Annotated in this window: 58 protein-coding genes and 1 riboswitch (1 of these 59 cut by a window edge); of the genes, 33 read left to right on the top strand and 25 right to left on the bottom strand. The window is 72.1% G+C overall.

Going from position 1 to position 54,484, the window contains the following annotated elements; translation table 11 throughout:
* The 10 genes from AB0M39_RS19995 to AB0M39_RS19950 form a co-directional block, all read left to right on the top strand.
* Positions 1 to 1,181: the 3' portion of a hypothetical protein gene (locus tag AB0M39_RS19995; protein ID WP_365366092.1), read on the top strand. 220 nt of this gene lie to the left of the window's left edge; only the last 1,181 of its 1,401 coding nucleotides appear in the window; the start codon falls outside the window, past its left edge; it ends in the stop codon at positions 1,179 to 1,181.
* On the top strand, positions 1,178 to 1,726 hold the full coding sequence (locus AB0M39_RS19990) for a hydrogenase maturation protease (protein WP_365366090.1): 549 nt from the start codon (positions 1,178 to 1,180) through the stop codon (positions 1,724 to 1,726). The genes AB0M39_RS19995 and AB0M39_RS19990 overlap by 4 nt, the downstream gene beginning before the upstream one ends.
* Positions 1,727 to 2,058: 332 nt before the next feature.
* Complete coding sequence (hypA, locus tag AB0M39_RS19985) at positions 2,059 to 2,454, top strand: hydrogenase maturation nickel metallochaperone HypA (RefSeq protein ID WP_365366088.1); 396 nt, start codon at positions 2,059 to 2,061, stop codon at positions 2,452 to 2,454.
* 2 nt (positions 2,455 to 2,456) lie between these two features.
* Positions 2,457 to 3,362: a hydrogenase nickel incorporation protein HypB gene (hypB, locus tag AB0M39_RS19980; protein ID WP_365366086.1), complete on the top strand. Its 906-nt coding sequence runs from the start codon at positions 2,457 to 2,459 to the stop codon at positions 3,360 to 3,362.
* A complete protein-coding gene (gene hypF, locus AB0M39_RS19975) occupies positions 3,359 to 5,761 on the top strand; it encodes a carbamoyltransferase HypF (RefSeq protein ID WP_365366084.1) in 2,403 nt (800 codons plus the stop codon). Before hypB ends, hypF begins: the two co-directional genes overlap by 4 nt.
* 53 nt (positions 5,762 to 5,814) lie before the next feature.
* Complete coding sequence (locus AB0M39_RS19970; protein ID WP_365366082.1) at positions 5,815 to 6,177, top strand: HypC/HybG/HupF family hydrogenase formation chaperone; 363 nt, start codon at positions 5,815 to 5,817, stop codon at positions 6,175 to 6,177.
* Complete coding sequence (hypD, locus tag AB0M39_RS19965; protein WP_365366080.1) at positions 6,174 to 7,298, top strand: hydrogenase formation protein HypD; 1,125 nt, start codon at positions 6,174 to 6,176, stop codon at positions 7,296 to 7,298. The genes AB0M39_RS19970 and hypD overlap by 4 nt, the downstream gene beginning before the upstream one ends.
* A gap of 55 nt (positions 7,299 to 7,353) precedes the next feature.
* Positions 7,354 to 8,400: a hydrogenase expression/formation protein HypE gene (hypE, locus tag AB0M39_RS19960; RefSeq protein ID WP_365366116.1), complete on the top strand. Its 1,047-nt coding sequence runs from the start codon at positions 7,354 to 7,356 to the stop codon at positions 8,398 to 8,400.
* 267 nt (positions 8,401 to 8,667) lie between these two features.
* Positions 8,668 to 8,919 carry a DUF6400 family protein gene (locus AB0M39_RS19955; RefSeq protein WP_365366078.1) on the top strand — a complete coding sequence of 84 codons (252 nt, stop codon included), beginning with the start codon at positions 8,668 to 8,670 and terminating at the stop codon, positions 8,917 to 8,919.
* Positions 8,906 to 9,139 (top strand): hypothetical protein, encoded by a 234-nt coding sequence (locus tag AB0M39_RS19950; RefSeq protein WP_365366076.1) that lies wholly within the window; start codon positions 8,906 to 8,908, stop codon positions 9,137 to 9,139. The genes AB0M39_RS19955 and AB0M39_RS19950 overlap by 14 nt, the downstream gene beginning before the upstream one ends.
* Before the next feature lie 152 nt (positions 9,140 to 9,291).
* On the opposite strand, the gene AB0M39_RS19945 is transcribed toward AB0M39_RS19950, so the two are convergent.
* Together AB0M39_RS19945 and AB0M39_RS19940 are read right to left on the bottom strand one after the other, a co-directional pair.
* On the bottom strand, positions 9,292 to 10,314 hold the full coding sequence (locus AB0M39_RS19945; protein WP_365366074.1) for a hypothetical protein: 1,023 nt from the start codon (positions 10,312 to 10,314) through the stop codon (positions 9,292 to 9,294).
* A gap of 199 nt (positions 10,315 to 10,513) precedes the next feature.
* On the bottom strand, positions 10,514 to 10,921 hold the full coding sequence (locus tag AB0M39_RS19940; protein ID WP_365366072.1) for a helix-turn-helix domain-containing protein: 408 nt from the start codon (positions 10,919 to 10,921) through the stop codon (positions 10,514 to 10,516).
* On the opposite strand from AB0M39_RS19940, the gene AB0M39_RS19935 reads away from it, so the two are divergent.
* Positions 10,824 to 11,687 carry an NAD(P)-binding domain-containing protein gene (locus tag AB0M39_RS19935; protein ID WP_365366070.1) on the top strand — a complete coding sequence of 288 codons (864 nt, stop codon included), beginning with the start codon at positions 10,824 to 10,826 and terminating at the stop codon, positions 11,685 to 11,687. The genes AB0M39_RS19940 and AB0M39_RS19935 overlap by 98 nt on opposite strands.
* Positions 11,688 to 12,019: 332 nt before the next feature.
* On the opposite strand, the gene AB0M39_RS19930 is transcribed toward AB0M39_RS19935, so the two are convergent.
* Together AB0M39_RS19930 and AB0M39_RS19925 are read right to left on the bottom strand one after the other, a co-directional pair.
* Complete coding sequence (locus tag AB0M39_RS19930; protein WP_365366068.1) at positions 12,020 to 12,832, bottom strand: SDR family oxidoreductase; 813 nt, start codon at positions 12,830 to 12,832, stop codon at positions 12,020 to 12,022.
* A 314-nt stretch (positions 12,833 to 13,146) separates the two neighbouring features.
* Positions 13,147 to 14,061, bottom strand: coding sequence for a glutamate ABC transporter substrate-binding protein (locus AB0M39_RS19925; protein ID WP_365366066.1), 915 nt, complete (start codon positions 14,059 to 14,061; stop codon positions 13,147 to 13,149).
* A gap of 588 nt (positions 14,062 to 14,649) precedes the next feature.
* On the opposite strand from AB0M39_RS19925, the gene AB0M39_RS19920 reads away from it, so the two are divergent.
* Together AB0M39_RS19920 and AB0M39_RS19915 are read left to right on the top strand one after the other, a co-directional pair.
* Positions 14,650 to 15,024 (top strand): YciI family protein, encoded by a 375-nt coding sequence (locus tag AB0M39_RS19920; RefSeq protein ID WP_365366064.1) that lies wholly within the window; start codon positions 14,650 to 14,652, stop codon positions 15,022 to 15,024.
* Positions 15,025 to 15,172: 148 nt separating this feature from the next.
* On the top strand, positions 15,173 to 15,385 hold the full coding sequence (locus AB0M39_RS19915) for a DUF4287 domain-containing protein (RefSeq protein ID WP_365366062.1): 213 nt from the start codon (positions 15,173 to 15,175) through the stop codon (positions 15,383 to 15,385).
* 12 nt (positions 15,386 to 15,397) lie between these two features.
* Here the strand turns inward: AB0M39_RS19915 and AB0M39_RS19910 are convergent, their stop codons facing one another.
* On the bottom strand, positions 15,398 to 15,964 hold the full coding sequence (locus AB0M39_RS19910) for a hypothetical protein (RefSeq protein WP_365366060.1): 567 nt from the start codon (positions 15,962 to 15,964) through the stop codon (positions 15,398 to 15,400).
* Positions 15,965 to 16,047: 83 nt separating this feature from the next.
* On the opposite strand from AB0M39_RS19910, the gene AB0M39_RS19905 reads away from it, so the two are divergent.
* The 7 genes from AB0M39_RS19905 (at position 16,048) to AB0M39_RS19875 (ending at position 21,665) form a co-directional block, all read left to right on the top strand.
* Entirely contained in the window at positions 16,048 to 16,389 is a 342-nt protein-coding gene (locus tag AB0M39_RS19905) for a helix-turn-helix transcriptional regulator (protein WP_365366058.1), read from the top strand.
* Positions 16,386 to 17,087, top strand: a complete 702-nt coding sequence (locus AB0M39_RS19900) for a permease prefix domain 1-containing protein (protein WP_365366056.1) — start codon at positions 16,386 to 16,388, stop codon at positions 17,085 to 17,087. Before AB0M39_RS19905 ends, AB0M39_RS19900 begins: the two co-directional genes overlap by 4 nt.
* Before the next feature lie 192 nt (positions 17,088 to 17,279).
* A complete protein-coding gene (locus AB0M39_RS19895; protein WP_365366054.1) occupies positions 17,280 to 17,756 on the top strand; it encodes a hypothetical protein in 477 nt (158 codons plus the stop codon).
* A gap of 76 nt (positions 17,757 to 17,832) precedes the next feature.
* On the top strand, positions 17,833 to 18,453 hold the full coding sequence (locus tag AB0M39_RS19890; RefSeq protein ID WP_365366052.1) for a TIR domain-containing protein: 621 nt from the start codon (positions 17,833 to 17,835) through the stop codon (positions 18,451 to 18,453).
* A gap of 933 nt (positions 18,454 to 19,386) precedes the next feature.
* Positions 19,387 to 20,007, top strand: a complete 621-nt coding sequence (locus AB0M39_RS19885) for a hypothetical protein (RefSeq protein WP_365366050.1) — start codon at positions 19,387 to 19,389, stop codon at positions 20,005 to 20,007.
* 160 nt (positions 20,008 to 20,167) lie between these two features.
* Positions 20,168 to 20,854 (top strand): class F sortase, encoded by a 687-nt coding sequence (locus AB0M39_RS19880; protein WP_365366048.1) that lies wholly within the window; start codon positions 20,168 to 20,170, stop codon positions 20,852 to 20,854.
* Positions 20,855 to 20,915: 61 nt separating this feature from the next.
* A complete protein-coding gene (locus tag AB0M39_RS19875) occupies positions 20,916 to 21,665 on the top strand; it encodes a methyltransferase domain-containing protein (RefSeq protein ID WP_365366046.1) in 750 nt (249 codons plus the stop codon).
* Here the strand turns inward: AB0M39_RS19875 and AB0M39_RS19870 are convergent.
* From AB0M39_RS19870 to AB0M39_RS19860, 3 genes are all read right to left on the bottom strand, one after another.
* Positions 21,662 to 21,919: a hypothetical protein gene (locus tag AB0M39_RS19870; RefSeq protein WP_365366044.1), complete on the bottom strand. Its 258-nt coding sequence runs from the start codon at positions 21,917 to 21,919 to the stop codon at positions 21,662 to 21,664. The two genes, AB0M39_RS19875 and AB0M39_RS19870, sit on opposite strands and share 4 nt — an antisense overlap.
* Positions 21,920 to 22,012: 93 nt before the next feature.
* Positions 22,013 to 22,645, bottom strand: a complete 633-nt coding sequence (locus AB0M39_RS19865) for a hypothetical protein (protein WP_365366042.1) — start codon at positions 22,643 to 22,645, stop codon at positions 22,013 to 22,015.
* 151 nt (positions 22,646 to 22,796) lie between these two features.
* Positions 22,797 to 25,127, bottom strand: a complete 2,331-nt coding sequence (locus AB0M39_RS19860) for a chitinase C-terminal domain-containing protein (protein ID WP_365366040.1) — start codon at positions 25,125 to 25,127, stop codon at positions 22,797 to 22,799.
* A 614-nt stretch (positions 25,128 to 25,741) separates the two neighbouring features.
* Positions 25,742 to 25,936: riboswitch (cyclic di-AMP (ydaO/yuaA leader) on the top strand.
* Positions 25,937 to 25,940: 4 nt separating this feature from the next.
* Between AB0M39_RS19860 and AB0M39_RS19855 the strand changes: the two genes are divergently transcribed.
* Together AB0M39_RS19855 and AB0M39_RS19850 are read left to right on the top strand one after the other, a co-directional pair.
* Complete coding sequence (locus AB0M39_RS19855; protein WP_365366038.1) at positions 25,941 to 26,747, top strand: LysM peptidoglycan-binding domain-containing protein; 807 nt, start codon at positions 25,941 to 25,943, stop codon at positions 26,745 to 26,747.
* Between the two features lie 648 nt (positions 26,748 to 27,395).
* The gene (locus AB0M39_RS19850) at positions 27,396 to 27,776 is read left to right on the top strand and encodes a hypothetical protein (RefSeq protein WP_365366036.1); all 381 of its coding nucleotides are present in this window, start codon (positions 27,396 to 27,398) and stop codon (positions 27,774 to 27,776) included.
* Between the two features lie 110 nt (positions 27,777 to 27,886).
* On the opposite strand, the gene AB0M39_RS19845 is transcribed toward AB0M39_RS19850, so the two are convergent.
* From AB0M39_RS19845 to AB0M39_RS19820, 6 genes are all read right to left on the bottom strand, one after another.
* Positions 27,887 to 28,642: a class I SAM-dependent methyltransferase gene (locus AB0M39_RS19845; protein ID WP_365366034.1), complete on the bottom strand. Its 756-nt coding sequence runs from the start codon at positions 28,640 to 28,642 to the stop codon at positions 27,887 to 27,889.
* 49 nt (positions 28,643 to 28,691) lie between these two features.
* Positions 28,692 to 29,882, bottom strand: coding sequence for an aminotransferase class V-fold PLP-dependent enzyme (locus AB0M39_RS19840; protein WP_365366032.1), 1,191 nt, complete (start codon positions 29,880 to 29,882; stop codon positions 28,692 to 28,694).
* 1 nt (position 29,883) lies between these two features.
* Complete coding sequence (locus AB0M39_RS19835) at positions 29,884 to 31,203, bottom strand: pyridoxal-phosphate dependent enzyme (RefSeq protein WP_365366030.1); 1,320 nt, start codon at positions 31,201 to 31,203, stop codon at positions 29,884 to 29,886.
* Positions 31,200 to 32,678, bottom strand: coding sequence for a Y4yA family PLP-dependent enzyme (locus AB0M39_RS19830; protein WP_365366028.1), 1,479 nt, complete (start codon positions 32,676 to 32,678; stop codon positions 31,200 to 31,202). Before AB0M39_RS19830 ends, AB0M39_RS19835 begins: the two co-directional genes overlap by 4 nt.
* 167 nt (positions 32,679 to 32,845) lie before the next feature.
* Entirely contained in the window at positions 32,846 to 33,397 is a 552-nt protein-coding gene (locus tag AB0M39_RS19825) for a GNAT family N-acetyltransferase (RefSeq protein WP_365366026.1), read from the bottom strand.
* 114 nt (positions 33,398 to 33,511) lie between these two features.
* On the bottom strand, positions 33,512 to 34,186 hold the full coding sequence (locus tag AB0M39_RS19820) for a hypothetical protein (RefSeq protein ID WP_365366024.1): 675 nt from the start codon (positions 34,184 to 34,186) through the stop codon (positions 33,512 to 33,514).
* 356 nt (positions 34,187 to 34,542) lie between these two features.
* On the opposite strand from AB0M39_RS19820, the gene AB0M39_RS19815 reads away from it, so the two are divergent.
* The 4 genes from AB0M39_RS19815 to ugpC are packed head-to-tail and all read left to right on the top strand — an operon-like array spanning position 34,543 to position 38,852.
* Positions 34,543 to 35,853, top strand: coding sequence for an ABC transporter substrate-binding protein (locus AB0M39_RS19815; RefSeq protein ID WP_365366020.1), 1,311 nt, complete (start codon positions 34,543 to 34,545; stop codon positions 35,851 to 35,853).
* Positions 35,850 to 36,794, top strand: coding sequence for a sugar ABC transporter permease (locus AB0M39_RS19810; protein WP_365366018.1), 945 nt, complete (start codon positions 35,850 to 35,852; stop codon positions 36,792 to 36,794). The genes AB0M39_RS19815 and AB0M39_RS19810 overlap by 4 nt, the downstream gene beginning before the upstream one ends.
* Complete coding sequence (locus AB0M39_RS19805; RefSeq protein WP_365366015.1) at positions 36,794 to 37,627, top strand: carbohydrate ABC transporter permease; 834 nt, start codon at positions 36,794 to 36,796, stop codon at positions 37,625 to 37,627. The genes AB0M39_RS19810 and AB0M39_RS19805 overlap by 1 nt, the downstream gene beginning before the upstream one ends.
* 34 nt (positions 37,628 to 37,661) lie before the next feature.
* A complete protein-coding gene (ugpC, locus tag AB0M39_RS19800) occupies positions 37,662 to 38,852 on the top strand; it encodes a sn-glycerol-3-phosphate ABC transporter ATP-binding protein UgpC (RefSeq protein ID WP_365366013.1) in 1,191 nt (396 codons plus the stop codon).
* Positions 38,853 to 39,270: 418 nt separating this feature from the next.
* On the opposite strand, the gene AB0M39_RS19795 is transcribed toward ugpC, so the two are convergent.
* The 3 genes from AB0M39_RS19795 to AB0M39_RS19785 all read right to left on the bottom strand — a co-directional run bounded on the left by AB0M39_RS19795 (position 39,271) and on the right by AB0M39_RS19785 (position 42,520).
* Positions 39,271 to 40,500, bottom strand: a complete 1,230-nt coding sequence (locus AB0M39_RS19795; RefSeq protein ID WP_365366011.1) for a DUF2993 domain-containing protein — start codon at positions 40,498 to 40,500, stop codon at positions 39,271 to 39,273.
* A gap of 110 nt (positions 40,501 to 40,610) precedes the next feature.
* On the bottom strand, positions 40,611 to 41,501 hold the full coding sequence (locus AB0M39_RS19790) for a hypothetical protein (protein ID WP_365366009.1): 891 nt from the start codon (positions 41,499 to 41,501) through the stop codon (positions 40,611 to 40,613).
* 206 nt (positions 41,502 to 41,707) lie between these two features.
* Positions 41,708 to 42,520, bottom strand: a complete 813-nt coding sequence (locus AB0M39_RS19785) for an MBL fold metallo-hydrolase (RefSeq protein WP_365366007.1) — start codon at positions 42,518 to 42,520, stop codon at positions 41,708 to 41,710.
* Positions 42,521 to 42,711: 191 nt separating this feature from the next.
* Between AB0M39_RS19785 and AB0M39_RS19780 the strand changes: the two genes are divergently transcribed.
* Both AB0M39_RS19780 and AB0M39_RS19775 read left to right on the top strand, forming a co-directional pair.
* Positions 42,712 to 43,311: a MarR family transcriptional regulator gene (locus tag AB0M39_RS19780; RefSeq protein WP_365366005.1), complete on the top strand. Its 600-nt coding sequence runs from the start codon at positions 42,712 to 42,714 to the stop codon at positions 43,309 to 43,311.
* A 127-nt stretch (positions 43,312 to 43,438) separates the two neighbouring features.
* The gene (locus tag AB0M39_RS19775) at positions 43,439 to 43,696 is read left to right on the top strand and encodes a hypothetical protein (protein WP_365366003.1); all 258 of its coding nucleotides are present in this window, start codon (positions 43,439 to 43,441) and stop codon (positions 43,694 to 43,696) included.
* Positions 43,697 to 43,746: 50 nt separating this feature from the next.
* Here the strand turns inward: AB0M39_RS19775 and AB0M39_RS19770 are convergent, their stop codons facing one another.
* The 8 genes from AB0M39_RS19770 to AB0M39_RS19735 all read right to left on the bottom strand — a co-directional run bounded on the left by AB0M39_RS19770 (position 43,747) and on the right by AB0M39_RS19735 (position 50,663).
* A complete protein-coding gene (locus tag AB0M39_RS19770; RefSeq protein WP_365366001.1) occupies positions 43,747 to 44,133 on the bottom strand; it encodes a VOC family protein in 387 nt (128 codons plus the stop codon).
* Positions 44,134 to 44,247: 114 nt separating this feature from the next.
* Positions 44,248 to 44,640, bottom strand: coding sequence for a hypothetical protein (locus AB0M39_RS19765; RefSeq protein ID WP_365366000.1), 393 nt, complete (start codon positions 44,638 to 44,640; stop codon positions 44,248 to 44,250).
* A gap of 73 nt (positions 44,641 to 44,713) precedes the next feature.
* Positions 44,714 to 45,763, bottom strand: coding sequence for a pyridoxal-phosphate dependent enzyme (locus AB0M39_RS19760; RefSeq protein ID WP_365365998.1), 1,050 nt, complete (start codon positions 45,761 to 45,763; stop codon positions 44,714 to 44,716).
* Entirely contained in the window at positions 45,684 to 46,736 is a 1,053-nt protein-coding gene (locus tag AB0M39_RS19755; protein ID WP_365365996.1) for a GHMP kinase, read from the bottom strand. Before AB0M39_RS19755 ends, AB0M39_RS19760 begins: the two co-directional genes overlap by 80 nt.
* Positions 46,733 to 47,548, bottom strand: a complete 816-nt coding sequence (locus AB0M39_RS19750) for a DUF364 domain-containing protein (RefSeq protein ID WP_365366114.1) — start codon at positions 47,546 to 47,548, stop codon at positions 46,733 to 46,735. The genes AB0M39_RS19755 and AB0M39_RS19750 overlap by 4 nt, the downstream gene beginning before the upstream one ends.
* 199 nt (positions 47,549 to 47,747) lie before the next feature.
* Positions 47,748 to 48,587: an ABC transporter ATP-binding protein gene (locus tag AB0M39_RS19745; RefSeq protein ID WP_365365994.1), complete on the bottom strand. Its 840-nt coding sequence runs from the start codon at positions 48,585 to 48,587 to the stop codon at positions 47,748 to 47,750.
* Positions 48,584 to 49,654, bottom strand: coding sequence for an iron chelate uptake ABC transporter family permease subunit (locus AB0M39_RS19740; protein ID WP_365365992.1), 1,071 nt, complete (start codon positions 49,652 to 49,654; stop codon positions 48,584 to 48,586). The genes AB0M39_RS19745 and AB0M39_RS19740 overlap by 4 nt, the downstream gene beginning before the upstream one ends.
* Positions 49,644 to 50,663 (bottom strand): ABC transporter substrate-binding protein, encoded by a 1,020-nt coding sequence (locus tag AB0M39_RS19735; protein ID WP_365365990.1) that lies wholly within the window; start codon positions 50,661 to 50,663, stop codon positions 49,644 to 49,646. Before AB0M39_RS19735 ends, AB0M39_RS19740 begins: the two co-directional genes overlap by 11 nt.
* 145 nt (positions 50,664 to 50,808) lie before the next feature.
* Between AB0M39_RS19735 and AB0M39_RS19730 the strand changes: the two genes are divergently transcribed.
* The 5 genes from AB0M39_RS19730 to AB0M39_RS19710 form a co-directional block, all read left to right on the top strand.
* Positions 50,809 to 52,116, top strand: coding sequence for an MFS transporter (locus AB0M39_RS19730; RefSeq protein WP_365365988.1), 1,308 nt, complete (start codon positions 50,809 to 50,811; stop codon positions 52,114 to 52,116).
* Between the two features lie 191 nt (positions 52,117 to 52,307).
* Positions 52,308 to 52,883 carry a 3'-5' exonuclease gene (locus tag AB0M39_RS19725; protein WP_365365986.1) on the top strand — a complete coding sequence of 192 codons (576 nt, stop codon included), beginning with the start codon at positions 52,308 to 52,310 and terminating at the stop codon, positions 52,881 to 52,883.
* A gap of 73 nt (positions 52,884 to 52,956) precedes the next feature.
* Complete coding sequence (locus AB0M39_RS19720; protein WP_365365984.1) at positions 52,957 to 53,457, top strand: FBP domain-containing protein; 501 nt, start codon at positions 52,957 to 52,959, stop codon at positions 53,455 to 53,457.
* A 127-nt stretch (positions 53,458 to 53,584) separates the two neighbouring features.
* Positions 53,585 to 54,133, top strand: coding sequence for a CchlQ (locus tag AB0M39_RS19715; RefSeq protein WP_365365982.1), 549 nt, complete (start codon positions 53,585 to 53,587; stop codon positions 54,131 to 54,133).
* 168 nt (positions 54,134 to 54,301) lie between these two features.
* A partial coding sequence (locus AB0M39_RS19710; RefSeq protein ID WP_365365979.1) for a hypothetical protein occupies positions 54,302 to 54,484 on the top strand: 183 nt, incomplete at its 3' end.

Raw genomic sequence — 54,484 nt, 5'->3', positions numbered from 1 at the left:
AGCAGGGGGCGACCCTGTCGGCCGAGGCGCGCTTCCTGCGCGCCCAGCGGCGCATCGTCCAACAGGTGCGCCCCGACGGCGGCTTCGAGACCGTGAGCGAGCTCCACCTCCCCGACCGGGTCCTGGTCCCCTGGGACGAGGGCGTCGAGGAGCGCGTCGAAGTGGCCGTCCCCGTGGCCGAGCTGGCGGGGGGCGAGGCGGTCTTCCCCTTCACCCGGCCGGCGGCCGAGGAGAGCGAGCCGGTGCTCGACGCCGACGGCCAGATGGTGGGGCGGCTCGTCCGCCGCCGCGCCGAGATCAGCGGCACTGTGCGGATCTCCGCCGCCGAACTCGACGGCCCCTACCGGGCGATGCGGCTCACCGCCGTCGTGGAGAACACCAGCGACTGGCAGCCGCAGTCGGCCGCCGACCGCGACGCGGCCCTGCCGTACTGCCTGGTCGCCAGCCATCTGCTGATGTGCCTCGACGCCGGAGCGTTCCTGTCGATGACGGACCCGCCCCAGTGGGCGCGCGGCGCCGTCGCGTCCTGCCGGAACCTGCACACCTGGCCCGTCCTCGCGGGCGAGCCCGGGCGCGCGGACCTGGTCCTGTCGTCCCCGATCATCCTCGAGGACCACCCGGCCATCGCGCCGGAGAGCCCCGGCGTGCTGTACGACGCCCTGGAGATCGACGAGATCCTCGCGCTGCGCACCGCCGCCCTCACCGACGAGGAGAAGCGCGAGGCGCGCGGCACCGACGATCGGGCCGCGGCCGTCATCGACCTGGCCGACTCCATGCCCCCCGAGGTGCTGGAGCGCCTCCACGGCGCGGTGCGCGGCCTGCGCGAGGTCACCGGGACCGCGGCGCCCGACGAGCACGGCGTCGTACTCCCGAAGACCCCGTGGTGGGACCCGGGCGCCGACAGCAGCGTCGACCCGGCCCGCGACCACGTCCTGGTCGACGGCCGCCCGGTGAGCGCCGGCAGCCGGGTGCTGCTGCGGCCCGGCCGGCGGCGCACCGACGCCCAGGACCTGTTCCTGCACGGGCGCAGCGCACAGGTCGAGGCGGTGCTGCACGACGTGGACGGGGGAGTGCACCTCGCCGTCACCGTCGACGGCGACCCCGGCGCCGACATCCGGCGCGAGCAGGGCCGGTTCCTGTACTTCCAGCCCGACGAGGTCGCTCATCTGGAGGACGCGTGAACACTCCCGCGCGGGGCGCTCCCCGCACTCTGGTCGCCGGAGTCGGCAACATCTTCCTCGGCGACGACGGCTTCGGCGTCGAGACGGTCCGCGCGCTGACCGCCCAGCCGCTGCCCGAGCACGTCGAGGCAGTCGACATCGGCGTGCGGGGCGTCCACCTCGCCTACCAACTGCTCGACGGCTACGACACCCTCGTCCTGGTCGACGCCACCGCACGCGGCGGCGCGCCCGGAACGCTGTATGTGATCGAGCCGGACGGCCTCGAAGGACCCGAGAGCGGGCACCCCCCTCTCGACGGCCACCGGATGACCCCCGACTCGGTCCTCGCCTTGCTGCACACCCTGTGCGCCGGCACCGGCGGGACCCCGCCGCGGCGCACGGTCGTGGTGGGATGCGAACCCGCCGACGTCGAGGAGGGAATCGGCCTCAGCCCGCAGGTGTCGGCCGCGGTGCCCCAGGCCGTGCGGCTGATCGCGGACCTGCTGCGGGACGCCGACAGTCCATCGCCCGCGCCGCAGGCCGCGGCGGGCTCCGCCGGCACGTGAGGAGAAGACCATGAAGAAGTCCATCATCGGCGGCGCGGCCGCCGCCACCGCGCTCGCGGCGATCCTCGCCCAGATCCTGCCCGACCTCAAGCGCTATCTGCGCATCCGCAAGATGTGAGGCGACGGGCGGGCGCCTCGGCCGTCGGCCGAGGCTGCACCGAACGGCGTACCCGCGCCTGGGCGTCGGCGAGCCAGAACCAGATCGCCGCCGCCCAGCCGTGTAATGGAGCCGACCCGGACCGACCGCGCCGTCAGCCCTCGGAGCGGGCCGCGCGCGTCGTCCACCGGCCCATGGCCTGGACGGCGCCGACCCTGTGCCAGGACGGAGACCGATGCACGAGATGTCCATCGCACTGGCCGTCGTCGGCCAGGTGGAGGACGCGGCCCGGCGAGCCGGCGGCGTCACCTCGGTCACGTCCGTACGGCTCCAGGTGGGCGAGCTGGCCGGAGTCGTCCCCGACGCGCTGTCCTTCTGCTTCGAACTGGCCTGCGCCGGAACGGTCCTCGAGGGCGCCGAGCTGGTCGCCGAGACCGTGCCCGGCCGCGCGCGCTGCGCCCGCTGTTCGGACGAGTGGGCGGTCGGCATGCCGCCGCAGCTGTCCTGCCCGGTGTGCGGCCAGGCCGCCGACGAGCTGCTCTCGGGCCGTGAGCTGCAGATCCTCAGCGTGCGGTGGGAGGACGCCGCGGATCGCGAACGCACCCATGAACCCGTCTTCGAGGAGCGCTGACCATGTGCCGAGAGGTCGACCTGCAACAGGCGGTACTCGCCAAGAACGACACGACCGCGCACACCCTGCGCGCCGAGCTCGCGGCCCGCGGCACCTCGGTCGTCAACCTCCTGTCCAGCCCGGGCAGCGGGAAGACCGCCCTGCTGGAGGCCGAGCTGCTGGCGGCGCGCCGGCGCGGCGTCCCCGTCGCGGCGCTGACCGCCGACCTCGCCACCGAGAACGACGCGGTACGCCTTGCCCGTTCCGGCGTTCCGGTCAAGCAGGTCTGCACCGACGGGCTGTGCCATCTGGAGGCCCAGATGCTCGGCCGGCACCTGGAGGGATGGCTGCCCGCCGGCACCCGGCTGCTGTTCGTGGAGAACGTCGGCAACCTCGTCTGCCCCGCGTCGTACGACCTCGGCGAGAGTCTGAGGGTCGTGCTCGCGTCGGTGACCGAGGGCGAGGACAAGCCCCTCAAGTACCCGACCGCCTTCGGGCTGGCCAACCTGGTGGTGGTGACCAAGGTCGACATCGCCGACGCCGTGGACTTCGACGAGGCCGCGTTCCGTGCGCACGTCGAGCAGGTCAACCCGGGGGTGGAGGTGCTGCTGACCTCCGCGCGGCGCGGCGAGGCGGTGGGCGCGCTGCTCGACCGGGCGCTCGCGGCGGCGGACGGGGCGCCGGTGCACGCGCCGGTCATGGCCCGCCACGAGGTGCACCGCGCACCGGGACACGAGCACGAGCCGCACGGCCACCGCCACGGGGAGGCCGCGCACAGCCACGAGCACGGGCCCGGCTCTCACGAGCACGCGGACGGATCGCACGGCCACGAGCACACCCACGCCCACCCGCACACCCACGCCCACCCGCACGCCCAGGACCACACCCCCTCCGCCGCCCCGGGCGCGCTGGCGCAGTCCGGCTCGTGAGCGGACCACAGCCGGCCGCCGCCGCCGAGGCGGCGCAGCGCAGACGGGTCGTCGTCCGCGGGGTGGTGCAAGGCGTGGGGTTCCGGCCGTTCGTGTACACCCTCGCCACCGGACTGGAGCTGTCCGGGCATGTCACCAACACCGGCGAGGGCGTCGTCGCCGAAGTCGAGGGCGCCCCCTTCGCCGTCGCCCAGTTCTGCGACCGGATCTGCGAACAGGCCCCGCCGCTGGCCCAGGTGGAGTCGGTCGACCACCAGGAGGTGCCGCTCGCGGGCGGCGCCGGATTCCGTATCGTCCCCTCCCGCTCCGACGGCCCCGCGCGCACCCTCGTCTCGCCGGACACGGCCGTCTGCGAGGACTGCCTGCGGGAGCTGGCCGACCCGGCCGACCGGCGCCACCGCCACCCGTTCATCACCTGCACCCACTGCGGCCCGCGCTTCACCATCGTCACCGGCCTGCCCTACGACCGGGCGCACACCACCATGGCCGGCTTCCCGATGTGCCCCGACTGCGCCCGCGAGTACGCCGACCCCGCCGACCGCCGCTTTCACGCACAGCCGGTCGCCTGCCCCGCCTGCGGCCCCCGCCTGGAACTCCTCGTCGCCGCGCCCGAGCCCGGTGCGCCGCCGCGCCGCGTGCCCGTCGACGACCCGGTCGCCGAGGCGCGCAGGCTGCTCGCGGACGGCGCGATCGTCGCCGTGAAAGGGCTCGGCGGCTACCACCTCGCCTGCGACGCGTCCAACGCCCGGGCCGTGGCGCTGCTGCGCCGCCGCAAGGACCGGGACGACAAGCCGTTCGCCGTGATGGCCCGCAGCGTCGCCGACGTCGAGCACCTCGTGCACCTCGGCCCGGAGGAGCGACGCCTGCTCACCGGCGCCGTACGGCCCATCGTCCTGCTGCGCCGCCGCCGCGGGCCGCGGCCGCCCGGGGCCGTCCGCCCGGCGGACGAGGTCGCACCCCGCAGCCCCGACCTGGGCGTCATGCTCCCCTACACGCCCGTGCACCACCTGCTGCTCGGCCTGCCCGCGGACGCCGGGGGACCGCCTCTGCTCGTGATGACGAGCGGGAACGCGGGCGGCGAGCCGATCGTCACCGACGACGCCGAGGCCCTTGAGGCCCTGGCCCCGCTCGCCGACGCCTGGCTGCGCCACGACCGCGCGATCCATGTGCCCTGCGACGACTCCGTGGTGCGCGTGTGCGACGGGGAGCTCCTCATGGTGCGCCGCGCCCGCGGCTACGCACCGCTGCCCCTCGAACTGCCCGTCCCCGTACGCCCGGCCCTCGCCGTCGGCGGCGACCTGAAGAACGCGTTCTGTCTGGGCGAGGGGCGCAAGGCGTGGCTGTCCGCGCACATCGGGGACATGGGCGACCTCGCCACCCAGCGCGCCGTCGAGCGCGCCGAGCGGCAGCTGGAGTCCATCACCGCGGTCCGCCCCGAGCTGCTGGCGGCCGACCGGCACCCCGGCTACCGCTCGGCACAGTGGGCGACGCGCCACGCGTCCGGCCGGCCCGTCGTCCGCGTACAGCACCACCATGCGCATATCGCCGCCGCGATGGCCGAGCACGGCCTGGACGGCAGCCGGCCCGTGATCGGCGTCGCCTTCGACGGCACCGGCTACGGCGACGACGGGGCCGTGTGGGGCGGCGAGTTCCTGGTCGCGGACTACGACGGGTTCACCCGGTTCTCCCATCTGGCGTACGTTCCGCTGCCGGGCGGCGACGCCTCGGTGCACCGGCCCTACCGCATGGCGCTGGCCCACCTCCGGGCGGCCGGCCTCGCCTGGGCGCCGGACCTGCCGTGCGTGACCGCCTGCCCGACCGAGGAACGCCGGGTGCTGGAGCGCCAGTTGGAGCGGAACCTCAACTGCGTCCCCACCTCCAGCATGGGCCGCCTGTTCGACGCCGTCTCCTCGCTCGCGGGCGTGTGCCACCGCGCCGGCTACGAAGCCCAGGCGGCCATCGAGCTGGAGGCCGCGGCCCTGGGCGCGCCCGCGGTCGCCGACGCCGACGGCGCCGAGTACGCCTTCGCGCTGCGCCCGGCGGCGGACAGCGGGGACGCGGTGCGCGCCGACCCGGCGCCCGTGCTGGCCGCGGTCGTCGACGACGTGCGCGCGGGCGTCGCGCCCGAGCTGGTCGCCGCGCGCTTCCATCTGGCGGTCGCCTCTCTGGTCCGCCGCACCTGCGCCCTGGCGCGCGAGCGCCACGGTCTGGAGACCGTCGCCCTGACCGGCGGGGTGTTCGCCAACGCCCTGCTCTCCTCGGCGTGCGCCGCGGCCCTGGGCCAGGACGGCTTCACCGTCCTGCGCCACCGCCGTGTGCCTCCCAACGACGGGGGACTCGCGCTCGGCCAGCTCATGGCGGCGGCCCGCGCGAGCGGCCGGCGCACAGCCGCCAACTGACGAGCCGCGCCGGCAGGACCGGACAGCGGACCACCCACAGCGAGGAGAAGCCCATGTGCCTGGCGGTGCCCGGCAGAGTGATGGACATCGAGGAACGGGACGGCACCCGCATGGCCACCGTCGACTTCGGCGGCGTGGTCAAGGAGGTGTGCCTGGAGTATCTGCCCGACCTCCAGGTCGGCGAGTACGCCATCGTCCACGTGGGGTTCGCCCTGCAACGCCTGGACGAGGAGTCGGCCCGGCACACGCTCGAGCTGTTCGCCCAGCTCGGGATGCTCCAGGAGGAGTTCGGCGACCCGTGGGAGCTGGCGGCGGAGGCCGCGGGAGCGGCGGCGCCGGTCGAAGGACAGGCGGCGCCGGTCGGCGGACAGGCGGCGCCGGTCGGCGGCGAAGCGACGCAGGAGGCACAGAGGTGAAGTACATCGAGGAGTTCCAGGACCCCGAACTGGCTCGTCGGCTGCTCGACGAGATCCACTCCACGGTGACCAGGCCGTGGGCGCTGATGGAGGTGTGCGGCGGCCAGACGCACACCATCATCCGGCACGGCATCGACCAACTCCTTCCGGAACAGGTGGAGTTGATCCACGGACCGGGCTGCCCGGTGTGCGTGACCCCGCTGGAGGTCATCGACAAGGCGCTGGAGATCGCCTCCCGGCCGGAGGTGATCTTCTGCTCCTTCGGCGACATGCTCCGCGTGCCCGGGACCGGCCGCGACCTGTTCCAGGTCCGCAGCGAGGGAGGCGACGTACGGGTCGTCTACTCGCCGCTCGACGCGCTGAAGGTCGCGCAGCAGAACCCGGACCGCCAGGTGGTGTTCTTCGGCATCGGCTTCGAGACCACCGCGCCCCCCAACGCCATGACGGTGTATCAGGCGCGCAGGCTCGGCATCCCGAACTTCAGCCTGCTGGTGTCGCATGTGCGGGTGCCCCCGGCGATCGAGGCGATCATGCAGTCCCCGAGCTGCCGGGTGCAGGCGTTCCTCGCCGCCGGGCATGTGTGCAGCGTGATGGGCATGGCGGAGTACCCCGCCCTGGCCGAGCGGTTCCGCGTCCCGATCGTGGTGACCGGCTTCGAGCCCCTGGACATCCTCGAAGGCGTGCGCAGGACCGTGCTGCAGCTGGAGCGCGGCGAGCACACCGTGGACAACGCCTACCCGCGCGCGGTGCGGCCGGAGGGGAACCCCGCCGCCCAGGCCATGCTGGAGGACGTCTTCGAGGTCACCGACCGCGCCTGGCGGGGGATCGGCGTCATCGCGCAGAGCGGCTGGCGGCTGTCCGCGCGCTACCGGGACTTCGACGCCGAGCACCGGTTCTCGGTGACGGGCATCGACACCCAGGAGCCCGCCGCGTGCCGCAGCGGCGAGGTGCTGCAGGGCCTGCTGAAGCCGCACGAGTGCGAGGCGTTCGGCGGCATCTGCACGCCGCGCACTCCGCTCGGCGCCACGATGGTCTCCAGCGAGGGGGCCTGCGCGGCGTACTACCTGTACCGCCGACTGGACGTCATGAGCGCAGCTGTGGAGGCGAGCCCCGTTGTCTGAGACCACCCAAGCGCGCAGGCCGGGCACGGAGCAGCCGGCCGCGGGGCGGCAGCCCCTGGACGTCGCCGGCTGGACCTGCCCCGCGCCGCTGCGGGACCAGCCCCGCATCGTGATGGGACACGGCGGCGGCGGCGCGCTCTCCGCCGAGCTCGTCCAGCACGTCTTCGCGCCCGCCTACGGCGGTCAGGCGCTGGCCCAGCTGAGCGACTCCGCGACCCTCGTGCTGGGCGGCGCGCGACTGGCCTTCTCCACCGACTCCTTCGTGGTGCGGCCGCTCTTCTTCCCGGGCGGCAGCATCGGCGACCTCGCGGTCAACGGCACCGTCAACGACCTCGCCATGAGCGGCGCCCGGGCCGCCTATCTGTCCTGCGGCTTCATCCTGGAGGAGGGCGTCGAGGTCTCGGTCGTCGCCCGCGTCGCCGAGGCGATGGGGGCCGCGGCGCGCGCCGCGGGAGTCGAGGTGGCTACGGGCGACACCAAGGTCGTCGAAGCCGGCCACGGCGACGGGATCTACGTCAACACCGCGGGCATCGGACTCGTCCCGGCCGGCGTCGACCTGCGGCCGCAGCGCGTCGTCCCCGGCGACGTCGTGATCGTCAGCGGCGCCGTCGGAGTCCACGGCGTCGCGATCATGAGCGTGCGCGAGGGCCTGGAGTTCGGCGTGGAGATCGAGAGCGACTGCGCGGCCCTCGGCGGCCTGGTGGAGACGATGCTCGCGGTCACCCCCGATCTGCACGTGCTGCGCGACCCCACCCGCGGGGGCCTGGCGGCCGCCCTGAACGAGATCGCGGCCGCGTCCGGCACAGGCGTCGTCGTCCACGAGCGCAGCATCCCGGTCCCGCCGCCGGTGGCGAACGCCTGCGCCATCCTGGGCCTCGACCCGATGTACGTCGCCAACGAGGGCAAGCTCGTGGCCTTCGTGCCCAGAGAGCACGCCGACGCCGTGCTGGACGCGATGCGCGCGCACCCCCTGGGCGCCGAGGCGGCGGTGATCGGCGAGGCCGTGGCCGAGCACCCCGGCATGGTGGTGGCCCGTACGGGGCTCGGCGGGACGCGGGTGGTCGACCTGCCGATCGGCGAGCAGCTGCCGCGGATCTGCTGACCGCGCGGAGCGGGCCGCGGCCGGGCGCCTCCCGGCTCGGCGGCCCGCTTCGGGACGGCTGCGGGTGTGGGGTGCAGCACAGGGCAGCGAAAGGTGCATTTCGGGCATTTAGTTCGAATGGCCGCTGGTTCCCGGCGGCTGAGGGGCCGGTGGACACGACCCGGTCGACCCCGGCGACCCGCAGTGACGTCGCTCGCTGAGCTGACGCTTCCTCGAATCGAACGCGTTTGATACAAACGTCGGAATCGTTCGCCCAGGAAGTGCACCATGAGCCACGCCAGTAACCCGGAACACATCGATTTCGAGATATCCCTGACCCATGAAGAGGGTCGGCGGCGTGCCGCGGTCGTCGAGGCGATGGGCGACGGCTGGGACCCGATCGCCGTCCTGGAGGGCGAGCAGGAGGCCGAGCGCCGGCTGTACTCGGGCCTCGACGCGGACCAGCGGCGGATCTACGACGAGCTCGTGAGCGCCGGGGTGCTCCCGCCCGGAATCGGCGGTGGCCATGCTGCCGCTTGACCCCAGCGCCGACATCGGACGCAGGGCGTGGGTGCCCTGCCCCCAGTGCAACGACCACGAGGACTGCGCCGTCTGCCAGGCCGGCCGCAACTGCCGGGACCACTGGCGCTATCTGCTCTCCAACGTGGGCAGCCTGCTGCACCTCCAGTGCTCCAACTGCACCCATCTGTGGGCCCACCAGACGGGCTTCGGCGCCGGCACGGCCACGGCGACCTCCTAGCGAACCGCGCCGGCACGGCCACGGCGACCTCCTAGCGACCCTCTGCGAGACGCCCCGCGCCCTCCTCGACACCGCCCGGCCGCCAGCGCGCCCCCGAGCGCCGCGTGTCGCCGCGGAGCCCCTGCGGCTCGACAGTTCCGCGAGCCCTCGGCTCAGGAGGTCTTCGCCGCCTCGACGAGACGGACCGTGCTGAGGATCTTCTGGATCGTGGCGTCCGGGACCTCGTCCTTGACGCCCTTCGCGCCGACGAACGTCCAGGACACGAAGTCGCCCTTGGGGTTCTTGAAGGCGAACGCCGTCGCCTTGCCGTCGGTGTCGCACTTGCCCTTCTTCACGACGCCGACCGACTCGGCCGTCGCCACGCTGCCGGCTATGCCGGACGAGGTGGTGTACGCCGTGGCCTGACCGGCCTTCACCTTCTTCTTGTCCGGCTGGGCGTACGCGCCGTAGACCCATGTGCTCGCGTTGCTCACCGCGGCTTCCGAGGTGTTCTTGGCGCCCTTCTCACCGCGTGAGCCGACCGTGGCGAGTGCGGTGTCCTCGGCGGCGCCGTTCCTGTCCTCGTCGGACTGGCACCACTTCTCCTTGAGCATGGCCGGGGCCTTCAGACCGACCAGGGGCTTCTCCTCCGGGTCCTTCTCGTCGACGACGAAGCTGACCCAGGAGGCCGCCTTGAGACCCCACTCCGGGGGCACGTCGAAGGCGATGCCCCGCTCGGGGTTGACGACGACCTTCCAGCCGGGGACGACCGGGTCGGGCTTGCCCCCGGCGCGCGGATTCTCCGCGCTGCTCGGCCCGTTCGCCGGCGACGACGCCGACGTGGACTCGGAGTCCGTCGCGGAGTCCTTCTTGTCGTCCTCGCCGTTCAGGACCACGAAGCCGGCGACGGCGCAGGCGACGACGACCGTGGCGGCCGCGGCGACGGCGACAAGGGTCTTCCTGCTCTTGCCGCCTGGCGCCGCAGGGACCGCCGGCGTCCCGGACGGTTGGGTCGGCATGGCCCACGGCGCCTGCCCCGGCTGCTGGGCGTACGGGCCCGCCTGCCCCGGCTGCTGTGCGTACGGGCCCGCCTGCGCGGGCTGTCCGTACGGCTGCGACTGCGGATTCCGGTACGGATTGGCTTGCTGGTCCTGCGCGTTCTGCTCGCCCCCGGGCGGCTGCTGTCCTGGCCACATAAGCAGCAACCATAGAAGAGGCTCTGACGCGTGGGGCGGTTGGGGCGGTTGGGGCGAGTGGGTGGGGCGGCGGCCCTGCTCGGTCAGGGACGGTCGTGGGACGCCGGCACGGGGTCGTCCCGAAGCCAGGCCAGCACCTGCTGGGCGTGCTCGTCCGGCGGGAGGATCGGATGGGCGCCGCCTCGCCGCCGCCTCGCCCTCACGGCCGCGGCGCGGCCTGCGCGCGCGAGCGCCCCCGCTCGCCGAACCGTTCCTGAGCGTCGAGCACGGTGTCCGCGTACCGCTTCGCCCACGCGCCCATCGCCCGCATCGGCTCGAGCAGCGCGCCGCCGGCCTCCGTCAGCGAGTAGTCCACGCGCGGCGGCGCCTCCGCGTAGACGCGGCGCTCGACCAGGCCGTTGTACTCCAGGCGCCGCAGCGCCTCGTTGAGGACCTTGGGGCTGATCCCGCCGATCCGGGAGAGCAGCGCCCGTGGCCGCATCGGACCGCTCTCGCCGAGTGTGTACACGATGACGCCGTCCCAGCGGTTCGCGATCACCTCGAACGCGATGCGCGCCTGGCAGTCGGACGTGTACGCGACCTCCGGCAGGCCGGTGAGCTTCTCCATGCCCCCATCCTGCCCGGGCGATGGACACCGTGCGGTGTGCATCGGCCCGCCTAGCGTCGCCGGCGTCCGACATCGGATCGCAGAACACGGGATCCACCGATCCCGAGACAGGAGCAGCACGATGCGCATCGGCATACTCGGCACAGGCTCGATGGCGGCGACGCTGGGCGGCGCATGGGCGCGGGCGGGGCACCAGGTGCTCGTCGGGGGACGCGACCGGGCCGCCGCCGCGGCCGCCGCGGGCGTCGTCGGCGCCGCCGGACACGGCGGCCTCGCGGACGCGGCGGCCTACGGCGACGTCGTCCTCGCGGCCGTCCCGGCGGACGCGGCACCGGAGTTGACGAAGCACCTCGCCGAGACGCTCGCGGGGCGGACGGTGATCGACTGTACGAACCCCGTCGCGCCGACCGACGAGGGACTGATGCTGACGACCGGCGGCATGTCGTCGGTCGCCCGGCGGATGGCGGACGCCGCACCCGGCGCCCACGTGGTCAAGGCGTTCAACCTGTGCCACGAGAGCATCTGGACGCTGCCGCGGCCGGAGTTCGAGGACGCCGCGCTGGCCGTGCCGTACTGCGCCGACGACGCTGGCGCTCGGGAGCAGGTCGCCGCGCTGATCACGTCGATGGGCTGCACGCCCCTGCCCTGCGGGGGACTGGCCCGCGCGGCCTACCTCGAGGCGACGGCGGCCTTCGCGATCGGAGCGTGGTGGTCCGGGGCCCAGGCGCGGTTCGCCTTCCCGACGCCTGGTCAGGCCGGCGTCTAGGACGACGAGGGCATAGGCCCCGCAGACGGTGAACTCGGGGAAGCGCAGGGCGTCGGCCCCCTCGTTGCGGAAGACCCGACCAGAGCACTCGGCACGCACGTGGACAGCTCCACCCCGCGCGCCGACCTGGCCGGGCACGCCCGCCGCCATGCGGCCCCTCGCGCGCACGGGCCGTGAGCACCGGCGCCAGGAGCGCGAGCATGCTCCAGGGGAAGCACTCCGCCGTGGCCGCGGCCGGCCCTTCCGGCCCTGGCCGGGCAGGCGCAGCCGGTCGCCGTCGGCGGACGCCTCGACGGTCGTCGACTGACCGTCGAGGCGCGCCGCTTGGGCGCTCAGCCGTCGGACGCGCGCGGCTGGACGCTGTGGCTGAACGCCACCGTCCCCGGGTCCACCGCCGTCACGCCGCCGTCCACGGTGAGCGCCGCGCCGTTGACGAAGGAGGCGGCGGGCGAGAGCAGCCACGCGATGGCCTCGGCGACCTCCTCGGGCTCGCCGGGGCGGCCCGCGGGAATGAGCCGGGTCGCCTCCTCGTACGCGGCGTCGCCGTCCGCCAGCCCGGACTCCTGGGCGAAGCGCGTCATACGGCGGTCGGCCATCTCGGTGCGCACCCAGCTGGGGCACACGGTGTTGGCGCGCAGCCCCTGCCGGCCGTAGTCCACGGCCACGGAGCGGCACAGCTGCAGCAGGGCCGCCTTGGAGGTGGCGTACACGGCGCTGCCCACGCCGTTGCGCAGCGCGGAGACCGAGGCGACCGCGACCACGGATCCTCGCGCCTCCAGCAGGTGTGGGAGCGCGGCGCGCAGGAGGAGGAAGGGGCCGGTGACGTTGACGCGCATCACGGCCTCCCAGTCCTCGACGGACACATCGCCCACGGCGCCGGGGCGGGCGATGCCGGCGTTGAGCACCAGTCCGTCGATCCGTCCGTAGGCGGCCACCGTCGCGTCGACGAGTCCGGTGACGTCGTCCGGGTCGGCGGTGTCCGCGGGGTGGGCCAGGGCCCCGGTCTCCTCCGCGATCCGCTGGAGCGGCTCGGGCCTGCGCCCGGAGACGACGACCTGGTGCCCGGCCGCGCGGAGCGTGCGGGCGGTGGCCGCGCCGATGCCCGTTCCGCCGCCGGTGACGATGAGAACTCGCTGGTCTGACATGGTCGTTCAGCCTCCGAAGTGATCGCGTGCAGCCCTCGAAGCGTACGCAGACAGGGGCGGAGGCGCGCCGGGACGCATCCCGGACACGGCAGTGGGTCGAGATGTACGACCGGTACGGCGCCAGGGTGTGCGCCACACGGCCCCGGACGCCGATGTGCCCGCCGCGGGTCGCGACGGGCACATCGGGTGGCCTGCGTACAGGTCGGCCGTACACGGCTGGCGGAACGGGTGCGATCGGCCGGTTCCCGTGCAGCTCGGCCGTACACGGCTCCCCGAACGGGGTGCGATCGACCCGTCCGTGGCGTGAGCGCCGGTCAGTAGCGGTCGACCATCGACGCGCCGCCGTACTTGGACCCGGACAGGCCCAGCGTGGCGTCGTACGCCTTCTTGTGGTCGCCGTTCTCGTCGTGCTTCTCGATCGCGTCCGAGACCGCCTCGCGCAGCGCCTTGTCGTTCTTGGCCATGCCGATGCCGTACGGCTCCTCGGTGAACGGGCTGCCGACGACCTTCAGGTCCTTGGGGCGCTGGGCGGCGTAGCCCATGAGGATGGCGTCGTCCGTGGTGACGGCGTCGACCTGCTTGGCGAGCAGCTTCTCGACGCACTCGCCGTACTTGGCGGTCTCCACGGTCGTGGTGTTGTAGTCGGGCTTCTTGATCTCGCGGATGGCGGTCGAGCCCGTGACCGAGCAGACGGTCTTGCCCTGCAGCGAGAAGGGGCCGCCGATCGTCCCGTCGTCCCTGCGGACCAGGAGGTCGGCGCCCGCCGTGTAGTACGGGCCGGCGAAGCCGACGAGCTTCTTGCGCTCGTCGTTGATGGTGTACGTGCCCACGAACAGATCGACCTGGCCCGAGGAGATGGCCGCCTCGCGGGCGCTGGTGTCCACCGTCTTGAACTGGATCTGGTCCGGCGAGAACCCGAGGTCCGCGGCGATCATCTTGGCGATCTCGATGTCGAAGCCGGACCGCTTGCCGTCCTTGTCCTCGAAGCCCAGGCCCGGCTGGTCGGACTTGGCGCCGATGACGAGCTTGCCCTTCTCCTGGGCCCTCTTCAGAGTCGGGGAGTCGATCGTGACGTCCTCCGCGACCTTGTAGGTGGGCAGCGACGGCTCGTTCACACCAGACTTTCCGCCGACGGGCTTGTCGGCCGCCTCGTCGGATCCGCTGCTGCACGCGGTGGCGGTGAGGGCGAGCGCGAGCACGGCGACTGCGGCGGAACTACGAGGCTTCATGCTGGTACATCCTTCAAATCAACAGATTCGCCGAATTCGACGGTCGGGGGGACGAGTCCCCGTCGGGGGCACGTCAGTCGCTGCGGGACGTCGCACGTCGAGGGGTCGGATCCGGACGCGACGCCCATGACCCGGCCACAGCGGAGCCGTTGCAGATCTGGTCCGACACATTCCTCTTCAACGATCCCGCCGTCGGCTGCGGACACGGCCCGTCTATGACGGACCGCGCGAAGCCCCCACCCGTGCGTGACGACGACATCGCCCCCGCGTCGCACGCCAGCTGCGTTGGGAGGACAGTAAGGACCCGGTCATCTCAGCGTCATCAGATCTGAGCGGAACTTGAGGATCACAGTCCGGATACGCCCCATACCTGTTCCGGGCATGTCATATGTGCGGGCGCCTGCTGTAATCACGTCGTTACGCAGAGAGCCTGGCGCGGTTGTGCAGAGGGTCTGACGGGGGCCGCGCGACCGGTCCGGAGATTTCTCGGAAGAAATCTCGCGGCGGCTGTCGATCGAGGCGTCTCCCGTTCGACGCAGAGGTGAGAGGCAGGGGACAGGCCCCTACCTTCTGAACCGAGGAGTCACCATGCCGCGCTTTCTGACGATGGTCCGCATCGACGAGCAGAACCTCCCGGTCGACGACCCGGGCCCGGACTTCGAGCAGCGCATGGGCGCGCTGCTCGAAGAGATCACCAAGGCCGGGGTCATGCTGGACACTGCCGGCCTCGCCCCGACGTCGCAGGCCGCCCGGGTCACCTGGGCCGACGGCAAGCTGCACTACACCGACGGGCCGTTCACCGAGACCAAGGAGGTCGTCGGCGGCTACTCCATCATCCAGGCCAAGGACAGGGCCGAGGCGCTGGAGTGGGCCAACCGCTTCCTGCAGATCCACCCGGCGCACTGGACCGTCACCTGCGAGGTCCGCGAGATCGTCGAGGGGCCGTCCGGCGACCCCAGCTGATGCGGCGACGGGCGGGGCGTCGGCGGGTGGGGCGTCGTACGCGGCGTACGGTCCCCGCCCCCGGCGCCCCGGCGTCTGCGATGTCGACGAAAGGCCGTATCGACGAAAGGCCGTATATGAGCAGCCCGCGGATGGAAGAGTGAAGATCATGACTGACACTGTGAAAGGCCCGGCCAGCTATTTTCCCTCGATCGAGAAGAAGTACGGTCGCCCCGTCGCGGAGTGGAAGGACCTCATACGCTCCTCGCCGCTGACCAAGCACATGGAACTGGTGGCCTGGCTCAAGAGCGAGCACGGCCTCGGCCACGGACACGCCAACGCCCTCGTCGCCCACACCCTCGCGGAGGACAGCGGCAAGTGAGCCGCCCCGGGGTCACGCCCCCGTGGTGGAGCCCGGGCGCACGATCATCAGCACCACGACGATCGCCCAGAGGACGTTGAACACCCCGGTGACCATCGCCAGCCGGGCCGCCGCGGGACGCAGCGCATCGTGGGCGCTCGCACCCGCGGCGGACGCGTCGTGCGTGTCCGTCTCCTGAACCGCCGCGAGCAGACGCCGCTGGCTGGGCAGGACGGCCAGCCCCAGGACGCCCGCGGCGGCCGCGGTCAGCACGAGGGACACGATGAGCCAGGCGTCGGCGAGGACGTCGAGCTGGACGGCGGTGGCGATCCCGAAGACCGGCACGACGACGCCGGCCACGGCGTACGCCGTGCAGATCCGGTGCAGCATCGCGGCGATCCCGGCGGCGCGACCGCCCGTCTCCTGACCGCCGCTCTGCTGGCCTCCCGCCTGCTCGCCGCCCGTGTCCTGCCCGCCCGCGTCCTGGTCGCGGGTCGCGGCCTGCCGCGCATAGCGCGGGAACATCGAGGCGGCCACGGTGATCGGTCCCACCGCCAGGATCGCGGCGAGTACGTGTATCGACAGCAGCAATTTCGTCACTGCGCAGCCTCCGAGCCGAGCGCGAATATGTTGGCTGCCAATACATACACTGCCTACCGGTTCTTTGGGTAGGCTGCCTACCTATGAAGACGGACGCGGTGCGAGGACATCTGGACGGCCTGCTGCTGGCCGTGCTCGAACACGGCCCGCTGCACGGGTACGCGATCATCGCCGCGGTCCAGGACCGCAGCGGGGGAGCGCTCGAGCTGCGGACGGGCACGATCTATCCGGCCCTGAACCGGCTGGAGCGGATCGGGCTGCTGGCCAGCAGCTGGGAGTCCGTCGGCGAACGCCGCCGCCGCTGCTACGAGCTGACCGACGCCGGGCGGCGCACTCTGGCCGCCGAGCGCACGGCCTGGAGCGAGTTCACCGCGGCGATCGGCGCGGTGCTCAACCCCGCCCCGCAGCCCAGGCCCGCCACATGAGCGCCGTCGGCGGCCCGGCCGCACCCGTCGAGGAGTACGTCGCGGCCCTGTCGGCCGCCCTGCACGGCCCGGCGCGCGCCAAGGCCCGGATGATCGAGGAGATCCGCGACGGCCTCATGGACACGGTCGCGGCGCACACCCAGGGGGAGTCGCCCGACCCGGACGCGGCTCGCCAGGCGGTACGAGAGTTCGGCGACGTCGACGAGCTCGTGCCGAGCTGCCAGCGGGAGCTCACCATCGCCCAGGCCAGGCACACCGCCCGAGCCGTCGCCCTCACCCTCCCCTTCCTGATCGGATGCTGGTATCTGATCTGGAGCGCCGGCCACGGTGAGGTGTGGCAACTGCCGGACACCGCACATCTGCTGGTCGTCCAGCTGGCCGCGGTCGCGGCGACGGCGGCCCTGCTCGCCGCGGCGACGCTGGCCGCCACGGGTCCGCTCGCCCGGTGGCTGCCCACCCCGCACCGGCTGCCACTCGCGGTCGCCTGGGCGGGCACCGCCGCCAGCGCGGCCATGGCTCTGGCCGCTCTCGCGCTGGCCGTCGCGTCGATTCTGGCGGCGAACTGGACGCTGATCGCGCTCGCGGGCGCGCTGGCGGCCGCGTCGCACGGGGTGGTGGCGGCCTCGGCCCGCGCCTGCCGCCGCTGCGCGCGACTGCCGATCGCGCAGCACGCGACCGGCCGGGCGGCGCACGGCTGACACGGGTCGCACCGCAACGGGTCGCGCCGGGCCGGGCCGGGCTGGGTCTCAGGCCCGGTCAGGTCAGGTCCGGTCAGGACAGCGCGGGTCGGGTCCGCGAGGGTCCGGTCAGGTCGTACCGCCTCGGCGCCGCGGGCCCGCGCCCCGGAAATCCAGTTGGCGGCCAAGGGCTCGCGTCCTACCGTCGACGCGATGGAGATTGACTTCCGGAAGCTGCCGGACAACCAGCACGAGATCCTGGTCCGCGACCGACGCGGCCCCGACGTCCGGCTGCCGGCTCAGCCGACCGGCCCGACCATGCCGCACGACCTGGTCCATGCCGCCGTCGAGGGGGAGCTCGCTCTCGCCGACGGCTTCTGGGGCGCGGTGGCACAAGGCGCGACCTTCCAGGGGTTCGAACTGGTCGCTCCCGGCCGGCACCGCCGCTCGGGGCTGAAGGTGCTGCGCCGCAAGGGCGATGCGGTGATGGCCGCCGAGATGGCCGTCAACTGGGCGTACCGGGTCTGGAGCGGCCTGCCCACCGAAGGCCGCGGGGTGGGCCGCAGCCCGCTCGACGACTCCGAGCTCGCCCGCACCGGCGCCGCGCTCGACGCGGTCGCCGCCCGCTGGGCGGCCGTCCCGGAGGGCGAGGCACTGACCTGGTCCTGGTCGACGCCCGCCGCGGCCTAGCCGCCCGATGCGCACGTGATGCGCCGACTTCGTCAATCTCCTTACCCCTAGCGGCGATTGCCCTAGCCTGAGTGCCATGGACGGGGCGGAACTGGTCGGGCTCGCCGGTTTGGGCGTCGCGGTGGTCTCCGCGTACTTCGGGTATGTCGCGGTGCGCGGCCAGATCCGCAGACGGCGCCCCGCCGAACCCGCCCCCGACCCCCGCCCGATCTCCGCCTCTCACCCCAGTCCCGAGCCCGAGCCGCTGCCGGCGCCGGACGGCGAGGGCGGGTACGAGGTGTTCGTGTCCTACGCCCCGGCCGACGCCGGCGCGGCCGAGCGGCTGGCGACGCGCCTTCAGGACGCGGGCATCGCGGTGTTCCTGCTGCGGTGGGTCGAGCCCGGGCTGGTCACCTGCCTGGAGACCGAGGGGGCGCTGACGGACGCCGCCTTCGGGGTGCTGCTGTTCAGCGACGCCACCATGGCCGATCTGAGGATCAGAGACGAGTACGCCGCGGTCCTCCAGCGGACGCACGCAGGCGCGTTCCGGTTCGTGCCCGCCAAGATCACGGACGCCGAGCTTCCGCAGCTCGCCGCCATCCGCGCGCCGCTGGACCTGAGCGAGCCCGACAGCCCGCGCTACGACACCGGGGTCTCCCGGCTGGTGGAGATCGTGCTCCGCGACCGGCTGCGGCGGCCGCGCCGGACGGGTGCGTGAGGGCACGTTTGGACCCGGCTGAACGGCGGATTGCGCGAACCCCAGTCCCAGGACTCCGACGACGTCACTCGCATGACCCTCGAGGGCCAGGTGCACGACCGCCCGTTCGTCCCGGTCCTCCTGCACGGCGAGGTCAACTACCACCTGGCCGCGGCCTGGCACGTGGACGCCCGCGACGGCGGGCTGCCCGACCACGCCGTCCTCGACCTGCTGCGCCCCCTCCACGACGACGTCGCCCAGGGCCGCGCGGTCCGGCTGCCCGAGGCACAGCCGTCACGGGCCGGCGCCCCGCCCGCCCCGGCGGTGCGCCTGTCGGCCTCCGCCGCGTTCGAGCGGCTGCGCGCCCACCTTGCTGAGGGCGGGACCGGGCCTGCGCGACGCCGACAGGGAGGGCGACAAGCTCAAGATCGACGTGGCGAACGCCAAGCTCAAGGACGAGATCGACGCCTACGAGGCCAAGAAGCTGCACCGGCGGACGGCGCTCGACCTCACGGCCGAGGTCGAGGCGATCGGTCCGGAGAACATCGCCCTGATCCGCATCGTCCGCGAGTTCTCGAACTTCGACGTCCCGAAGACACGATCGACGCGACGGCGGAGGCAGACGACGAGGACTGAGTGCCTCATGCATCGAACGCGTGAGCGACGGCGTGGGGGTGTGAGGGGCTGCCTGTGGGCTCGCCGGCCCGCAGGCCGTCCGCGTTCCCTCTACTTCCGACTGGCCCCGTGTTCAAACTTGCCGTCGGCGTGGCGTGCGGCCCAACGAGTGAATGTCATCGGCACGCCACCCCAAAAGGCTAGGGACTCGCTCGGATGCGGAGCTCCCGAGTGGTGCCGACCGCCATTCCGTCTGACGGTTAATCACGTCGCTGCTGCGGACCCATTGAGCCGACGGTGTGTCAGCTCTCGCAGTCGCGGCGAAAGGAAAAGTGCACCATGCGCTCTGCCCGCACCCTGCTCGCCTCGGCCGTCGTCACAGCGGCCCTCGCGATCTCAGCTCCGGCTGCCTATTCCCTGACCACTGCCGAGGAGTGGGACAAGGAGAACAACACCTCCAGCAGCGACACCGCCAACGACTCGACCGACACCACCAGCGACTCGACCGACTCCACGACGAAGGACGAGTCGTACAAGGACGAGTCGTACAACGACCACGAGAAGAAGGACGAAGAGAAGAAGGACGAGTCGTACAAGGACCACGAGAAGAAGGACGAAGAGAAGAAGGACGAAGAGAAGAAGGAATACGAGAAGACCAAGGAGAAGCCGAAGGGCGGCGTTCACACCGGCGGCGGCGCTCTCGCCGGGGTCATGAACGACGAATGGCAGAAGGACTCCTCCTCCAGCTGGGGCGGGTCCGACAGCGGCAGCGGCGGCTGGGACAAGGGCGGCGAGTCGTCGTGGAAGCACGACAAGCCCCACGGCGGCGTCCACACCGGCGGCGGCGGCTCGGCCGTGACCGGCAGCGCGGCCGCCGGCAGCGCGCTCCTGCTCGGCGGTCTCGGCGCGGGGGCGTACATGCTGCGCCGTCGCAACCTGACCGGGTCCGCCGCGGCCTGAGGGATGTGACCCGTTCGCGGGTCGACAGACAGCCGTGGCCGCCGTTCCCGAGACGGCGGCCACGGCCTTGGCCTCTCCCGAATCCCGAAGCTCGACCGCGCCGCCCTGCCTCCGCCCTCCGCCGCGGACCGGGCCGGCGCCGTACGAAAGGCACTCTCGGATGTTTGATCAGCCGCCCCCCGGCTCGGGCCCGTCGCACCCGGCTCGTACGTCGCGCGGGCTCGGGCGCACTCTGCTGTGGCCCGTCGTCGCCGTCCTGCTGGGCTTCATGCTCATCTACAACTCCTTCGAGCCGTCGGCGCAGGGCAAGCCGCTGGCAGGCCCCTCGGTCTCGGCGCCCGCGCGCGTGCCGAGTCCCGCGTCTCCCGACGCCGAACGCCTGGAGATGCCGCGTTCCGCGCCCAACCGCGTGTCCATTCCCGCGATCGCCGTCGACGCGCCCTTCGTCCCCCTGGCCATCGGCAAGTCCGGGGCCCTCGACGCGCCGCCCGCCCACGACGTCAACCTGGTCGGCTGGTTCGCGGGCGGTCCCACGCCCGGCGAGCTCGGCACGGCGGTGATCGCCGGCCATGTCGACACGAAGACCGGCCCCGCAGTCTTCGCACTGCTCAGCAGCGTCCAGCCGGGAAACAAGGTCGACATCAGCCGCCAGGACGGGACGACCGCCACCTTCGTCGTCGACGCCGTGGAGAGCTTCAGCAAGGCGGACTTCCCCAACGACCGCGTCTACGCCGACACCCCCGACGCACAGCTGCGCGTGATCACCTGCGGAGGCGACTACGACCGGGAGGCCAAGGACTACACGGAGAACCTGGTGGTCTTCGCCCACCTCGACTCGTACAAGTAGCACCTCGTCTGACGGGGGAAAACCAGAGGCGCTCTGGGCTGGCGGCTGGCAGGCTGCGCCCGTGAAACGTGAACAGATGTCCATGCTCGCCCATGCCGACCACCCGATCGCCGCCCCGCTCGACGACGAGTCAGTACGCCGACTACTCGAACGCGCCGTCCCACGCGGCGACGAACGCATACTCGACCTCGGCTGCGGCGGCGGTGAGTGGCTCCTGCGCGCCCTGGCGGCCCACCCCGGCGTGCGGGCCGAGGGCGTCGACGTCTCCGAGACCGCGCTCGCGCACGCGAAGGAGGCCGCCGCCCGGCTCGGCGTCCAAGAGCGCATCGAGCTGCACCACCAGGACGCCACGGCCTTCACCTCGCCGCACCCCTTCGACTTGGTGCTCAGCGTGGGGGCCGCACACGTCTACGGCGGTCTGATCCCCACCCTCGCCGCTGCGGGCCGGCATGTGGCGCCCGGCGGGCACATCCTGGTGGGCGACGGGTACTGGGAGCACAAGCCCTCGCCCGAGGCCGTCGAGATGCTCGGGGACTTCGGCGACCTGCCCGCCGTCATGGACCTGGTGAGAGCCGCGGGCTGGACGCCGGTCCACGGGCATGCCAGCTCGCGCTCGGAGCTGGACGCCTATGAATGGGCCTGGACGGGGTCGCTGGCCGCATGGGCTCTGGACCATCCCGCGCATCCGGACAGCGCCCAGGCGCTGGAGGCAGCCGACGCCCATCGCACCGAGTGGCTCAACGTCTACCGGCAGTCCTGGGGCTTCGTCTGCCTGGTGCTCCGCCGCACGGTCGAGGACCCGGACGCCTAGACGTCCAGGGGCCCGGGCGCCGGAGGGATGTCGTGTCCGGCGGCCGGGTGCTCCTCGTCCTTGCCGCGCGTGCCGGGGAACATCAGCCAGGTGCTGGCGGTGATCAGACCCATCGCCGTCACCCCGAGGGCGAGGCGGAGCAGCCGCTGGCCGCCCGTCCAGTCGTGCGGAGCGCCGAAGACGCACCACAGAGCGAGGGCGATGCCGCCGAGGAGCACGGTCGTAGCGAAGACACGACGCAAAACAATGTTCATACGTTCAATGATCGCAACTGTGCTCCAGATGGAACACAGTGGGCCCCGTGAACAGGTCGGTCGTCGACCGCGCTCCCCGCGGGCGGCCGCCCGTCAGTAGAGGTGCAGCGACAAGCCGCACAGGCCGAGGCCCTCGGCGGCCGCGTGGCGCCAGACGCGCACAGGGCCGTCGACGACGTTCTCCTCTCCGGGGAGGTAGTCCAGCCAGTCCTGGTCGTCGACGGCGACGCGCTGCCGGAGGTCGAACGTCAGCGCGGCTTCCACGCGGGGCAGCGACCGCCTCACCTCGTGGGAGTCGAGCAGGAAGTCGCCGCACCAGCCGGGCAGTTCTGCCGCGCGCCGCGGTCCTATGGCGTGGAAGAGCGAGGCGACCGCGTACTCCTTGGAGTGGACGGCGAGGAACATGCCGGCTGGATCCGCCTGCCGTCCCCACACGTCGTCGACGACGTAGAAATCGTCCTCCCCGCCGCCGTAGCACGCGTCGATCACGCGCTCGCCGGCGCAGGTCAGCTCCCGGAACGACTCGACCGCCGAAGCGGCCGCGCCGTCGTCGCCCGCGTACCACGTGCGGTAGTCGGGCAGCGGCGCCCTTCGCCAGGCGTCCCAGCGTCGCCGTGCGGCCGGATCGTTGCGCTCCGCCTCGATGACGGGGAGGAAGCGCGGCGCCAACTCCGCGATGACGTCGTCCTCGTGGGCGCTGATCGCCCACGCACTGGTGATCCCCATGGGGACGAGACTAGAGGGCGGCACTGACAGCCGCCTCGGCGACGACGCCCGACCGACCGCCGTGGAAGCGCGCAGGCCCGGCCGGTCTCCCGGCCGGGCCTGCGCTCATGATCACGCTGCCGTGTCGTGTCCTCTCGTCTCGGAGCGGAGGTCAGCAGGCGCCCATGTCCTGCCAGACGCCCCACTCGCCGGCCGCGCCGGGCTCCTCGCCCTTCGTCCACCACTTGGACTTCCAGGTGTGCGACTGGTGGGACACGGTCGTGGGAGCGGCGTACTCGGCCGTCGCGCTCCACGCCGGCGCGGTGCACGCGCCGGGGGTCCCCGGATCCGTCGGGTCGGGAGAGGGGCTCGGGCTCGTCCCCGTGCCCGGCTCGACCACCCGCGTGCCGCGCGCCAGATCGCCCGCGATCGCGTACGTCCTGCCGCCGAAGGACACCGTCCAGTTCGACGGCGTCGAGGTCGGCAGGTAGTACACGAAGTCCAGCTCGACGGAGGCTCCGGGCGCCAGCGTCTGCCAGGCCGGGAGCTTGAGGGACACCCGGTGGAAGTCGCCCTTCAGCCCGCCCACGTTGTCGCCGCTGTGATCGCTGCGCACGATCGTGGTCCCGAAGCCGGACTGGTCCTTGGCGTTGGCGGGAGCGGACGTCGCATAGTCGAACTGGAACTCCGTGCCGCCGGGCAGGGCCGTCTGCGTGTTGTTGGTGATCTTCAGCTTGGGGCTGATCGGGTAGTTGGAGTCGCCGAGGGGGAACTGGCCGAAGTCCACGTCCACCTTGACCGCCTCGCTCGGCAGGGCGGCGCCGGCGCGCGTCGCGCCGTAGGGAGCGGCGGACTTGAACTTCTCGTACATCGCCGTCGTCAGCGTGTCGCCGATCTCGTACTGGCCCTTGGCGGCGTTCCAGTCGTAGTCGCCCGCGAGCTCCCAGACCATCGTGCCGCCGATGCCCCGGTCCACCACATAGTCCGCCTTGGCGGCGACGGACTGCTCGTCCTCGGTGGAGAGGAAGACCTTCTTCTGCGCGTTCCAGAGCCAGGGGGCGACGAGCGTGGAGTCGTACTTACGGGCATATGTGCCGGTCAGCGTGGTGTTCGAGGGGAAGCCGTACTGGGAGACATAGTCCCCGACGATGCCCTTCTCGAGGTTCTTGGCATGCCACATGGGGTTGGACCCGGCCGGGGACTCCTTGCCGGCGGTGTCCTTGTCGTGCCACAGGTTGTCGATGCCGACGGCCCCGTCGCCGCACTTGGTCAGTCCGGCCCCGGCCGGGCAGGTGGTCGAGGGGGCCCTGCCCCACAGACCGTCTGTGCCGCCCTGCACGTTCTTGAAGCCGCGCGTGTAGTAGGGGAGGCCGATGTTGATGCGGCCGGCCGGCATCGATCCGCGGAAGTAGTGGTACGCCCAGTCGGTGTTGAGGTATCCGATGCCGCCGTACTGGGACGTGGAGTAGACGCCCGCCGCGGCCAGCTCGGCGTCCTTGCCGTCGTCGAAGAGCGAGGCGTTGGGGCCGACGTACTCGTTCCACGCGCCATGCAGGTCATACGACATGATGTTGACGTAGTCCAGATATTTCTGGACCTGGAAGGTCTCCATCCCGCGCAGCAGATAGCCGGACGAGGGCGCCGCCACGGTCAGCAGATAGTGCCTGCCGTCCGCCGCGCCGGCCCGGTCGAGCTTCTCGCGCAGGGTCTTCATCAGCGCCGCGTAGCCCTTGACGAGCCCCGCCCGGCGGGCGTTGGAGATCTGGTAGTCGAGCGGATTGCCCGCGTCCTTCATCGACGTCGGGTATTCGTAGTCGATGTCGACGCCGTTGAAGCCGTACTTCTCGACGAAGTCGACGGCCGAATCGGCGACGGCGTCGATGCCCCTCTGGTTCACCGAGCCGTCGGCGTTGGTGGCCATCGAGTAGAAGCCGCCGGAGTTCACCCGGGCGCCGTCGTCGCCGAAGTAGCCGCCGGTCTCGGCCCAGCCGCCGACGGAGATCAGCGATTTCACGTGGGGATGCTGCTTCTTGAACTTCGTCAGGAGATTGAAGTGGCCCTTGTACGGCAGCGCGGGGTCCATCTCCGCCCCGGCCACGCCTGGCCAGGTCATCCCGGTGGCGGCGTTGGCCGCTCCGTCTTTCCCGACCGACAGCCTGCCTGCGGAGTCGATGTGCCCGAAGGCGTAATTGACGTGGGTGACCTTGTCCCAGGGAATGTCGGAGGCCAGGTAGGCGGGTGTGCCGTCCCTGCCGGTGCGCCAGCCGGTGAAGTAGCCGATGACGCGGCGCTGGTGGTCCGCGCCCATCTTCTCCCGGCCCTCGGCGTCGTAGACGGAGCAGTACGGAACGTCGACGCCTGGCGTCGTGTAGAGCCCGTCGGGACGACAGGACTCCTGGCCGGCGGCCTGTGAGACGCCTGCCGAGAGCGAGCCGGCCAGCAGCGCGGCGGCGGCTGCGCCGACGGCGAGCAGCGATGCTCTCGTACGGGTGGGGGACGGCACGGTGGATCCTCCTGAGGGGGGTCTTCTGCACCCGCCAGGGGGTGCAGGGCGGCGGCGTCGCACAACTGGCATGGGGATGGGACGGGTTGGGTCCTGGGCGTGCGCACGCCCAGGGCGGGATCCGTGAGGTGACGCAGAGATTAAAAGGACTAGACCATTACGTCAATAGGTCTGGACCATCTCGGATGGCGCGGGAGCGGCGATGCGGGGGAGGGGTCGGGGCGGCCGAATCGACCGGGTGGCAGTATGCCCGTTTTGATATGGAAAGCAGCATTCGCCCAGCGCCCACAGTGTCCGAAAAGCTCCGTATTCGCATTATTGAAGCGTGTTTAGAAAGTGCTGTCTGGATTGCGGGCTGCTCATGCGAAATATCGTGCTCTGGTACGCCGTCGTGCCGCATTCCGACCCGTATCCCCTTCAGTGAAATGGGTCACGCCGGCGGCTGCGGGTCCCGGGGGGCCGCTGAGGGCACTTCCGTTCTGCGCAAAGAAAGTTGGGTTATTCGATCAAAGGGGGCCGGCGGTTCTGATCGCTACGGAACAGGCCTCTCGCATTCCCTATTCGAATTCGGGGCTTGTTCCTTCCCGGCTTTCTCGCCTAACGTCACCGTCAATCCGGATGGAACGCCGAATCCTGCCGCTGTCCGGAATCCCTCCCACCCACTCACTTACGCACGGCAGGAGCGGGGGACCCAGGTAAGCCGCCGATCCGGATTCCGGAACGGCTCGGGGTGAAGTCGTATTCACAGTGCGACCGGACATCTCCCGTCCGAACCCGACAGCTCACCTCGTAGGCGACGGAGAGGAATTCGTCATGCCTGCAAAGGGAAAGCACCGCCGCCCCAAGTCCAGCTCGCTCACCCGGGGCATCGCCGCCGCGGGCACGGGCGGAGCCGCGCTCGTTCTCCCGGTGCTCGGCGCGACCGCCGCCGGCGCGGCCCCGGCCGCGACGCCGTCCGCCGCCGTGGCGCAGGCCGCCACGGCCGCCCAGCCCGCCGCCGCCCCGCAGGCGGCCCCGAAGACCTACCGCGTCGTCGCCGGCGACTCCCTCGCCAAGATCGCCCGAGAGCACTCCCTGAGCGGCGGCTGGAAGAAGCTGTACAAGGACAACCGCAGCGCCGTCGGCGACAACCCGCGGCTGATCCACCCCGGTCTCAAGCTCACCCTCGGCCAGAAGGCCGCGTACGAGCCCGCTCAGAAGCCGGCCCCCTCCAGGGCGTCCGCCGAGCGCGCCGACCGCTCCGAGCCCACGACCCAGCTGGCCGCCGAGCCCGTCGCAGCCCCGGCGAAGAAGTCCTACACCAACGACCTCGACGGCTGGATCAAGGAGTCGCTCGACGTCATGGCCGAGCACGGCATCCCCGGCTCCTACGAGGGCATCCACCGCAACATCATGCGCGAGTCCTCCGGCAACCCGCTGGCCATCAACAACTGGGACTCCAACGCCGTCGCCGGAACCCCGTCCAAGGGACTCCTGCAGGTCATCGACCCCACGTTCACCGCGTACCACGTGCCCGGCACGTCGATGGACAGCTTCGACCCGGTCGCCAACATCACCGCCGCCTGCAACTACGCGGCCGACCGGTACGGCTCGATCGACAACGTGAACGGTCCGTACTAGACCGCACCCTCTCCACTGCTGTGAGCCCCGGCGCGCCATGCGACCGGGGCTCCGGCCTGTCCGCAGGCGCGGCGCACGGCTCCCGCTGAAGCGCACGCGAGCAAGCCGCGCCGCCCTTCCCTCCGCCAGACCGGGGCCGTGCGCGACCGCCGTCAGCTCGGGCCGCCCGGATCGCTCGGGCCGCTCGGGCCGCTCGGGCCGCTCGAGCTGCCCGGGTCGCTCGGGCCGCTGAGGCGGCCGCGCACCCGGCGAAACGCGCTCGCGTCCCGCGCTCCCTCCGACGTCCCGGTGCGGACCCCCCGCTCCAGAACCGGCCGGCGGGCGACGGCGACCCGCCCGAGCGACGCGCGCGGGGAACTCTTCCAGCACTTCGGCCGCCGAAGGCGCCCCGTAGGCTGCCGCCGGCCCGCGCCCCATCCCCCGATCGGGCTATTCGCCTCTTGGGCGGACCGGCTCCGAACTCGGCCCCAGGGCAGCAAAGTGAAGCACCGTCATATAGCCCCCTCGCATGGGCAGTCGAAAAGAGCACGCGGCCGAATCGGCGACCCTGACAAGTGTCAGGGTCGTATCGCTCTCTATTCCGCCTACGCTGCGGGCTGCCGCCCCTTGCAGCGGCGGTCCCCTCTTCTATCTCCAAGGAGTTCACGCATGCTGAGGAAGAGCTACACGCGGGCTGCGACGCTTTTCGCGGCCACCGCCCTGCTCGCCGGCTCGCCGATCGCGGCCTCCGCCGCGACCAATTCCCAGGCGGCGGCCGCCGTCCACGGATGTCCCTCTGGGGCCGTGTGCATCTACCCGCAGGACGCGGGGTGGAACAACGACAAGCCCTCGCACTTCTACTACAGCTACGGTGCGCACAACCTCAACAACCAGTTCGGGACGCACCGCATCTTCAACAACCAGACCGACGGCGCGACGATGAGCACCTGCACGGGCTACAACGGCGCGGGCTGCGAGGGCAAGCTGCCGGCGTTCATGTACATCGACAAGAACCTGACGCCGATCAACTCGATCACCCTCCAGCGATAGGCGCCACGGCACCCGTACGCGGCGCCCGTACACGACCGTGCGTCGGGCGGGCCGGGGCTTGGTGCACAGCCTCGGCCCGCCCGCGGCCTCGGGGCGGCGCGGCGGGCCGCTCAGCGCAGAGCCGCCAGCACATGGCTGTTGCCGTACTGCCAGACCGTCCCGACCTGCGCGAACCCCGCCTCGCGCAACAGGGCGACATGGCCGGAGAGCGTCGGGGCGTTTCCCTCGCACGGGGGATGCCGATGGCTGCCGCGCCGCGCGAGGAGCGGCGCCAGCTCCGGATCGGCGGCGGCCCCCGACCACCACGACTCCCAGTCCTCGTGTGTGAACGCCAGCTCCCGCTCCGCGTGACGTCGCCCGATCTCCACGGAGAGCGCGGACACCCGCGCCGCGTCCAGCGCGATGTGGTCGCCGTTGACGAGCACGCCGCCGGGGCGCATCTGACGGGCGAGGTCGCCGTAGACCCGCCCCAGCGCCGCCTCGCCGAGGTAGTGCAGCGCCGTCGTCGACACGGCCGCGTCCACCGGGCGGCCGAGTGCGAGGCCGTCGAGCCACCCCGGCGCGCCGATCTCCGCCTCGACGTAGCGCAGCGCCGGACCGTAGTGGCTGCTGCCCAGCTCCAGCAGCAGCGGGTCGGCGTCGACGGCCAGCACGTCGGCCGCGGGCATGCGCCGGGCCAGGCGCGCCGCCAGCGCGCCGGGGCCGCTGCCCAGGTCCAGGACCAGCGGAGCGGGCCGGCCGAGCGTCACATGCTCGACCACGTCGGCGATGACCGTGAATCTCTCCTCGCGGTCGACCGCGTACCGCTGCTGCTGGCACTCCCAGCGCTCGACCCAGCGTGCGGCCGTCAGGGTGCTGATGGACATGCCTGCTCGTGCCGCCTCTGCCGTCGTGACCCAGATCTGCTCATGGAAATCATTGCAGACTGGCGAGTGCGGCGATCAACTCCGCGATCTCCTCAGGCGTGTTGTGCACGTGCAGGCTGACGCGTACGGAGCCTTCTTTCTCCTCGCCGCCGGCCTGGCAGTGGCTGTCCGAGCGCACCATGAAACCGTGACTGAAAAGGATGAACCCGAGATCGTGCGAGGCGATCTCACGGTGCCGGAAGGCCACGATGCTCCGGCGCCGCTGCACCTGCGACGCGGCCGACAGGCTGGACTGGCAGCCGAGGACCTCGTAGGCGTCCATCCGGCTGAGCCCCTCGGTGAGCCGGGACGTCAACGCCACGGTCCAGCGCTCGATCCTGTCGGGGCCGGCGGCCCCCAGCCAGTCGAGCGCCGCGGCCAGGCTGGCGATGCCCACCGTGTTGGGCGTGCCCCGCCACCCGCCGGGCCGGAACGCCGGTCCGCGCCGCCCGCGCGCCCACACCGCGCCGGAGCCCGGCAGCGCCAGGGCCTTGTGGCCCGAGAAGACGACGAAGTCCACGTCGAGATCGGCCACGGAGACCGGCATGTGCCCCACGCTCTGCGCGGCGTCCAGACAGATGGGCGTCCGCGGGCCGACTGCCTCCCGGATCCGGTGCACGTTCAGGTCGACGCCGTGGACGTGGTGCACATGGGTGGCCGCCACGAAGCGGGTGCGCGGCCCGACGACCTCGGCCAGCGCCGCCGGATCGTAGTCGCCGGAGCTCTCCTGGTACGGCAGCTCCCGGACCCGGATGCGGACGCCTTGGCGGGCCAGCAGCTCCCGGGTCTCCAGCCACGGCGCCAGGTTCGCCTGATGGTCGGCGAACGGTACGACGATCTCGTCCCCGTCCGCGAGGAGGGCGGGCAGCCAGTCCCGGGCCACCGAGCGCAGCCCTTCCGAGGCCCCGCTGGTGAAGTGCACGGTGGACCGGTCCGGCTCCGGGTCGCCCAGGAACTCCTTGATCCGGTCGCGGGCGCTCTCTACCAGCGTCGTGGTGGTGTTGGCCCACGGGTAGGAGCCCCGGCCCGCGTTGGCGTTGGAGGTCGTCAGATAGCGCTGGACGGCGTCCAGCACGGCCTGCGGCTTCTGGGAGGTGGCCGCGCTGTCCAGATAGGCCAGCTCGGGATGGCCGACGATGATCGGGAACTGGGCGCGCAGCGGCCGCTGCCACGGTGTGAGCTCCTCTACGGCGTCCGCCATCTCAGTCACGCACCAGCGGCGCGCCCGCGTCCCGCCAGGCGATGATCCCGCCGGCCAGGCTGCGCACGTCCGGGTGGCCCATGCGGGTGAGCAGCGCGGCGTACCGCGCGGACATCTCGCCCACGGGACACGCCAGCAGGACCGGCTGGCGTCTGCTGAAGGGCAGTCCGCCGCGGACGAGTTCGCCGAACAGCTCGTCGACGATGTTCACCGAGCCGTCGATGTGCAGGGCGGCGTACGCGAACGAGCCGCGCAGGTCGATCACCAGCGGTCGCTCGGCCGCGATCCACTTCTGCGCGTCGCCGACGTCGAGGACGGACGCCGAGCGGACCTCGCTGTCGCTGAGCGTCGCGACCGAGTTCTTCGCCGGAGGCAGGCCGAACAGCTCCGGGCGGCGCTGGCGGAGATAGCCGAGATAGCTCTCCACCCGGTCGCAGACGATGAACACGGCCGTCCGGCGCTCGGCCGACTCCCCGTCGAGCGCCCTCAGATGCCGCACCGCGCCGTGGTACGCGGCCCCGCCCGTCGGCCCGGCGAGCAGCCCGCAGCGGCGCAGGAGCGTCAGCATTCCGTCGATGGCCTCGTCGGCGCTCACCGACTCGATCCCGTCGTACGTCGCCGGGTCGAAGATCCCGACCTCCTGCACCTCGTCGACGTTGCGGATCCCGGGGATGAAGTCCTCCTTGCGCGCGACCAGCCCGAGGACGCCGACCGAGGGGTCGTGCGCGCGCAGCGCCCTGGCCACGCCGGTGGACGAGCCCGCGGTGCCCACGCACGCGATGAACCAGTCGGGCGCCCTGCCGTCCAGGTCCGCGATGATCTCGGGGCCGGTGCTCGCCGCGTGCGCCTCGGTGTTGAGGGCGTTGAAGTACTGGTCGGTGTGCAGATGCGCGCTGCCGGGCTGGTTGAGCCGCTGGTGGAAGAGGGTCAGCGGATCCTCGGTGTTCGTCGGGTCCAGGCACTCGGTCTGCCCCGGCAGCTCCTCGATCTCGGCGCCGAGCAGCAGGAGCAGGTCCTTGATCTCGGGAATCCGCATCCTGTTGGTGATGCTCTTGAACGGCAGCCCGTGCATGCCCGCGATGAGAGCCAGCGCCTTGGCGGTGTTCCCGCTGGACAGCTCCACGATCGTCTCGCCGCGCTCCTTGGCGCCCGGCAGGCCGTGGCGCGCCATATTCCACGCGGCCCGGTCCTTGAGCGAGCCGAACGGGTTGAGCAGCTCCAGCTTCGCGTAGAGGTCGATGGTCCGCAGGCCGTGCACGTCAGGATCGATGCGCACCAGCGGGGTGTTGCCGATGGCCTCCGTGATGCTGTCGTACCTCATGCCCGATGTCCCCCCGTATACGTGATCGGCCAGTACTGCTCGTCGAGGCGCCAACGCCAGGCGCCCGCCTCCTGGTGGACCGCGACCTTGCGTGCGACGGGCTGCTGCTGCGCCGAGGTGGCGCTGAAGTCCATGCAGTAGCCGGCGGTGTTGGGGAAGGCGAGGACGTCGCCGGGGCACGGCAGCCGGGGAAGGCGGACCGTCCTGCGGGTGACGAGGTCCGACTCCAGACAGAGATTGCCCATGAGGTGCACGCCCACCGGCCCGGACGCGTCCGCGGCCGAGCCGTCTGCCGAGCCGTCGCGGGGCACGAGCACCGGGTCCATGAGGACGCCGTGCTCCTCCAGGCTGACGTCGCCGGCGTTCATCGCCAGCCGCACCAAATGCTCCCCGGCGTCCGTGCCGCGTACCTCCAGCACCCTGCCGAGCGAGAGCCCGCACTGGTCCGCCAGCGCCCGGCCGGGCTCGGCGTACAGATCGCACAGGCTCTCCAGCAGCAGGGTGCCCAGCGGCCGGCCCAGGCTCGGGGCGGGGCGCGCGAGCAGCGCGTCGAGGTACGCGGCCCCGGCGATCGGGCGGTGCGCCGGATAGAGGCTCAGGGACCCTTTGAGCGTGCCGCTCTCCACGCGCAGGCCATAGCCGTGGCCGCCCCAGGTCATCGGCGGGCGCCTGCCCATCACGGCGTCGGTGAGGGCGGTCGTGTACCGGTCCCACTGGGCCGCGTGCGCCAGGTAGTTGACGCCGAAGCCCCCGCCGACGTCGACGACGCGCGGCTGGAAGCCCCGGATCCGTAACTCCTCCATGGCCCGCAGGCACCCCTCGAGCGCCGTCGCCTTCTCGTCCAGGCTCGTGGTGTCGACGTGGTAGCCGACCCCGATCGGCTCCAGCGCCGACTGATGGCGTTCGAGCGCGTCGAGCACTCCGTCCAGCGATTTCACGGAGGCGCCGAACCGGCTTCTGCGGGACAGCGTCCTGGCCCCGGACGTCTCGAACTCCGACAGCCGCAGCAGAACGCGGAGCCGGGGCAGGTCGTACGCGCGCACCAGCGCCGCCGCCTCCTCGATCTCGCCGGGACCGTCGGCGTTGAGCGTCGCGCCCGAGCGCGCGGCGAGCCACAGGAACTCTGGATCCTTCGGCCCGGTCGCCATGATCCTCTCGCCGTGGAACCCGGCGCCGAGGGCGTGCTGGAGCTCGCTGAGCGACGCGGCGTCCAAGGCCGCCTCCGTGGTGGTCAGCCGCCGTACGAGGGCGCTGGAGCGGTTCGCCTTGTGCGCGAAGAAGACCCGGCCGGCGAGCTGGTGACGGCGGAAGACGGCGCGGAAGCGCTCCACGTTCTGCGCGATCTGCTCCGGCAGCACGATGTTGAGCGGCGAGCCCAGCGCGTCCACCAGCGTGTGCAGGAATGCGGGCGACTCGAGCAAGGACTCCAGTCGCGGCTCCAGCCGCGGCTCGAGGCTGAGCGGGGCGTTGCTCATTCCAGCTGTTCCTCCCCGGCGAGGAATGCGGGCCCGTGTCACCCATCGGACGTAGGAGGCTGCCCGTGGTCCGGCTCTTTATGCCCGTCCTCGCCGCGCACGACCGTCTTGGCGGCAGAGACGGCTGGATCGAGGCGGTCCTGTCGGCCGGTTTCCGAGGAGAGCGGTCACAGCGCGAGGGTCATCAGAATCTCGTCGCGGTCGTCTCCGGGGGCGACCCGCAGCGCTCCGGGCCAGCGGCCGATCTCCACCCAGCCCAGCTTGCGGTAGAACTCCTCGAGCCCCAGCCCTCCCCTGGCGGCGAGGCGCAGCCGCTCCAGGCCCATCTCCTCGCGGGCGACCTCGCGGACGCGGTGCAGCAGCGCGGCGCCGATCCCGCGGCCGCGGCAACGGGTGTGCGTCTGGACGTGGTTGACCTCGCCGCAGTGCGCGACCAGCGGGTGCAGCTCACGCCGGACGACCAGCCAGCCGGCGAGCGTCCCCTCGACGGTGGCGACGAGCAGCCTGCCGCGCTGCGGGTCGAGTCCGTCGACGAGACGGTCCACGGCGGGAGCGACCTGGTCGACGCTCACGGGCGGCGGAGGGAACTCCCGCGCGATGACCGCGCCTCCGGCGTTGGCCACGCCCGTCCAGCAGTCGATCAGCTGCCGTCTGAGCTCGGGGCCGAGGTCCTGGGGCCGGGTGATCTGCGCGAGCCGAAGCGCCTCCGGTGGGATCATGGCCAGCAGCCTCCCACAGTGCGGAGGCGCCTCAACGCACCCGCGACGCCGCGCACCCCCCTGTCCCGCTCGCACGGCGGGACAGGGGAGCCGCTCACAGGGGACGGATCCGCGTCAGCGCTGCTCGACGAACGCGCGGCCCTCGTTCTCGTCGGCGGAGCAGGACTTCTGCTCCGAGGCCGTCATCTTGCGGCTCTTGACGACCACCACGTTGTTCTTGCCGTCCGTGCCGTTCTTGGCCGGGCCGGTGATGGTGTCCTGGAAGTACCAGTAGTAGTGGCCCCACTTGGGGCTGTCGTAGTGGGTCTGCCAGGTGCCGGAGACCTTCTGCATCAGCTGGGCGCGGGAGATCCAGCCCACCTCGCCGGGCTTGACCGTCATGTTCAGCGAGCTGGACTCCGAGTGCGTGCTCGACCAGCTGTGGTTGTAGGTCGCCGTCACGCTCAGGTCCACTATGCCCGCGATCTTGCCGCCCGCGGTGACCGAGGCGCCGACGGAGTCCGTGGAGCCCACGGTGTCGCCCCAGGTCATCGACTGAGTGGCGTCCGACGAGCTGCAGTTGAAGAGCGCGTCGGAGACCTGGTGGAAGGCGCCCAGGTACGCCTCGCCCAGCTGGGGCGAGTTGAAGGTGCACTTGCCCAGGCCCGAGGCGCAGTCCGCCGTGAGCTCCTGGCGGGTCGGCTGCTCCTCGGCCGCCGCGGACGGCACTGCCGCCGCCGCGATGCCGCATGCCGCCACTGCCGTGGTCAGGATCCGGCCGCCGTACCGCATGACGCGGTTGTTCGTCATCTACTGGTGCCTTTCTTGCTGTGCGTGGGGGAGTCGGGGAACCGCGCTGTGGGCCAAGGGATTTGAGAGCCTCCCGAAGTCCGCCTCACTGCTCGCCGCCTGTGGTTGTGAGGTTGTCCTAACATCTGACGCGGCTACACCAAGAGCAGGCAAAGTTGTAGTTGATGTCAGAACATATGGTTGCTGCACGCGTGTGCTGACGGTGCAGATCGTGCGTCGAGGCAGGCCGGCAAGACTGAACGGGTTGTCGTGGCGCTTTGTTCGTGATGTCGCCTTGGTGTTGATACGCAACGTCTCTATCGTCCTCGGCACGACGCGCCGCCTCCCAGGCGGCCAGGCATGGAGGCGGTGGGTGCATGGCCTGGAAGGCCCGAGCCGCCGGGGCGCCGGCCGCCGCGTCCGCGCGGCCTGCCGGGCGCTGGCTGCGCGCCCTCGTCACGCTGCCGCTGATCGCCTGTCTGCTGGCGTCCTGCGACTCCTCGTCCAGCTCCGGCCCCGCGACCGTCAACTGGTACAACTTCCCCGACGACTCGGGGGCCCTGGCGGGCGCCGCGGCGAACTGCACGCGCGCCTCCGGCGGGCGCTACCGCGTCGTCTACAACAGACTGCCGCGCACCGCCGACGGCCAGCGGCAGCAGCTCGTCCGCCGGCTCGCCGCCCGCGACGACTCACTCGACATCCTGGGCCTCGACGTCACCTGGGCGCCCGAGTTCGCCGAGGCCGACTGGATCCTGCCGTGGACCGGCGCCAACCGGCGGCGGGCCACCGCGGGAACGCTCGAGGTGCCGCTGGATACAGCGACATGGAAGGGACGCCTGTACGCCGTCCCGTACAACACGAACACGCAGCTGCTCTGGTACCGCAGCGACCTCGTGCCCCGCCCGCCGAGGACCTGGGCCGAGATGCTGGACATGGCCCGCGCCCTCGCCGAGCAGGGCAAGCCGCACTACATCGAGATCCAGGGCGCCCAGTACGAGGGCCTCACCGTCTGGTTCAACACGCTCGTGGAGAGCGCCGGCGGCTCGATCCTCAACCGCACCGCCACCGCGCCCTCGCTCGGGCCGCCCGCGGTCGAGGCGGCCACGATCATGCGCGACCTCGCGACCTCGCCCGCCGCCGACCCCTCCCTGCCCAACCAGATGGAGGACCAGAACCGGCTGGCGATGGAGTCCGGCACGGCCGCCTTCGAGCTCAACTACCCGTTCGTCTACCCGTCGATGAAGGCCAACCAGCCCGAGCTGTTCAAGCACTTCCGCTGGGCCGCCTACCCCGGGGTGGACGCCGACCGCCCCGCCAAGCCGACCATCGGCGGCATCGACCTCGCCGTCGCCGCCTACTCACGCCACCCGGACTACGCCTTCGAGGCGGCGCTGTGCCTGCGCAACCGCCAGAACCAACTGGCCGCGGCCCTCCAAGGAGGACTCCCGCCGACGCTGCGCGCGATCTACTCGGAGAAGCCCTTCATCAAGAGCTACCCCTTCGCCGCGCAAGTGCTCGCGGCCCTGGAGAACGCCAGCACCCGCCCCAAGACCCCGGCCTACCAGAACGTCTCCATCGCGATCTCCCACACGCTCTCCCCGCCGTCCGCCATCGATCCCCGCAGTTCCGTCGCCACCATCCGCGACCAGATCGAGGACGCGCTCGAGTCCAAGGGGCTGATCCCGTGAGCAGCGACAGCTCCACCACGGCGCCGCAGAAGACCACCGCCCCGGCCGACCCCAAGGCCCTGTCCGAAGGCGCCCGGCAGGAGCGCCGGCTGGGCTGGCTGCTGTGCGCGCCCGCCGTCGTCGTCATGCTGGCGGTGACCGCCTATCCCATCGGCTACGCGGTCTATCTCTCCCTGCAACGCTACGACCTGCGCTTCCCCTCGCAGGCGAGCTTCGTGGGCCTGTCCAACTACGGGGCGGTCCTGTCCTCCCCGTTCTGGTGGGAGGCCTTCTGGGTCACGCTGTTCATCACCGTCGTCTCGGTGGCGGTCGAGCTCGCCTTGGGTCTCGCGCTGGCCGTGGTCATGCACCGCACGATCTTCGGGCGCGGGACCGTGCGCACCGCGATCCTCGTCCCGTACGGCATCGTCACCGTCGTCGCCGCGTTCTCCTGGCAGTACGCGTGGACTCCCGACACCGGCTATCTGGCCGCTCTCCTGCCCGCCGGCGACGCCCCGCTGACCGAGCAGTGGCCCGCGCTCGGGCTCATCATCCTCGCCGAGGTCTGGAAGACGACCCCGTTCATGGCGCTGCTCCTGCTGGCCGGGCTCGCGCTCGTGCCCGAGGAGACGCTGCGCGCCGCCATGGTCGACGGCGCGTCCGCCTGGCAGCGCTTCACCCGGGTCACACTGCCGCTGATGAAGCCGGCCATCCTGGTGGCGCTGCTGTTCCGCACTCTGGACGCCTTCCGGGTCTTCGACAGCATCTACATCCTGACGTCGGGCGCCCACGGCACCGGCTCGGTGTCGATCCTCGGCTACGACAACCTGTTCACCGCGCTCAACCTCGGGATCGGCTCGGCCATCTCGGTCCTGGTGTTCATCTGCGTCGCGCTGATCGCCTTCGCCTTCATCAAGCTGTTCGGGGCGGCCGCCCCCGGCTCACAGGAGGGGGGCCGCTGATGGCCGCCGCGGGAAAGAGACACCTCACCGGCTGGGCGATCGTCAATATCGTGGTGGTCGCCTACGCCCTGTTCCCCGTCTGGTGGATCGCCGCCCTGTCGTTCAAGGAGCCCTCGACCCTCACCGACGGCGATTTCATCCCGCGGAAGTGGACGCTGGACAACTACCGGGGCATCTTCGAGACCTCGGAGTTCACCCGAGCCCTGATCAACTCCATCGGCATCGCGCTGATCGCGACGGTCGTCGCCGTGGTGCTGGGCACCATGGCCGCGTACGCCGTCGCCCGGCTCCGCTTCCCCGGGAAGCGGCTGCTCATCGGCATGTCCCTGCTGATCGCGATGTTCCCGCCGATCTCGCTGGTCTCCCCGCTGTTCAACATCGAGCGGATCCTCGGGATCTTCGACACCTGGCTGGGGCTGATCATCCCGTATATGACGTTCTCGCTGCCCCTGGCGATCTACACCCTCTCGGCGTTCTTCCGGGAGATCCCCTGGGACCTCGAGAAGGCCGCGAAGGTCGACGGCGCCACCCCGGCCCAGGCGTTCCGACTGGTGATCGCGCCGCTGGCGGCGCCGGGCGTGTTCACCACCGCGATCCTCGTCTTCATCTTCTGCTGGAACGACTTCCTCTTCGCGATCTCGCTGACCTCCACCACGGCGGCCCGCACGGTCCCCGCGGCCATCGCCTTCTTCACCGGGAGCAGCCAGTTCCAGCAGCCCACCGGGTCGATCGCCGCCGCCGCGGTGGTGATCACGATTCCGATCATCGTCTTCGTGCTGCTGTTCCAGCGGCGCATCGTCGCCGGGCTGACATCCGGGGCAGTCAAGGGCTGAGCGGCGGCGGACCGCCGGAACAGGAGCACTGATCGTGGCCGAGATCGTTCTCGAGGGCATCACCAAGCGGTACCCGGACGGCGCGCTGGCCGTGCAGAACGTCGATCTCACGGTCGCCGACGGCGAGTTCGTGATCCTGGTGGGACCCTCCGGGTGCGGGAAGTCCACCACGCTGAACATGATCGCCGGGCTGGAGGACATCACCGAGGGCACCCTGCGCATCGGCGACCAGGTCGTCAACGAGAAGGCGCCCAAGGACCGCGACATCGCGATGGTGTTCCAGAGCTACGCCCTCTACCCCCATATGAGCGTGCGCGAGAACATGGGCTTCGCCCTGCGGCTCGCCAAGGTCGACAAGGCCGAGATCCGGGCCAAGGTGGAGGAGGCCGCGCGCATCCTCGACCTCACCGAGCACCTCGACCGCAAGCCCGCCAACCTCTCCGGCGGCCAGCGCCAGCGGGTCGCCATGGGACGCGCCATCGTCCGCAGCCCCAAGGCGTTCTTGATGGACGAGCCGCTGTCCAACCTCGACGCCAAGCTGCGCGTGCAGATGCGCACCCAGATCTCCCGGCTCCAGCAGCGCCTGGGCACCACCACCGTCTACGTCACCCACGACCAGACCGAGGCGATGACCCTCGGGGACCGGGTGGTGGTCATGCGCAGCGGCGTCGTCCAGCAGGTGGGCTCGCCGCAGCACCTCTACGACGAGCCGGTCAACCTGTTCGTCGCCGGGTTCATCGGCTCGCCCGCCATGAACTTCCTCAACGCCGGCCTGGAGGAGGACACCCTTCGCACCGCGATCGGCGATCTGCCGCTGGAGCCGAGGATCCGCCAGGCGCTGGCCCGCCGCGACGCGCCCCGCGAGCTCATCGTGGGCCTGCGCCCCGAGGCGTTCGAGGCCGCCTCCCTGGTGGAGTCGGACCGCCCCGGACTCCGGTTCACCGCCACGATCGACGTGGTGGAGTCCCTGGGGTCGGACCTGTACGCGTACTTCGCCGAGGAGGGGGGCCAGCCGACGACGACCTCCGAACTCGAGGAGCTCGCCGCCGACTCCGGCATCACCGACACCGGCGCGGGCGTCCACCAGGTCATCACACGGCTCAGCGCCGACGCCCCGGTCGGCGAGGGCCGCGCGGCCGACCTGTGGGTGGACGTCTCCCATCTGCACGTCTTCGACCCCCGCACCGGCGCCAACCTCACCCGCAGGGAGGACGACGAGGGATAGGGCGGCTGTCAGCGGCCCGGCCAGACAGCCGACGCGTCGTCACGGCGCGGCTGCGGCAGGCGTACGGGGCGCACGGGCACCGTCGTCGCGGTCCGTCCGCCGCCGTCCTCGTCCAGGGCGCGGGCCGCCCGGCGCAGCTCAGCGCGGTAAGGACGAAGACCTCGTCCGCGTACACCTCCATGTACTTCCCGACGGCCAGGATGCGCAGCCGCTGGGCGGGGGAGGGCAGGGCCGCCTCCCGCGGCACGGCGCCGCCTGCGCCCGTGATCCGCACCGACGTCCCGTCGTAGCCGACCGCCGGCGCACTCCGCCCGTCGAGCGTGCGCAGCGCGATCTCGGCCGGGCCGCTCAGGTCCGCCTCGCGCTACGGCTTCCGCCGGCGGGCCGCGACGCCCAGCCGTCCGCGCGCCCTGCGCGGCTACCGCTTCTCGCGTCCCCCGCCCGCCACGTCGCCGAAGGCCAGGCCGGTGCCCGTGAGGTCCGCCCGTACGCCCGAACGCTCCACCACGATGTCGCGCAGCCGCACGTCGCCGGTGGTCTTGGGCAGCTCGAAGGAGAGGGACAGCTGGTCGGAGAGCTCCGGCGGCCGCAGCGCGAGCAGCGCGCCGATCAGCTTCGGGTCGATGCCGGCCTTCTCCAGCAGCCAGGGGTGGTCGACGACGAGGTCGACCAGGTTGACCTTCATCAGCTGGTCGACGAAGCGCGGCGAGCCGGTGAGCTCGCTGAGCTCCTTCTCGCTGGCGAGGGCGCGCTCGATCTGGGAGCGGGGTATGCCGAGCCGTTCCACGACAGCGGGCAGCGCGAGGAGCGCCTTGACGCGGGACGCCTCCGCGGTGATCCGGCGGACGGCCGGCGCGTGCAGCCGCAGCCCGGAGTGCGCCGAGTCCTTGCCGGGGCGGTAGGTGAACAGGCCGGGGACGTCCAGGCGCATGTCCTCCACGGTGGAGGAGACCGCGCGGTCCCCGTCGCGCCGCAGATGCGCCTGCGCCCGTACGCTCAGATCCTGCCCGGCGACCGACAGCGACCCGGCGATCTTGATGCTGCCGCCCCCGGCGTCGGTGAACTCGACCTGGGACGCGCCCAGTTCGCGGTTGAGGTCGTCGAAGGAGAGCAGCACGTCGCCGTCCATGCGGTCGATCACCGCGCCCTGGATGGAGGTCGGCAGATCGCCGACGATCCGTACGTCCGTCGCCGTGGCGTGCACCTCGGCCAGCGAGACCTTGTCGGCGGCGACGTCGGGGACGGTGACGTCGGCCGTGTCGATACGGCGGTCCAGCACCTGCGTGAGGAAGGGGAATCCCTTGATGTCGACCTGCGGCCGGGCGGCCAGGCCCAGCGACTGCTGGATCTTGTCCTCCGCCTTCTCCTCCGCGTAGGCCACGGCCAGCCGGTCGCCGGCCACGAAGAGCGTGGAGGTCACGACGGCGGCGACGGTGAGCTTCAACGCGATGGGCAGGGCCGCCAGACGGCTCTTTCCGCGGTGGTCGGGCGGCGACCAGTCGTCGTCCTCGTCGTCGTCCGAACGGATGCCGAGCCGGTCGAACCCCGACGAGCCGCCGTCGCGACCGGTCGGCTCGGCGCCGTAGTCCGGCTCGGGGTCCGCCAGTTGAGCCAGCTCGTCGTACGGATTGCGTGGACGCGTGGACATGCGTGTGGGGGATCGCATCGGCTCATCCCATCACGATCACCACCGTCGAACGCAAGCCAGATCGGTTTAACGGGACGAGATCTCGGCCACGTCCGGGCCGGACCGGGCCCTCAGACGTGCAGGAAATGCTCCCGGTAGCGCTCTTCGAGAGGGCAGTGATAGCTGCTCTCGTCGTTCTGCCAGAGCAGGGGGAGCACGAATCGGTTCGCGGTGTGATTGGTCCAGCGCCCGGTCAGCAGCTCGCCCCAGCGCGGCGCCTGCGCGGGGTGGTCGAGCAGCGACAGGGGCGTGTCGACGTGCGTATGGGTGTCGAGATCGCGTACGTCCAGGAGCAGCGGCCCCGCGGTGCCGTCCGAGGCGGGGCCGAACACCCTGCGCCGGGTGCGCTGGGTGGTCGGCGCCTGGCCGCCGAGCTGCTGGATCGAGGCGCCGGGGCGCGGCGGTCCTGGCAGCACCTCGACATAGAGCATCCGGCAGGTGGGGCCGGTGACCAGGGCGGCGTCGAAGAGCAGCTTGTAGCCGGCCAGCATGCTGGTCCTCCGGCCGAAGTTGCAGGCCCGAAAGTGGATGACTCGGCGCAGCGGCGGGGTCGTGCGCAGCAGGAGGAGCTTGCCCAGGAGCCTGAGCACCGTGGCCGTGTCGACGCCCATCCTGGCCCCGGCGTCCAGAAGCCGCGGGTCCGGCGGGAAGGGCGGCAGCGTCCCGTGCGCCATCGCGTTCACGAGGTCGACGAGGGCTCCGGCCAGCAGTCCCGTCGCGTTGTGCGGCGAGTTCTGGGTGAAGGGGACGAGCAGGCCCAGGTCCGGATTTCCATGGCAGACGACGACATGCGTGGACTCGCTGCTCGCCAGGAGTCCGTCGACCAGCCCTTCGAGCGAACGGAAGCTCCGCGTGACACCGGTCTCGATCTGGGCGGGCCCGACGGTCTCCCGCTGAGAGAACCTGTAGTAGTCGTCGATCAGGCGCGACTCCACGCCGATGTGCACGTCTGCGGGACTCATACGGCGCTCCCTGGTCGTCGCGTAGCCCCTCCCCTCATTCTCCAGTGGATCATTGCTCCATGCCACTCGGCGGGAGGGCGCGCGGTGCGTGCGGGCGGCGTGACGCGGCAGTCGTAGGACGGCGCCTGACGGACGATCAGGCCCAGGTGTCCTGCGTACGTGTCCTGCGTACGCGGGCCCTGCGTGCGGGCCGACGCGGGCGCGGGTCAGCGGCCGCCGCCTGCCGGCTCGAACCCGGCCAGCATCTGCTCCAGCGCCTCCTGATCCGGTCCGACGAAGGGCGACGCGCCGGCGGCCGAGCCCAGCGTGTCGATCATCTGGCCGGTGATCCCCGGCGCCGGCGGCAGATGCGTGGAGAGGACGAGCTCCGGCGCCCTGTCCCGCAGCGGGTCGAACGTGCCGAGGAAGCGCCGCTCGTCGACGTTCTGCACCCAGGGGCTGTCGACGGCCGCCCACAGCAGCTGAGCGGACCGCAGGTCGTCGGCGCGGACCGCGGTGACGTCGGAGCTCTGCGCGATCTCCTCGCTGGCCATCGGTCCGCCGAAGCAGTCGGAGCTGAAGCACAACCCGGACCGGTCGTCGAAGAAGCCGACGGTGGCCGGGTTGTCGTACAGCGGCGGCCGGAAGCCGGTGAGCGTGCGGTCGCCCACGTCCAGCGACTGCCCTGGGTTGAGCAGATGCAGCCGGTCCATCGGAAGCGGCCGCTCGCAGGACATGATGCCGACGGCCAGAAAGGTGGTCACCAGGCGCGCCTTGGGCGCGGCGGCGAGCAGGTCGAAGATCCCGCCGGTGTGGTCCCGGTCCGGATGCGTGAGCCAGATCCACCGTACGTCGGCGGGGTCCAGCACGGCGGAGAGCGACTCCACGAAGTTCCGGTCGGGCAGCGCGAGGCCGGTGTCGACGACGACGGGCTGGGAGGCGTGCAGGACGTAGGCGTTGACGGGGATGTATCCGATCCCGGGTACTTCGAGGCTGTCGCTCAGAACGCTGACGTCCGGGCGGATCCTGTGAACGCGCATGGCAGATCTCCAGCGCCCCCCGGGGGCTGTGATCGCTCGGGCCTCTGCTCCATCGTCGGACACAGGCGGCCGTGCCGCACCCGGGAAGCCGTGCCGTGCCCGGGGAGGAACGGCTGTTGACCTCAATCAAACTTGAGGTTGAAGACTGTCCGTGACCTCGAGGCACTCGCCGTCACCCGAAGGGCACGACCATGACCGACACGACCACCACCACGACCGGCACGACCGCCACCACGCCCGACACGACCACCACCACGACCGGCACGACCGCCACCACGCCCGACACGACCACTGCCACGACCGCGACCCCGGCCGACGGAACCCCGATCGCGACCGACGCCGAGCTCGCCGCTCAGCCCGTCGCCTACTGGACCGGCGTCGCCCACCGCCAGCTCCTCGCCTACATACGGCGCCAGCTGGAGGCGCTCGGGCTGTCCCAGCCCCAGTACTGGCTGCTGCGCCATCTGTCCCCGGCCGATCTGTCGCCCGACGGCCAGGGCGAGACCGTCGACGAGCTCACCCGCCAGATGCGGGCCTTCCTCCAGGCCGAGGACGATCTCTCCTCGGACTCCGACGACCTCGTCGAGCGGGGACTGCTCGCGCGGGACGGCGACGGCCGGCTGTGGATCACCGAGCCGGGTCGGCTGGCGCACGCCCAGGTCAAGAAGCACATCCCCGGCCTGCGGTCGCACATCCACGCCGGAATCGACGACGCCGACTACGCGACCGCGGTCAGGGTGCTCCAGCGCATGATCGACAACGTGGCCGAGAAGCCGGACGCCGACGGCTGAGAGGGTCGGGGCAGAGGGCCTGGGCGCCAGGTCCCCGGCCGGCTCCGCCCCGACTGTCAGACCCTGCTCGTAGCGTCGTGAGTGAGGGCCCGGACCGGCCGGGCCCCCGCGGACACGGGAGCGGGTCATGGGCGAGATCAGCGTAGGCAGGCAGCATCTGGACCGGCTGCTGGCCGACAGCACGGGCACGTACGGCGTGCCGTACCAGCGGGCGTTCGCCCAGCTCGCCGAGGAGCTCCGCGGCCGGCCCGTGGCCGAGATCCTGCCGCTCCTGCGCCGGGCGGCCGACGCGTCCCTGCTCGAGTTCACCCACGCCGACCTGGTCGAGCAGGCCGAGGCGATCAGCGCGGGCGAGCGGTACGTCCTGCGCGTCACCGTCACCTGAGCCGGCGGGCGACGCGGGTCCGCGGAGACGGCGAACAAGCGGGCAGGCGGTCAGGAGGAGGCGGAGGCAGCTCGCTCGGCGGCGCTGCGCTCGACGCAGAATTCATTGCCCTCGATGTCGGCGAGGGTCGCCCACCCCGACCCGTCGGGGCGACGCAGGTCGTCGACCAGAGTGGCGCCGAGGGCGAGCAGGCGTTCGACCTCCTCGTCGCGCGTGCGGTCCGCCGGCTGGAGGTCGAAGTGGATCCGGTTCTTGACGGTCTTGCCCTCGGGCACCGCGATGAACAGGATCGTCATGCCCTCGGCCTCGACCAGCGCCTCGGGATCGCCGGGCTGGTCCTCGTCGCTGATCTTGGCGCCCAGTACCTCGGCCCAGAAGGTTCCCAGTCGGTAGGTGTCGGCGCAGTCGATGCTCACGTGGTGCACAAGAGAAGCCATGGCGGACACTATGGCGCGCCGTCAGACGGTGCTCCACGGGTTTTCGCCCGGGCCAGGCCCGCGGCGGCTCGGGCCAGACCACGGCGGCCGGGGCCAGGCCCGCGGCGGCGCACGTCAGTCGGCTCGGCGCGCCCTGCGCAGCCTGCCGCGCTTCACGGGAGGCTCGGCAGGCGGCGCCGGCCTCGCGCTGACGAGTTCGGCGACGGTGATCCGCATGAGCTGCGAGAGCGTGGCGGGAGCGGTCCAGCCCTGGTGCCAGAGCGACTGCTCCGACTCCACCAGCCAACTCGTCTGCGAGGTCCGGAACACGGTGCGGCCGCACGTCTCGGGCGCCGACGGATAGGGCCCCGGCTCATAGGAGAGGCTCAACTCCTCGGCGCGTCCGATAGCTTCCTCCCTGCCGCCCTCCACGGGGAGCTTCTCCGTCAGACTCCACAGGTTGTCGCCGTCGTAGACCGTGTTGGTCTCGATGAGCACGTACCAGTGGCCGGTCGATGCCATGCTCAAGCTCTCTCCTGTGCCGCTGTGCCGCTGTGCGCCGTGTCCGTCAGGGGCGCTCGCGGCCCCTGACGGACACAATCTACTGGCCCCTGACCAGGCACGGTCCGCCCGTGCCCTCGTGGGCGCGGGCGGTGGGCAGGGCCGGCGCGCGGTTCCAGGCCATCCGGGACCAGGGCAGGGCCAGCTCGTCCGACGACGTCGCGATCCGGGGTGCGAAGTCCTCGACGGGCGCCGCCTCCCGGTGCCGGGCGAAGACCGAGTCGACGTACCGGTGCCCGGTGTCCGGGGCGATGAACAGGACGCGGCGCCCCGGGTCCCGGTCGCGTTCCCAGCGGGCCGCGAGGTAGCCGGCGCCGGTGGACAGTCCGGCGAACACGGCGTGCCGCCGCAGCAGGTCGACGCTCCCGGAGAGCGCGGCGTCGAAGGAGATCCAGTGGACGGCGTCGTACAAGGTGTGGGCGACGTTCGCGAAGGGGATGGAGCTGCCGATTCCGGCGATGATGATCTCGGGGTCGTGCACGTGCTCGCTGCCGAAGGTGATGCTCCCGAACGGCTGGACGCCCACGAGACGCACGCCCGGCGAGAACTCCCGCAGATAGCGGGCGAGCGCGCCGGTGGACGCCCCCGAGCCGACGCCTCCGACGAGCGTCAGACCGTCCGCGCCGGTCTCCCGCTGGACGAGGGAGGCGACCGCCCGGTAGCCCAGGTAGTGGACGTCGTCGTGGTACTGGCGCATCCAGTGGTAGCCGGGGTGCTCGCGCAGGATCTCCTGGACCCGGGCGACGCGGCGCTTCTGATCGAGCTTCAGATCGTCGCAGGGATCCATCTGCTCCAGACGCGCCCCGAGCACGGCCAGCTGGGTGCGGAGCGTGTGGTCGACGGTCGTGGACCCGACGATATGGCAGCGCATTCCGTAGCGGTGGCAGGCGAGAGCGAGGGCGTAGGCGTAGATGCCGCTGGAGCTGTCCAGCAGGGTGTCGCCGCGCCGTACGGCGCCGGTGTCGAGCAGATGCCGTACGGCCGCCAGCGCGGAGACGACCTTCATGGTCTCAAAGCGCAGGCACAGCAGGCCGTCCTCCAGTCTGACGAGGTCCGGCCGGCCGATCGACTCCGCTATGTGCTCGTCCATGCGGGAACTCCTCGCTGGTGGTGAAAGTCGTGAAGATCTTGGTGACCGGTATGCCCTGGTCCTCCAGGGCGTCCGCGCAGCACCGCAGTCGGCGCCGCAGCCGGCGGGCGGCCGGGTCGAAGAGCAGCCCGGCCACGCTGCCGCTGTGCGCGATCTGCACGCCGACCGCGCCGGTGCGGGCCGCGATCTCCGTCAGCGGACCGAACTCGTCGTGGCCCAGCCGCTGTTGGGCGCGGCGCGCGCTCTCGGTGGCCACCTGCCCGAGCAGCGCGGGATCGCCCTCGGCGACCGCCCGCCGGAGCAGGGCGCGCAGCCGCTCGTACGCGCGCACGTCCTCGTCGTCGTGGTCGGGCGCGGGCAGCGAGAGGGTGTCCACGGGCCGGCCCCCGCCGACCGCGCACCCCACGACGACCGCCGCGGGCAGCGCGTCGCCGAGGACCTCCAGGACGCGCCCCTCCCGTTGGGCGAAGAGCATCGGCCGGCCGTCGAGCATGAGCGGGTCGGACGCCTGCTCCGCGCGGACCGCGAGCCGCGCGATCGTCCGAGGCGACAGCCGCAGACCGAAGGAGTCCGCGACCGCGCGCACCGCGGCGATCACATCGCTGCTGGAGGAGCCCATGCCGAGGCCGACGGGGATGTCGCCGCTCAGCCGCAGCCGGCCGCCGCACGCCGCCTCCCGCCGCCTGGCGGCGCACTCCCGTACGGCGAGCGAGGCGGCGCTCAGCGCCTTGGTGCGGCCCGCCGGAGTCACCCACAGCTCTTCGGGCGCGGCGCCGGGACTGCGTACGAACTCCGCGTGCGTGCCCAGGCCGGGCATCGGCAGGGTGACCAGGCCGGCGACGCGGCCGTGCCCGTGGGCGTCGCGGAAGACGCCCTGGAGGATCTCGCCGTGGTGGCAGGCGGCGTAGCCGGCGCCGACGCGCGGGGCGTCGGCGCCGGGCGGCGCGGCGGCCGGGCGGCAGCCTGTGGTCACGAGCGGCCCTCGGCGCGGTGGCGGTAGCGGTACAGCGCGGTGGGCTCGGCGCTGAACTGCGAGAACGGGAACGGCTCCGCGGACAGCGCGCTCACGCCGGAGCCGAGGAAGGCCCGTGCCACGGCGCTGCCCGTCTGCGCGTACACGACGAGCGGGACGGCGCGCTCACGGCAGCGCGTCAGGATCGTGTCGAACGAGCCGTTGCTGAGCGTCATCCCGGTGGCGACCACGGCGTCGGCCGTCTCCAGCACCTGGTGCATATCGGCGGTGACGGCGTCGCCCCACTGCGTCGTACGGAGGTTGAAGTCGCACGGCAGCGGCTCCCCGCCGCGCTCGCGGATCGCCGCGACCAGCGGGTTGACGACCCCGATCAGAGCGACCTTCGCGCCGTCGGGGATGTCCAGGAGCCCGGCTATCGCCGCGTCCCGGGCCCTGGCCCGGACTTCGGGAGGGCCGGCGGGCAGCGTGACGGGCTCGGCGTCGGGCGCGTCCCGGTGCGGGCGGGTCTCGGCGAGGTACGCGTCCAGCGCGGCGATCCGCAGCGGGCGGGGCGCCTCCCGCAGCAGCGTGTCGAGCGGGCTGCCCGAGGCGTCGCGGCAGATGGCCGGGTCGATCTCGCCGGCCTCGAAGGCGCAGGCGCCGAAGGAGCCGCCGAGCCGGACGAGGACGTACTGGTTGAGGTACGTGGTGTCGCCGCCGGCGAGCCGGGTGCCGTGGTGGATCCAGAACACGCTGGTGGCCACCAGGCCGGACGGATCCGGGCCGAGCTCTGCGGCCAGTACGGCGGCCAGCAGCTCGTCGACGTTCTCGATGTTTTTGATGTTCTCGACAGGTGCGGCGGCCGGGTGAGGGGCGGTCGTCTGATGGGTGGTCAAGTCTGGGCTCCACGGGTGGGGTTGGAACAGGGAGGCCAAGACGCCTGCCTCCCGGTCGTGCGGGCAGTCGTGCTGCGGGGCGTCCACGGGACTCTCTCTGCGAAGGGGGGCGAGGTGCTTTTGAGTGGGGGAAGGCTCAGGGGATCGGCTGGGCGGCCGCCCGGCGCCCGATCGCCTCCTTCGGGTCCTGCTTCCGCTCGTCGCCCGGGCGTCGTGCGACGCCGCGGTAGGCGACCGCGAGGTTTCCCAGGCGGTCGAAGCCGATCTCCGCGTCGACCTCGAAGACCTCCGCCAGCCGGTCCGGCGTCAGGACGTCCTCGGGCGTCCCGGCGGCGATCAGCCGCCCGCCGTGCAGGAGCAGCAGCCGGTCGCAGGAGCGAGCGGCGAGGGACAGGTCGTGCAGGGCGACGAGCACGGTCTGCTCGGTGGCGGCGAGCAGCTCCATCAGCTCCAACTGGTGCTTGACGTCGAGGTGGTTGGTGGGCTCGTCGAGGAGGACGGCGCGCGGCTGCTGGGCCAGGGCGCGGGCGATGTGCGCGCGCTGGCGCTCGCCGCCGGACAGCGCCTTCCACTCCCGGTGGGCCAGCGCGGTGAGCCCGAGCGTGGCGAGCGCGTCCTCGACGACGGCCCGGTCGGCGGCGTCGGGGCCGCGCCACCGGTCCCGGAAGGGGATCCGGCCGAGCCCGACGACGTCGGCGACCCGCAGATCGCTGTCGGTGTCCGCCGCCTGCTCGACGAAGGCGACCCGCCGGGCGATCCGGCGCGCGCCCCAGCCGGCGATCGGCTCGCCGTCGTAGAGGACCGCGCCCTGGGACGGGGCGCGCAGTCCCGCCAGGCAGCGCAGCAGCGAGGACTTCCCCGACCCGTTGGGGCCGATCAGCCCGACCTTCTCGCCGTCGGCGACGGACAGCTCCACATCCCGTACGACGGTTCTGCCCGCCGCCGACCAGCTGAGCCGCTGTGCGTCGATCCTCACAGGTCCCCCCTCCTGCGCAGGACGAGAAGGAAGAGCGGTACGCCGAGCAGCGCGGTGAACACCCCGACCGGCACCTCCTGCGGAGCGAAGGCGACCCGCGCGAGCGCGTCCGTCCACACCAGGAACACCGCACCCGCCAGAGCCGTCATGGGCAGCAGCACCCGGTGCAGCGGGCCGACGAGGAACCGCACGCCGTGCGGCACGATGAGCCCCACGAAGCCGATCGCGCCCACCGTCGCCACCGCCACGGCGGTCAGCAGCGAGGTCACGACCAGCAGCACCAGACGCGTGGCGCGCACGTCGACGCCCAGCGACGCGGCGGTGTCGGCGCCGAACGAGAACCCGTCGAGGACGCCGGCGTACAGCTGAGCCACCGCGATCCCGGCCAGGGTGACGACCGCGCAGACCACGACCCCGTCCCAGCGGGCGGACGCCATCGAGCCGAGCAGCCACTGCGTGATGGCCCGGATCACGTCGGCGTCCCCCGACGCCATGAGGACGAGTGAGGTCAGCGCGGTGAACAGCTGTGCCACGACCACGCCGGTGAGCACGATCCTGACCGAGTCGAGCCCGCTGCGCCGCAGGAGCAGCATCAGCAGCCCGAACGACAGCGCCGCGCCCGCGAACGCGCCGCCCGTCACCCCCAGCGACCCGGCGCCGAGGCCGAGGACGGCCACCGCGACGGCGCCGGTCGAGGCCCCCGAGGAGATCCCGAGGAGGTAGGGGTCGGCGAGGGGGTTGCGCGTGAGCGCCTGGAGCACCGCCCCGCACACGGCGAGCGACGCGCCGACGAGCGCCGCCATCAGGACGCGCGGCGCCCGGAGATCCCAGATCAGCGAGTCGAGGAGCCGGGGCAACGGCTGGACGTCCAGCCCGAGATGGAACCCCACGCTGCGGGCGATGTCGGGGTAGGACACATCGGTCGTTCCGATGCGTACGGACACGGCGGCCGAGGCGACGAGCACGGCGACGGCGACGACGAACAGGCCCGCCCGCCCAGCCGCCCGCCCAGCCGCCCGGCCGGCCGAGGCGCCCGGGCCGGCCGCGGCGGTCGCGCTAGCGGACATAGCCGAGCTTCTTCATGGCGTCCGTGAGCCGCGGCAGGGCGCTCACCGTGCGCACCGAGGGGTCCATCTCGGTCCCGGGGATCTCGACGAAGCGCCCGTCGACGACCGCGTCGAGCTGGGACATCACCGGATTCGCCTTGATGGCCCGGAGCTTGTCGGCCGCGCTGTCGCCGGGCTTGCCGCGCTCGGACAGATCGCCGACCACGATGAAGTCCGGGTTCCGCTTGGCCACTTCCTCCCAGGAGACCGCAGGCCAGTCCTCGTCGACGTCGTCGAAGGCGTTCTTCGCGCCCACGACGCGGCTCATCTCGCTGGGCATCGCGCTCTTGCCGGCGACGTACGGAGCGTCGCCGTAGACCGAGTAGACCCAGACGACGGTCGGCTCCGACTCGACCCGGTCCGCGACCTTCGCCGCCCGCTTGAGGGCGGCCCGCTGCTCGCCGACGAGCTTCTTGGCGCGGTCCGGCACGCCGAAGACCTCGCCGAGGTTCTCGTAGTCCGAGAAGAGCCGGTCGAAGGGTCCTGCGGCGCGGCCCGCGCTCTCCTTGGGGCAGTCGACCGCGCTCACATACGACGGCAGACCGAGCCCGGCCAGCTCCTCGCGGGTGCCGACCTGGTCCTTGGTGAAGTAGTCGGTGAAGCCGGCGACGGCGACGTCGGGGGCGGCGGCCCGCAGCTGCTCGCCGGTGAGGATCTTCGGGGCGAGGACCGGCACCTTCGCGTAGGCGTCCGCGTACTCCGGGGCGATCTTCGTCTTGAGGTTGGACGTGCCCGCCATGCGGTCTTCGAGGCCGAGCTCCAGCAGGACCTCCGTGGACGACTGGTCCAGGGCGACGGCGCGCTCGGGAGGTCGGTCGAAGGACAGCGTCCGCCCGCAGCTGACGACCGTCGACTGAGCGGCGGCCTTGTCGGGCCGGTCCGTCGATGCGGAGCCGGCGCAGGCGGTGGCCGTCAACGCGAGGGCCAGGGGGAGCGCGAGGCCTAGACCGAGGCGGGCGGGATGACGCATGGATCCTCCGAGAGCAGGGGTGGGCGCCGCGAGAAGCGAGCGACTCGAGCGCTACTATAACGATAATCGTTTTCAGTAAGGTACCCCCGGGGTCGCCGCCGCTCCGGACGGCAGACCTCCCCCCGCGCTCAACTCAAGGAGAACCATGGCGACTTCGCCTGCTCTGGCCCCGTCCGAGACCGGCCCGCCCGACAAGCGGCCCCGCTCCGTCCTGCTCGACGCCGCCTTTCTGCGGCTCTGGACGGGGACCACCGCGTCGGGGCTGGCCACCTGGGCCCTGCCCTTCGTCCTCGGACTCGCCGTGCTCGACCGGTCCCTCAGCGCCGCCGGCCTCGGCCTCGTCCTCGCGACCCGCACCGCGGGCTTCCTCGCCGCGGTGCCCGTCAGCGGCGTCCTGGCCGACCGGCACTCCCGCCGGGGCGTCGTCCTGTGGTCGGGCCTGGCCGCCGCGACCGCGGCCCCGCTCCTCGCCTACGGCCTCGGGCGCTCGCTCACCTTGATGGCGATCGCCGCCGCGATAGCCGGCGCGGGACAGGGCGCCTGCCGCCCGGCGTTCCAGGCGCTCGCCGCCGAAGTCGTCGACGCCGACCGCAGGCAGCAGGCCAACGCCGCCATGACCCTCGCGGTACGCGCCACCACCCTGGCCGGACCGACGCTGACAGCCCTGCTCGCCGTGTTCCTCGACACCCGCGTACTGCTCCTCGGCATCGGCCTGCTCTGGCTGACGGCCGCGCTCGTGCCCGGCCCGGGCGCCAAGAGCGCCCCCGCTGCCGCGCCGCAACGCGCCTCGTTCCGCGCGGAGTTCGTCGACGGGCTGCGCGAAGCCCGCCGCCACCCCTGGTTCCTGGCCGGCCTCGGAGCGCTGACCGCCGTGATATCCACCGGCTACTCCGCGACCGGCGTCGCCCTGCCGCTCGTGAGCCGCGACCGGTACGGCGCCGAGGCGGTCCTCGCCGCCGCCATGACCGCCTACACGGCAGGGGCCCTGGCCGGAGCGCTGCTCGTGGCCCGCTGGCGTCCGCGCAACCAGGGCTGGACCGCGCTCGCCGGCCTCGCGGTGTACGGCTTCGCGCCGCTCAGCCTGGTCTTTCCGGTGCACCCGGCCGTGATCGTCGCCGCGTACGCGATCGCCGGGGTCGGCATCGAACTGTTCAACGTGCCCTGGTTCACCGCCACCCAGCGCGAGGTGGACCCCGGCAAGCTGGCCCGCGTCTCGTCCCTGGACTTCATGCTGTCCTACGGCCTGGCGCCGCTCGGCCTCGCACTGATCGCCCCGGCCGTCGAGGCCTTCGGCGTACAGGCCGTCCTCACCGCGTGCGCGCTCGTCTGCTTCCTCGCCCCGGTCGTCGCCGCCCTGGCGCCCACCGCCCGCCACTTCTCACGGGGCGCGGCGGCCGAGGCCTCGGGCGCGCCCGAGGCCCCAGGCGCGCCCGAGGCGAAGCCCGCGCCGTGACCGTCTGACGGGAAGCACGTCCTAGGGCGCGGGGCTTCCGGCCTCGCCCGGCCGGGGCCCCTCGCCCGGCGCGAGTGTGGGCCGACTCGCGGCGGCAGAAGCCCTCTTGGTCCCGCTCAGCAGCGCCGACCCCGCCGAGCAGACGGAATATCAGGTGACCGGCGCCCGTTCGGGTCTCTACTCTCCTCGGCATGAACTACATGAATGACATGAACCGCAAGAATCTGCTCAATGTCGTCGACGTCGAGGCGACCTGCTGGGAAGGCCAGCCGCCGGCCGGATCGGTCAACGAGATCATCGAGATCGGACTGGCCGTCGTCGACCTGGACGCGGGCAAGCGCGTCGCCCGCCACCGCATACTCGTCAGACCCGCACGGTCCAAGGTCAGCGCCTTCTGCACCGAGCTGACCGGTCTCACCCAAGCCGAGGTGGACAAGGGCGTCGAGTTCTCCGAAGCCTGCCGGATCCTGGCCGCCGAGCACCGCGCCGGGCAGCGCCCATGGGCGAGTTGGGGCGACTACGACCGCAACCAGTTCACCCGCCAGTGCCGCGCGGCCGGCGTCGCGTACCCCTTCGGCCGCCGGCACACCAACGCCAAGGCCGCCTTCACCGACGCCCACGCCCTGCGCAGGCGCCCCGGCATGGCCCAGGCTCTCAAGATCGCCGGCCTCCCGCTGGAGGGCCGCCACCACAGCGGCGAGGACGACGCCTGGAACATCGCCGCGCTGGTGCTCTCCCTGGCGGACCGAGGCGACTGGCCGGCGTGACACCGCACGTCAGGGCCGCCCCCGCGGGATATTCGGATGCGGCGCCGCCCATGGCGTACATAGGGTCTCGGCCGTGGAGCCACTGACCGAGAAGCAGATCCGCTCGTCCTTCGTGAACTGCACCAAGGGCGAGGCAGCGCGGCTCAAGCTGCCGCTCGACTTCGCCGAACTGCCCTGGGAAGACCTCGACTTCCTCGGCTGGGTGGACCCCGGCGCGCCGCTGCGGGCCCACCTTGTGACGCCGCGTCCCGACGGCCCCCTGGGCATCACCCTGCGGGTGCCGGGCGCGAGCCGCACCAGCGCCGTCAAGTCCAGCATGTGCCAGATCTGCCTGACGGCACACGCCTCTTCCGGAGTCACCCTGCTCGCGGCGCCGCTGGCGGGAGCGCGCGGCCGGGAGGGCAACACCGTCGGCGTCTACGTCTGCGCGGACCTCGCCTGCTCGCTGTACGTGCGCGACAAGCGCCAGCCGAAGCTGCGCGCCGGGCGCTACGAGGAGTCCCTCACCCTGGACGAGCGCATCGCCCGCGCCACGGCCAACCTGGACGCGTTCGCCGCCAGGGTCACGGGTTGAGCCTTCGACAGGACCCTTGCTGAGAACCCCCGTTGGTGCGCGAGAGGTTGATCGCCCGCCTCTGTTCTTCGCCGTGCGCCCCGCGTAGATTTCAGACTCCGACGCCGGGATCACTGCGGGGGCAGACGTGGACTGGGGCACGCTCATCGCGACCGTCAGCGGCGGCTCGATCGCCATCTCCGGCACCGTGCTCGCCGACTATCTGCGCCATCGCCACGAGGACGACCGGGGCGTGGGGGCCCGTAGACGCGCGGTGTACATCGAGTTCATCGCCGCCGCCGGAGTGTGCCACGCACGGCTGCGCCAGATCGCCCAGGACCCGGGCGCCGAGCCCGACCTGGACGCGGCCGCCCGCGCGGCGCTGAGCGACGCCGGCGTCTACGAAGCGCGGGAGCGGCTGTTCATCGACGCGGCGGACGACGTGGCCGGCGCCGGGCAGGCGATGTTCGAGCGACTCCGCTCCCTCCAGCGGGCCGTCGCCGCGGGGGCCTCGCCGGACTCGGCCGCCTTCCACGACGCCTACCACCCCTACATCGGCGCGGTGTGGACGTACCGGGTGGCGGTACGCGCGGAACTCGAGGGACGGGCCCTGTCGCCGGCAGCCTTCGGATGGGGCGGGTGGGACGGCACCGACCGGTGCTCGCTGTGCCGTGAGGCGGCCGCCGCGGGCACGTGACGGCGCCGCCGACGGGACCCCCGTCCGGGTGCTCCTGACAGATGTCAGGACAGCGCGACGCCCTCGGGCTGGTTGTCTGTGTCTGCGGCGCCAAGGGCCTTCGCTCGGCGCCGCTTCGCACGCACCGCCGCCGCAGCGTTCGCTGCTCGTCGCCGAGGAGACAACGTCATGACCCGACGCGTATTCGCCACCACAGTCCGCACGGTGACCGCGGCAGCGCTCCTGGCGGGAGGGCTCACGGTCGCCCTGCCGGGCTTGCTGCGCGACTGGTCGGGCGACCTCCAGCTGGTCCTCACCCGCGACGGCGCGGGAGCGGAGGTGCTGAAGAAGTTCACCTCCGACGTCGACTTC

Origin of the sequence: Streptomyces sp. NPDC051907 (assembly GCF_040681075.1) — a bacterium.
GTDB lineage: Bacteria > Actinomycetota > Actinomycetes > Streptomycetales > Streptomycetaceae > Streptomyces.
Note: the sequence above shows the minus strand (reverse complement) of the source record. Positions and strands in the feature narration are given on the sequence as shown.

Excerpts from the sequence above, each read along its gene's own strand:
- hypA (WP_365366088.1), top strand. The coding sequence starts at position 2,059 with ATGCACGAGATGTCCATCGCACTGGCCGTCGTCGGCCAGGTGGAGGAC.
- hypB (WP_365366086.1), top strand. The coding sequence starts at position 2,457 with ATGTGCCGAGAGGTCGACCTGCAACAGGCGGTACTCGCCAAGAACGAC.
- AB0M39_RS19970 (WP_365366082.1), top strand. The coding sequence starts at position 5,815 with ATGTGCCTGGCGGTGCCCGGCAGAGTGATGGACATCGAGGAACGGGAC.
- AB0M39_RS19955 (WP_365366078.1), top strand. The coding sequence starts at position 8,668 with ATGAGCCACGCCAGTAACCCGGAACACATCGATTTCGAGATATCCCTG.
- AB0M39_RS19950 (WP_365366076.1), top strand. The coding sequence starts at position 8,906 with ATGCTGCCGCTTGACCCCAGCGCCGACATCGGACGCAGGGCGTGGGTG.
- AB0M39_RS19945 (WP_365366074.1), bottom strand. The coding sequence starts at position 10,314 with ATGTGGCCAGGACAGCAGCCGCCCGGGGGCGAGCAGAACGCGCAGGAC.
- AB0M39_RS19935 (WP_365366070.1), top strand. The coding sequence starts at position 10,824 with ATGACGCCGTCCCAGCGGTTCGCGATCACCTCGAACGCGATGCGCGCC.
- AB0M39_RS19940 (WP_365366072.1), bottom strand. The coding sequence starts at position 10,921 with ATGGAGAAGCTCACCGGCCTGCCGGAGGTCGCGTACACGTCCGACTGC.
- AB0M39_RS19930 (WP_365366068.1), bottom strand. The coding sequence starts at position 12,832 with ATGTCAGACCAGCGAGTTCTCATCGTCACCGGCGGCGGAACGGGCATC.
- AB0M39_RS19925 (WP_365366066.1), bottom strand. The coding sequence starts at position 14,061 with ATGAAGCCTCGTAGTTCCGCCGCAGTCGCCGTGCTCGCGCTCGCCCTC.
- AB0M39_RS19920 (WP_365366064.1), top strand. The coding sequence starts at position 14,650 with ATGCCGCGCTTTCTGACGATGGTCCGCATCGACGAGCAGAACCTCCCG.
- AB0M39_RS19915 (WP_365366062.1), top strand. The coding sequence starts at position 15,173 with ATGACTGACACTGTGAAAGGCCCGGCCAGCTATTTTCCCTCGATCGAG.
- AB0M39_RS19905 (WP_365366058.1), top strand. The coding sequence starts at position 16,048 with ATGAAGACGGACGCGGTGCGAGGACATCTGGACGGCCTGCTGCTGGCC.
- AB0M39_RS19900 (WP_365366056.1), top strand. The coding sequence starts at position 16,386 with ATGAGCGCCGTCGGCGGCCCGGCCGCACCCGTCGAGGAGTACGTCGCG.
- AB0M39_RS19895 (WP_365366054.1), top strand. The coding sequence starts at position 17,280 with ATGGAGATTGACTTCCGGAAGCTGCCGGACAACCAGCACGAGATCCTG.
- AB0M39_RS19890 (WP_365366052.1), top strand. The coding sequence starts at position 17,833 with ATGGACGGGGCGGAACTGGTCGGGCTCGCCGGTTTGGGCGTCGCGGTG.
- AB0M39_RS19885 (WP_365366050.1), top strand. The coding sequence starts at position 19,387 with ATGCGCTCTGCCCGCACCCTGCTCGCCTCGGCCGTCGTCACAGCGGCC.
- AB0M39_RS19880 (WP_365366048.1), top strand. The coding sequence starts at position 20,168 with ATGTTTGATCAGCCGCCCCCCGGCTCGGGCCCGTCGCACCCGGCTCGT.
- AB0M39_RS19870 (WP_365366044.1), bottom strand. The coding sequence starts at position 21,919 with ATGAACATTGTTTTGCGTCGTGTCTTCGCTACGACCGTGCTCCTCGGC.
- AB0M39_RS19865 (WP_365366042.1), bottom strand. The coding sequence starts at position 22,645 with ATGGGGATCACCAGTGCGTGGGCGATCAGCGCCCACGAGGACGACGTC.
- AB0M39_RS19855 (WP_365366038.1), top strand. The coding sequence starts at position 25,941 with ATGCCTGCAAAGGGAAAGCACCGCCGCCCCAAGTCCAGCTCGCTCACC.
- AB0M39_RS19850 (WP_365366036.1), top strand. The coding sequence starts at position 27,396 with ATGCTGAGGAAGAGCTACACGCGGGCTGCGACGCTTTTCGCGGCCACC.
- AB0M39_RS19845 (WP_365366034.1), bottom strand. The coding sequence starts at position 28,642 with ATGTCCATCAGCACCCTGACGGCCGCACGCTGGGTCGAGCGCTGGGAG.
- AB0M39_RS19840 (WP_365366032.1), bottom strand. The coding sequence starts at position 29,882 with ATGGCGGACGCCGTAGAGGAGCTCACACCGTGGCAGCGGCCGCTGCGC.
- AB0M39_RS19835 (WP_365366030.1), bottom strand. The coding sequence starts at position 31,203 with ATGAGGTACGACAGCATCACGGAGGCCATCGGCAACACCCCGCTGGTG.
- AB0M39_RS19830 (WP_365366028.1), bottom strand. The coding sequence starts at position 32,678 with ATGAGCAACGCCCCGCTCAGCCTCGAGCCGCGGCTGGAGCCGCGACTG.
- AB0M39_RS19825 (WP_365366026.1), bottom strand. The coding sequence starts at position 33,397 with ATGATCCCACCGGAGGCGCTTCGGCTCGCGCAGATCACCCGGCCCCAG.
- AB0M39_RS19820 (WP_365366024.1), bottom strand. The coding sequence starts at position 34,186 with ATGACGAACAACCGCGTCATGCGGTACGGCGGCCGGATCCTGACCACG.
- AB0M39_RS19815 (WP_365366020.1), top strand. The coding sequence starts at position 34,543 with ATGGCCTGGAAGGCCCGAGCCGCCGGGGCGCCGGCCGCCGCGTCCGCG.
- AB0M39_RS19805 (WP_365366015.1), top strand. The coding sequence starts at position 36,794 with ATGGCCGCCGCGGGAAAGAGACACCTCACCGGCTGGGCGATCGTCAAT.
- AB0M39_RS19795 (WP_365366011.1), bottom strand. The coding sequence starts at position 40,500 with ATGTCCACGCGTCCACGCAATCCGTACGACGAGCTGGCTCAACTGGCG.
- AB0M39_RS19790 (WP_365366009.1), bottom strand. The coding sequence starts at position 41,501 with ATGAGTCCCGCAGACGTGCACATCGGCGTGGAGTCGCGCCTGATCGAC.
- AB0M39_RS19785 (WP_365366007.1), bottom strand. The coding sequence starts at position 42,520 with ATGCGCGTTCACAGGATCCGCCCGGACGTCAGCGTTCTGAGCGACAGC.
- AB0M39_RS19780 (WP_365366005.1), top strand. The coding sequence starts at position 42,712 with ATGACCGACACGACCACCACCACGACCGGCACGACCGCCACCACGCCC.
- AB0M39_RS19775 (WP_365366003.1), top strand. The coding sequence starts at position 43,439 with ATGGGCGAGATCAGCGTAGGCAGGCAGCATCTGGACCGGCTGCTGGCC.
- AB0M39_RS19770 (WP_365366001.1), bottom strand. The coding sequence starts at position 44,133 with ATGGCTTCTCTTGTGCACCACGTGAGCATCGACTGCGCCGACACCTAC.
- AB0M39_RS19760 (WP_365365998.1), bottom strand. The coding sequence starts at position 45,763 with ATGGACGAGCACATAGCGGAGTCGATCGGCCGGCCGGACCTCGTCAGA.
- AB0M39_RS19740 (WP_365365992.1), bottom strand. The coding sequence starts at position 49,654 with ATGTCCGCTAGCGCGACCGCCGCGGCCGGCCCGGGCGCCTCGGCCGGC.
- AB0M39_RS19735 (WP_365365990.1), bottom strand. The coding sequence starts at position 50,663 with ATGCGTCATCCCGCCCGCCTCGGTCTAGGCCTCGCGCTCCCCCTGGCC.
- AB0M39_RS19730 (WP_365365988.1), top strand. The coding sequence starts at position 50,809 with ATGGCGACTTCGCCTGCTCTGGCCCCGTCCGAGACCGGCCCGCCCGAC.
- AB0M39_RS19725 (WP_365365986.1), top strand. The coding sequence starts at position 52,308 with ATGAACTACATGAATGACATGAACCGCAAGAATCTGCTCAATGTCGTC.